We start from the raw sequence: 56,025 nt of genomic DNA on the forward strand, positions 1-56,025 counted from the left end.
CATGGCGTCCCGGATTACGGCTTCGCCTAATCCGGGCTACGTGTCTGGACAAAAATTTCGGGATGTCATTCACGCAACCATTGTAGCCCGGATTAGCGCCAGCGTAATCCGGGGAACAGGCCTGACTGCTTACGCGAGCCGTACACTGCCATCAGTCTGCCTGACGTAAACAGCGCCGGTGGCTTCGCAGTTTGCGTAGGCCAGGCCGTCTGGGCCGGACTGGAAGTGCAGCTGTTCGCCAAACTGGCTCATCCAGCCGATTTGGCGGGCCGGCACCCCCACCACCAGGGCGTAATCGGGAATGTCCTGATTGACAACCGCACCCGCACCAACAAAGGCATACTGGCCGATAGTCACACCGCAGACGATGGTGCAGTTGGCGCCCAGAGTTGCGCCGCGTTTGACCCGCGTTGTCAGGTATTCGTCCTTACGGCTTACCGCTGAGCGAGGATTGTATACGTTGGTAAAGACCATGCTGGGGCCGCAGAACACATCATCTTCCAGCGTCACGTTGTCGTAAACAGATACGTTGTTCTGGATTTTGACGTTATTTCCAATGCTCACCTTATTACCCACGTACACGTTCTGGCCGAGACTGCAGGCCTTACCTATGCGCGCACCGCTGCTGACATGCACCCAGTGCCAGACGCGGCTGCCGTCACCAATCTCTGCGCCGTCGTCAATAATCGCGGTTTCGTGTGCCTGATAACTCATTCTTATAACTCCAGAGGAAGATACACGGTCTGCCTGTCGCGTGCAGCACGATAAGCCGCTATCAGTAACTCCAGGGAAACCAGTCCGGCACGGCCATCAGTGATGGGCCTGGCCTCACCACGCAGGCAGTCAATAACGTTCTGGTAATACAGCTGATGCCCAAAACCATAGACCGATGCGGTCTGGTAACTGGCCTGCCTGATCGCCTCGTCTTCAGGACGCGCGTCGGCAAACTCCCAGTGCTGAACCTCATTTACCGCGACACCGCCAATGCGTACCGTGCCTTTTTCACCGAGAATGGTGATAGAGCCTTCAAAATTTTTAGGATAGGTCAACATGGTTACGTTGATGGATGCCATCGCGCCGTGGCGAAAACGCAGGGTCATAACCCCACTGTCTTCAGCAGCAATATCACGCTCCAGCGTGGCCATCATGGCCTGTACTGAGTCAACCGGACCCAGCAGCCATTGAATCAAATCAACATAATGACTGGCCTGATTCATAAACGCACCGCCGTCCATTTCCCAGGTGCCGCGCCAGCCACCCTGATCATAATATTCCTGAGGACGCGTCCAGAACACGTTAACGCTGGCCATATGAATTCTGCCAAAACGCTTTTGTTCGATGGCGCGTTTCAGCGCCTGCATGGTGCTGTTGAGGCGGTTTTGCTTGACTACAAACAGGCGTACACCGGCGGCATCGCAGGCCTTGACCATGCGCAGACCATCCTGCCAGCGGGTCGCCATTGGTTTTTCGGTAATGATGTGACGACCAGACTGCGCCACCTGAATGCTTTGCTCTGGATGCAGTCCGCTGGGCGTGCACAGAGTGACGATATCCGCTTCGCTCTCCTTAAGCATCTGCTCCAGACTCGCAAAGCCTGGCACCTTGCAGCGCGTGCTGGCGTCCCGCAGGGCCTGACTGTCCACATCGCAGACGGCGGTCAGCTGCAGGTGGTCACCGAGTTGCTCGATGGCCTGCAAATGATTATTGGCAATTCGCCCGCAACCGACGACAGCCACGTTTATTTTCCGATCCGTTATCACCCAGGGTGTCTTGCTCATCGTCAGGCACTCACTATGTTGTCTTGTTTAAAGGCTCTAAAAGCACCCCGTGTGTCTACGACCAGTCGGGCGTGGCGGGCTATCAGTTCGTAATCAAACACGCAATGAGCCGTTGCCAGTACCACACAGTCATAGGTCGCCAGCATGTCAGCATTCAAATCCTGGCTGTGTAAATCAAAATGATGCGCGCGCATGGCAGGGAACAGGGGCACGTGCGGATCAGAATACGCGACACGGGCGCCTTTGGCCTGCAGTAATTCCATAATCTCAACAGAGGGTGATTCGCGCATATCATCCACATTACGCTTGTAGGCGATACCCAAAACCAGAATATTGCTGTTTTTGATGGAGCGCTCGCGCTCGTTCAATGAGTCGGCAATCTTTTGCACAACCCAGTGCGGCATGCTGCTGTTGATTTCGCCGGCCAGCTCAATGAAGCGTGTATGCAGCCCATATTCCCGCGCTTTCCAGGTCAGATAAAAAGGATCAATGGGAATGCAGTGACCACCAATACCTGGGCCTGGATAATATGGTACGAAACCGAAAGGCTTGGTTGCTGCGGCATCAATGACTTCGTAAATATCAATGTCCATTTTATCCGCAAGAATTTTCATTTCATTGACCAGACCGATGTTGACGGAGCGATGAATATTTTCCAGCAGCTTGGTCATTTCCGCCACTTTGGTCGATGTCACGGGTATAACCCGGTCAATCACCGCGGAGTACAGAGCGACGCCTGCTTCAAGGCATTGTGCCGTCTGGCCGCCGCACACCTTGGGAATGGTGGCTGTGCTGAAATGTGGATTGCCTGGATCTTCACGCTCAGGCGAAAAAGTCAGAAAGACATCCTCTCCCACCTTAAGACCCGTGCTTTCGATGCGTGGCAGCAGTTCTTCTTCTGTGGTTCCGGGGTAGGTTGTGCTTTCAAGGGATATCAGTTGACCGGCACGTAAATGCGGCAGCAGATTATCCATGGTCTGAAAAACAAAACTCAGATCCGGCTCACGGAACTTATCCAATGGCGTGGGCACACACATGATGAGTGCGTCCGCCTCATTGCTTTTAGAAAAATCGGATGTGGAGGAAATAAGGTGGCGCAAGGGAGCGATACGCTCAGAGGGAATATGCTGCAGATAGGACCTGCCCTGCTTCAGGAAGTCGTTTTTGCGCTCGTCAACATCAATTCCAATGACACGATACCCCATTTCTGCGAAACGCAACATCAGGGGCAGGCCAACGTAGCCCAGACCGATAATACCGATAATGGCTTCTTTATCAGCCATTTTTGCCACAAAATTATTTAACATAGAACATCCGTTTGATTGGTCTTGAATTACACTTAATGGAATCACGGAGGTGTGCCTCCGGGAAGAAAGGCTGGCATTTTAATGGCCATTTCCTTAAAAAACAAGATGGCAGCGTCATCATGGCTGGGATCGGATAAGGCGATTATAATGGCTGCCCCAGTTGCACTGGCAGGCAAAAAAAGAATATTATTGCCTCTTTTTGGTGACCACCCGCCGTATGGAGCCCCCATGTACAAACAAAAGACCGTGTCTGTTGTCGTTCCCGCTTACAACGAAGAAACGCAGATAGCAAGGGTAATTGATACCATGCCTGCTACGGTAGATATGATCGTCATTGTCAACGATTGCAGCAAGGACAAAACCTCGGAGGTGATTCGCCAGCATCCAGCATTTGCCCAGGGACGCGTTACGCTGCTTGAACACGCCGTCAATCAGGGTGTTGGAGGTGCTATCGCCACAGGATATAAATGGTCTCGTGACCAGGGCTACGATATTGCCGTGGTCATGGCTGGAGACGGTCAAATGGATCCCGATGATTTACCGGCGATTCTTGAACCCATCATCCAGAACAAGGCCGACTACACCAAGGGCAATCGCCTGGTCACTGGGGAAGCCTTCAAAAAAATTCCAAAGGTTCGTTTTTTCGGCAATTCGGTGCTCTCTCTGCTGACCAAAATTGCGTCAGGATACTGGCACGTGGCCGACTCGCAAACCGGTTATACTGCCATCAATGCCGCGGCTCTCAAGGCCATAGACTGGGATGACATGTACAAACGCTATGGCCAGCCTAACGATTTGCTTGTGAAACTGAATGTTGCCAACATGCGTGTGATTGATGTACCCATCGAACCGGTTTATAACGTCGGGGAAAAATCAGGAATAAAAGTCCGAAAAGTCGTGTTTTCCATTGGCTCGCTGCTCACCCGTCTGTTTTTTTGGCGACTCAAGGAAAAATACATCATTCGCAACTTTCACCCGCTGGTGTTTTTTTACGCGTTTGGTTTTTTCGGCGTAGCCTTAAGCATCGCGTTGTTTTTCCGTTTGATTATTCTGTGGGTAGCACAGGGTCAGATTCCTGAAATAACCTTCCTGAGCTGGCTCTTTTCCTTTTCACTTGGCTTTAATTCACTGTTTTTCGCCATGTGGTTTGATTACGAGGAAAACAAACATCTGAATCCGCCCCTGCAGCACAGGGATATCAAGCGCGAAGAAGAGTAATGAACGAACGCATGTCGCTCTTGTCCAGGCTGACGCACACTATCCGCCACCAGAAATTATCCCAGGATATCAGCTGGTCCATGCTGAGTTTCTTTATCCTGGGCATCAGCGGCATTCTCATTAATATCATCATCACGGTAACACGTGATGCATCTGCGCTGGCTGTATTTAATCTGGCCTATGCCGTTTATATCATTGGCTCACAGTTTGCCGTCTGGGGTGTCCACTACTCGGTGTTACGCTATGCGGCCTTCTACCATGACTCCCCTGCAGAGCGTGGGGTCATGCTCTGTTCCGCATCGGTCTTATCGCTGATAACCGGAGTTATTCTGGCCGCTGTCATTTATTTTTGTGAGCCGTTTTTTACCCTTGTCTTTCACAGTGCTGAAACGGGTCAGGCGATAGGCCATATCTCATGGGGTCTGTTATTGTTCCCATTGAACAAAGTGCTGCTCGCGTATTTAAACGGCCTGCGAAAAATAAAGGCCTTTTCTGTTCTACAGGCTCTGCGTTATCTGGTCATCATGATAGTTGTTGCCCTGGTTTCGGCCTCTGCAGCACCAATTGCCAGCGCGACCTATGCTTTTTTCGTGTCCGAATTACTGACCACGCTCGCTGCAGGGGTTTATATCTGTCGAGAAAGACTCATCGATTCGCCAGGGCTGTCCAGGGCGTGGATACTCAGGCATCTGGATTTTGGCAGCCGCAGCCTGATGGTGGGCATGTGCACGGAAATCAATACACGGGTTGATGTGCTGGTTATCGGTTTTTTTCTATCCGAACACGCCACCGGCGTATACAGTTTTGCCGCCATGCTGGCTGAGGGAATTTATCAGGTGCTGGCGATGGTTCGGCTTAACTTCAACCCCTTGCTGGTCGCTGTTATCCGAGACGCCGACTGGACTCAGGCCAGAAATCTGAGAGCACAGGCGCAAAAGTACGTCGCCCCGCTTCTCTTTTTGCTGTCCGCCTGTGTGCTCGCGGCCTACTGGGTTCTGGCGGCCTGGATTATGCCGGACAAAGGCCTGCTGGAAGGTATGCCGGCCCTGCTGATTTTATTATGTGGCATGAATCTGATAGCGACATTCGTGCCCTTCGACAATTTATTACTGATATCAGGCCATCCCGTCTATCAGACCATTCAACATCTGGTCATGCTGGGCTCAAACGTGGCAGCGGCTTTTCTGCTGGTACCCATTATGGGTATTGAGGGCGCGGCAACGGGAACCATCATTGGCTACATCGCCGGCATTGCCGTGATGATGTATTTCACCGAGCGGTTACTTAGCTGGAATTTAATACTTAACAGAGTGCGTGGTTAATATATGTGTGGAATATTTGGTATTGCCCTGAAAACTGGCGCCGATCTGGCCAGAAAAGACTTTAAGGACCTGCTTGGCAGACTGTATCGCCTGTCAGAAAGTCGCGGTAAGGAATCAACGGGCCTTTGCCTTTACCTGCCCAGAGCAGCGCAGGCCTGGACAGTGAAATGCGCACAGCCAGCCTCCCAGGCCGTACGTTCCTCTGCTTTTCGGGACAGTCTGCACAATGGCCTCGACAAGGCTTACGCGCAAAACAGCAAAAATACGTCTGAGCCCCTCATTGCTCTTGCCCATTCGCGCCTGGTCACCAACGGTGATGCCTGCCTCGCTGGAAATAATCAGCCCGTACGCTGGCGCGATGTCAATATTGTTCATAACGGGATCATCGTTAACACCGATGCCCTTTGGAGCCGTCACGCTCACCTGACACGCCATGCCGAGGTCGATACCGAAGTGCTTGCCGCTCTGTTAAGTGACAGCATGGCACAGAATTATCATCCGGTGGCCGCAACGCAACAGGTACTGACGCAGATTGAAGGATCCGCCTCCATGGCATGGATACACGAAAGCGACAGCAGCCTGACGCTGGCCTCCAATACGGGCGATTTGTATTACGCCGTGCTGCCAAACGAGGCCGGGATTGCGTTTGCCTCAGAACGTTTTATATTACAGCAGGCGCTGAAGCCTTTGTACGAGGCAGACGGACACGAGGTTAACGCACAGCACATCAGGGCCAATAGCGGGCTCTACGTTGATTTGGCAAACACGCTGTCAATGCGGCCATTTGATTTGAGCATGCCGGCCGGGCTGGAGCGACACGAAACAAGGCAAAAGAACGCGGAAGTTCAACACCTTCAGGTCAGTATTCCCGCGAAAAATACAGGTAAACGCACGGTCAGCCCGGCGGACGAATCGCTGCTCAAATACAACGAGCAGGCCATGCGCGAACTGAAGCGCTGCACGAATTGTGTACTTCCGGAAACCTTCCCCTATATTTCCTTTGACAGCACAGGCCGCTGTAACTATTGCCAGCACTATCAACCTAAATACAAAGGCACAGACACCGCAAAATCAAAAGCAGAATTCATCCAGATGGCACAGCAGTTTCGGGAGCAAAACGGAACGCCGGATGTGCTGGTTCCCTTCAGCGGCGGACGTGACAGTTGTTACGGTCTGCATGTTATCAAGGAAGAATTTGGCTTAAATCCGGTTACCTTTACCTATGACTGGGGCATGGTCACGGATTTGGCCCGTAGAAACATCGCCCGGGTCTGTGGCCGGCTGGGCGTTCCTAACATTCTGGTATCAGCCGATATCAAAATGAAACGGGACAACATCCGCAAAAACGTGGCGGCCTGGTTACGAAAGCCTGATCTGGGCATGGTTCCCCTGTTTATGGCTGGCGACAAACATTTTTTCAAGATAGCCAACACCATTAAAAAACAAACCGGCATTCGTCTTGATTTATGGTCTGCCAACCCGCTTGAAAATACCGATTTCAAATCAGGCTTCTGCGGAACTCCGCCTGATTTCGGCAAGGCGCGGATAGATTATCAGTCTCTGACCCGAAAAATCCGGATGATCAGCTATTACGCCTCTCGTTTTATGATGAACCCCGGCTATATAAACAGCTCGCTTATCGATACCGCCAAAGCGTTTTCATCCTATTATTTTGAACCGAGACGTGACTTTTTCTTTATGTTTGAGCACATGGTCTGGGATGAGCGCGAGGTAAACAAAATCATTATGGAGCAATACGATTTTGAAACCTCACCCGATTCAACCAGCACCTGGCGCATAGGCGATGGAACCGCTCCGTTTTATAACTACATCTACATGACGGCACGGGGCTTTACCGAATTTGACACCTTTCGCAGCAACCAGATCAGAGAGGGTCAAATCACCCGCGCGGAAGCGCTGGAGGCCATTCTCGTTGAAAACAGACCGCGGGCTCAAAGTCTGAGATGGTATCTGGACACCTTAAACCTTGACTTTAATGACACCATCAGGCGCATTAACCGTCTTGATGTCGCAGGAATGCATGCATGATAGAAACATCGATACTGGCATGGCTTAAATTTGCAGGCCTTATTGGCATCGCCACGTTTGCAGGTGTATCTCTCGCGCGGCTCATGCGCTGGAACAGCCCGGCCAGTGAGGCCGGGTTTGTCTGGGCAACAGGCGTGGTACTGTCACCTTTTCTGGCAGGAATAGCCGCGGTTCTGGCTCTGTTGCTGTTCCCACAAGGCAACCCTGACACACATCTGCTGTTTACGGGCATTCTCCTCACCATAACAGCCTGCCTATACCGCGCAGGAACAAAGCCTTTGCCATGCTCAAAACCAGTATCAGACTGGATCATGCGCCTGTTGCAATTGCTGTTGCTGGTATGGCTGGCAGCACTTTTCTGTAACAGCGTATTTTTGCCTTTAACTCAAAATGACCCGCTTGAATATGCAACCGTAGGTCGCCTGCTGTATCAGGCCAGAACGCTGGATATCTATCCCGTTCTGGATACCGTGAACAATCCGTCCGGTTTTTTTGGTCCGTGGACGCACCCTCCCCTCTATGTTTCCCTGATTTATCTTACCTCCGCCATTCAGGGGCACGCCAACGCTCCGGGTTTGATGCGCCTGATAGCCCCATGGTTTCTGCTCTGCTCAACGATGGGTGTGGTCGCTCTGGCCAGACTGCAAAAGTCGTCGTTCAGTCTGCTCGCTGGAATCTTATTCGTATCGACGCCGATGCTGTTTCTCGGTGCAGATTCCGCCCAGATTGATCCGCTGCCGACGAATGCCATTGTATTGCTGATGTTGATGCTGACTGGTTTAAATCAGCGGGGTATCGCACTGGGTTGCTGGCTTGGTCTGGCTCTGGGTCTTGGAATGTGGACCCATTCCCAGGCCATTTTGCTCATACCCATGCTCGCTGCCGCTCTGCTGCTTCTGCGAGGCTTGCTTCAATGGCGCCAGGCCCTGCTTGAATTTGCGGTGGCACTTGGCATGGCCATGCTGATAGCAGGCTATCCCTACTGGAAAAACCTTCTGATTTTTGGCTCTCCCATTAGCGACAATCCTGCCGTATTCGCGTTGAAGTCTCTCGACTGGCAGGGCTATTTCCGTTACGCCCGTGGCCTGAATACGGGGCCGGCACTGGTGCAGTACGGTATTTTTAAAGGCTGGTTTGTTCCAGAAGCCTATGGCCTGAATTTTTGGCTGATGACCCTCGGCGCCATACTTCTGGTCTGGCGAACCGGAATTAAAAAATCTGGAGAAGGACTTCTGCACGGTATCGCGCAGTATACACCTGAAATGACCATGTTATGGTTAGCTCTGGGGCTTGTTCTTACTTATCTGGCCGGGGTCGTTTTGTCCGTTTTGGCTGGAATTGATCTTATGGTACGTAACGAGCGTTATTTACTGATTATCATGCCGGCTGTCGCTCTCTGTGCCTCATATGGTATTTCCGGGCTGGTGCAGAAGGAAGACGGCCCGGTCAATTGGTATTCGCCCAGTATTAAGCGCAGGCGAACGATTCTGCTTGCTGCCATTGGTGGATTTTTCGCACTGGCTCAGCTGGCCGCGGTGGGTTATTACTATAACTGGCGCAGCATTTCAACCAGCAGTCAATTGCCAGTAACGGCCTCTGAAAACAGGCTGGAGCGCATTCTGAATATGACATCGGCCTTCGATCTGATGGCACGAATGCCAGACCTGGTTCCTGCGCAGGCCCTGGTACTGACCATGCGCCCGGCCGATATGTACTATTCAGGGCGTAAAATGGTGAGCTACCTTGATCCGGCCATGCTGCCTGTGTATCTGGAAAAATCGGCAGCAGCGGTGCATAAACATCTCAAGGCGCTGGGCATAAATTACGTTCACAGCGTGGATTATACCTTGCCACCCATGTCCAATTCATTTATTCAGGACGTACTCGCCTCGCCGGAACTCAGTACAATGAAATACTCCTCCGGCATGTACCAGCTGTATTCCCTTGATGACAGTGGCCTGCGTGAGGGGACAACTGTCAATATAACGCCCGGATTTATCCCATGGACAACAGGGTATAAAGTTCACTTCGTGCCTGACAAATATCTGCCCCTTTTAGGCCTTAACGCAAAAACATTAGATAATAACGCGAGCATCGTTTCCTCACAGCGTCTGTTCAATCGTGATTACAGCGTATTGACTCAATCTGGCCTTGATGCGCACAACCAGCAGAAGCAACTTCAATCACTCACGCCGGTAAATCCGGATAGCGAGTACGTTGTTAAGCTCACAATCAAAGGTCGTGGCTTTGTACGGCTGTGGATCACGCAGCTTGACGCGGATGGCATGGCCATCAAGGCTCAAGGTTCCGGAGTAAGTCCTTATATGAGAATGGGCGAATTGTCCTTATCGGAACGCTATCCCCAGCAACGCTTTTTGCGCCGGTTCAAGACGCTGGCGGGTGCGAAATATGTGCGTTTTGGCATTGAGCAGCAGGGACAGTCGCAGGTGCAGATTGTTCAGGCCAGCCTTGTCAGCCTGACACGATCAACTTCATGATAGGTACTCCCTTCCAGATAGGCAGCCTCGTGCTGCCCCATCGTCTGATTCAGGGGCCTCTGGCTGGTTTCAGCTGCGCGCCGTTTCGACGGCTGTTTTCGCGCTTTACACCCCCTGCCTACTGCGTGTCGGAAATGATTTCAGCGCACGATGTACTTAACAGACACAGTGAACAGGGGCGTTATCTGTATCGCGCTGCCGATGAAGGCCTGCTCTGTTATCAGATATCCGGCAACGATCCCGACATCATGGCGGCGGCCGCAGGCAGGCTGGAAGCGCTGGGTGCGGATTTGATCGACATCAACTGCGGTTGCCCGAAAAACAAAATCCGTAAAAAGGGAGCGGGCAGCGCCCTGCTGGAACAGCCAGACAGGCTGATAGATATCGTTAAGCGGGTACGCAACACCCTGTCCTGTCCCCTGACTGTTAAAATCCGTATTCAGGATTCCGCCCGCGATGCGGATCTGGCGAGACGTCTGGTGGATGCCGGTGCCGATGCGCTCATTGTGCATGGTCGCCGCTGGACAGAGGATTACGACGTTGCCTGTCAACTGGAGCATATAGCCCTGATCAAACAGACCGCTGCCATACCCGTCATTGTCAACGGTGATATAGGCGATACCCACTCCCTGCACAGGGCCCTGTCGGAAACAGGCTGCGATGCCGCCATGATAGCCCGCGCGGCCACCGGAAAACCGTGGCTGTATCAATCCCTGCTGGAAGGCAGGCCCAGAGATATCAGTATGGATGAACGCATCGACCTGTTTCTGGTTCATTTACAGGATCTGGCTGAGCTGGAAAGCGAACACCAGGCCGTATTACAAAGCAAATCGCTGCTGCGTTATTATTTTCGCCATGAGCTCCAGCCCTCTGCTCTGCAGGAGATTTATCAGGTGACGGCTCTGGACGATCTGGAAAGCCTGATCAAAACCTTTCTCCTTTGCCCACCCTACCGCATTTACGACAAAAATTGATCAATTTTAAACCATAGTATACTCTTTAAGTAACAATAATCGGCGCCGTAAAGAGGTTTATTATGCAATTGGTTGTCTATTTCTGTGGTACAGGTAACGATGGCCGGGGCTTTATGCCGACGTTTGATCGGCTGAGGCCTGCGGAGGATGTGAAGGTAATTTTCGTACAGGGCTGCGATCACCCGGAAGTCTGTAATGATGCCATGAATCCCGATCTGGCCAAATACGCTGAACGATTCTCAAAGCGCATGCTCACGCATAACGATAACAATCAACTGCACCTGACGACCGATCAGGCACACAGGGAGAGGCTTGGAATACTGGGCCCGGTTGATTTGATCAAGCGGTCTATTCATGAATTGAGCCCAGCGGAATACGAACCGCTGCTGGCAGAGCTGGCTGCCAATCCAAATGATGAAAACTTTCAGGCGCTGGAGGATAAATTTCGGGAAACAAACCCAGACTTCACTCTGAAAGACATCAAAGGACGCCTGTTCGATATAATCAGGCTGACCTCTCTGAATGATGCCGTTGGCCGACCGATTGATAATATCATTCTGGCTGGATACAGTCGCGGTGCGGTCACAACCTTCGAAGTAGCCAAATCGCTCCAGAGCATGCAACTGAAGCGCAATGCGCCACTCACTCCCGTCAGCATCTTCGCCCAGGAACCCGTTCCGGGCAATTTAACCGAGCTGCCCGGAACCAACGCCTACAGCGCGGGGAACTGCAGCCGCCTGCATAACATCACCGATGCGACGCTGGTGATCGCAGCGTACACCGGGGAAGTTGTCAGCTACAATGGTCAAAACGAGGCCCTCAGAAGCGGGCTGCATAAGTTAGCCTTTCGACAGGTGATTCCCGAATTTGGTCCTTTCACGGAAACCAGCCTGATAGCCACGCCAAGGCCACATCACTGGTCTGGAATTTTTGCCGGAGAACACTATCTCGTAGAGGGTGTAACCCGCAGTGTTTATGAACACGCGCCTCACAATAAAGCCATGTTGGAGCAGGCTCATATTGCAACGGCGGCTAAAAACGCGCTTTATGAACAACGCACGGCGTGGCTTGCCTTCCCGGAACCCCACCAGATCCAAGGCTGCTATGGCTACGATATCAGCCGTTTTCTGCCCGCCTATGCAGATAAGGCTCACCCGGCGCCTTACCTTACAAGACGGTTTGACTGGAGGGTTGATCCCTACGCAACGGAGAGCAGCGAAACCATGCTGGCCTGCTGGCAACGGCAGGATGCTCTGCTGAAAGCCGGGCGAGTGTCTGATCCTACCCGGACCCTGACAGAATTGCTTAGTGAAACCAGCAGCCTGGTGCAGACGCGTATCAGGGACCTTGCCAGGCTGGTGCGTGGCCCATTACCTCGCCTGGGCAGCGAAGGATACTCTTTTGATGAGGAAATAGCCGCTATGGCGGCCGCGCGCGATCGCGTGCGGCCGGCCACAGACGCCATGCACCGACTGTATGATGCTACCGGGGCCTGGCTGTCTGACAATGCCCCAGATCAAAAACGCCGCCCCTTGGTTGAGTCGCTGCGCGGCGCCCTCTACTATCAGCTCTATCAACTTAACCAGGCACCGCTTGTGGCGCCATCGGTCAGTATTGAAACAACGGGAGATTCCGTCCTCACGCGCGAGCGCACGCTGTTTAACTTACCGAAGGAACAGCCTCAGCCCCCTCGCCCCTCGCGAAGTCTGTTCCATTTCTTTGGCGGTGGCAGTCTGGCCAGCATTGATGACCTTGAGTTTGACCACTCAGATGCACTGTATCGTGCCTTACACAATACGATAAGCGCAATGCAGGAAGCGGCTCGCCAGCAGGGGGTAAGCATGGAATCCTGGAATGACCATTTCCGGGCATTTTCACCTTCAGCTCATGTGTTGCACGAAGCCATTGAAAAAAAGGGGCGCAGTGCCCTGGGTGAAGCCCATCAGCTGTTATATTTTCAGGAATATGTCAAAAACTATATGAGCACACCCGTGGCTCCCATACGTCTTCCTCATCGGGATCAGCGCGTGGTGGAGATGGAGCAGAACTTTAAGGAGGCCTTCGCCAAACAGTTGAGGCGCGTAGGCCTGGGGAGTTACCTGCCCGTCATGCCCACCGGACCGTCCAGCCCGTCTTCCAGCTCTTCCAGTATGGCTGATGACGACCGAGATCATGGTGATACCGAAGCGCTCCGGCCCAGGCGTTAGATTAGCGCCGCATGATTTAACAATATACATAAAGCCCCGGGTTGGGCCAAGGCTCAACTTGCCAGTGCCCTGGGCTGTCCCATCTTAATTTGAACTGCAGTTAATCCGTTGGCACCATCTGCTCCCTTCTCCCTTGAGGGAGAAGGGCTGGGGATGAGGGTAGTGGTGGTCAGCATATGGATGCTATTGAGTGTGATTTGCTACGAACCAAATATTTGGAAAGCTGTGGATATCGAGTTTTGCGAATATGGAGCCATGAGGTTTTTAAAAATATAGAGGGTGTGATAGACGGCATTCTTGATTTACTCAAGAATGTACCACACCCACCACCCTCATCCCCAGCCCTTCTCCCTCAAGGGAGAAGGGAGCAGATCCTGCTAACTGATTAACTTCTGTTCAAATTAAGATGGGACAGCCCTGTGCCAGTGCCCTATCCATATTGACAAGGCTCTAAGTAACGCTTCGGCCGCCGTCCACGTTTAACACCTGCCCGGTTACAAAACGGTTTCCGGCCATGGCCAGAACCGCCTCGGCAATGAACTCCGGGGTACCATGGCGTTTTAAGGGCGTGCTGGCAACAATGCGCTGCTGCAGTTCCTCACTCAGCACATTACCGTGCTCAGGCCAGGCTACGCTGCCGGGTGCCACCGCGTTTACCCTCACCTCTGGAGCAAATTCACGTGCCAGAGAACGGGTCTGCATCAGCAGGGCGGCTTTGGTCTGGCAATACACGGAATAGCCCTTTAAGGGTCGCTCAGCGTGAATATCCGTGATATTCACAATCGCGCCCTGCTGTGCGGCCAGGGCTGCGCGCGCGGCTACGCTCAGGGCGAAGGGCGTCTGCACGTTCACAGTAAACAGAGCCCGCCAGTCCTCCGGTTGAGCCCGGTCACAATCGCTCCGAAAAAATAATGAGGCGTTGTTCACCAGCAAATCCAGTCGGCCTGCCCAGTCGAGCACGTGCGCTACCAACACGGGTGCAATAGCCGGATCGGCCAGATCAGCGGGAAACACGCAGGCGCTGTCATGGCGGATGTTGTTTAAACGGGCGGCCAGAGCGTGCGCGTCTGTTGTTGACAGATGGCAGTGTATCGCCACCCGGAACCCGGCCTGATGGCAGGCTTCAGCGATCGCAGCACCTACCCGGCGCGCCGCTCCAGTCACCAAAACGACACGATTTGCTTGTTTTTTGTCCTGATTCACGGTATTTTCCTCTTTCCTAATCCATACAATATTGATTGATTCATGACCTTGTCTACCCACCTTCAGGCGCGGCTGCATCAGGAAAAGCACATCGCTTTCGTTGATTTTATGCAGATGGCTCTGTATCACCCCGAACAAGGTTATTATAGTGCAGGAGCCGAAAAATTTGGCCCTCAGGGCGATTTTATTACGGCACCGGAATTAACACCATTGTTTGGTCAAACGCTGGCCAACCAGTGCCAGCCAATTCTCGCCAGCCTGACCGCTCCCGTGATACTGGAGTTTGGTGCCGGCTCCGGTCGGCTCTGCGTCGATGTATTACGCCGCCTCGAGCAGCTGGACAGCCTGCCACAGTCTTATCAGATACTGGAGGTCAGCGCCAGCCTGCGTCAGCGCCAGCAGGAACGGGTGCAACAGGACATTCCCCAGCTGGCACATCTGGTGCATTGGCTGGATCGCTGGCCGGAGCATGCTTTTCAGGGTATTATCCTCGCAAATGAGGTGCTCGACGCCATGCCGGTGCACCGCTTTTTAAAAAGCGATGACGGTCTGCTCGAAAGCGTGGTTGGTCTTGATACTCAGGGCCAGCTCCAGGAGTCGTTCCGCCCGGTTCAGGATGAACGGCTTCAGGATTACGTCCAGAGTCGCCTGCCTGAACTGAACAGCCCTTATCTGTCTGAAGTGAACCTGTTTCTCGATGGCTGGATGCAACAGGTGAGCACCATCCTCGCTCAGGGCGCCATGATCCTGATAGATTACGGCTTTCCCCGCCATGAATACTATCATCCTGACCGTAACCAGGGTACGCTGATGTGTCATTATCAGCACCAGGCGCACAGCAATCCGCTGCTTCATCCTGGTGAAGAAGACATCACCGCGCATGTGGATTTCACTCATGTAGCCGAAGCAGCGCACGCGGCCGGGTTTCACGTGGCCGGTTATACCAGCCAGGCCGCTTTTTTACTGGCCAATGGCCTGTTAAACCTGCTGGACGACATCAGCGATAACCGCGAGCGCGTCAAGGCGCAGCAGGCCGTCAAACAGTTGGTACAGCCTTCCGAAATGGGGGAGCTTTTCAAAGTAATAGCCTTGACCAGAGAACTGGACATACCGCTGGTCGGTTTCCAGTGGCACGATAAACGAGCGAGCTTATGATCATCGAAAAATATTTAACCACCGTAGAACTGCAAAAAGAGTCCATGAAATTTTCAGCCGGACACACCACCATTTTCTCCGCCACCGAGCGCGAACCGCTGCATGGCCATATGTATGGCGTGTATCTGGCGCTGACGACCTGGGTGGAAGACAACGGCATGACCTTTGATTACCGCTATTACAAAAAGCGTGTGCATGAACTCTGCCGTCATTTGAACCAGACCTTCCTCATGCCACAGTACTCACCTCACCTGCAGTTTGCTGAAGACGATGAATATTATTACTTCACCTTCAACCACAAAAAAATGCCCTTCCTCAAGGAAGACGTCACGCTCATGCCCTTGACCAATATCACCGTGGAAGAATTATCGCGCTGGTTTATCAACGAGATGATTAAGGACGATGCCGAACTGGTTCGTCATCGCATTGAAAAAATGGTTATCAAGGTCTTTTCCGCACCCGGTCAATCCGCCAGCCATGAATGGCAACGGCGCTGAATGGGTACAAAGGACACTGAAACCGGTATGGATACCTGCCTTAAAATCTGCATTCCTCACACCAGTCGCGACTCGTTTGACTACCTGAGCGGGCCGTTCAGACCCGTGGTCGGCGCTCGCGTTCAGGTTCCTTTTCGTAATAAAACACGTGTTGGGATAATCATAGGTCACGGGCAGACAGAAAAAGCCGGTCTCAACTTAAAAGTGCTGAGCGCCGTCATTGACGATACTCCCGTGATCAGTGCAGACCTCATGCAGCTCGCTCATTGGGTCAGCCGTTATTATCAGTCACCCTTGTCTGAGGTGCTGCCCCTGGTTCTGCCCAAAATGCTGCGCCTGGGCGGCCAGGCCAGCCTGCCGCTGACAAGTTATTATCAGCTGAACAGCCCGCTTGAAGAAGCACGCAGCCGGGTGGGAAAACGCGCCAGCAGACAATTGGCTCTGCTTGACTTTCTTGCCAGTCAAGACGCGGCCATATCCAGAAAGCGCCTGGCTCAGGAAGGCTTTAACAAAGCGCAGCTGGACAGTCTGGACTCACTGGGCCTGTTGACTGTACGTGAGCAGATTGATTTACCCTGTTACCATAATGGTCAGGTCAGCCCTCCGCTGAATTTAAACGAAGAGCAGGCACAGGCTGTAGACGCCGTGCTGAAGCGCATGAACAGCCATCATGGTTTTTTGCTGCAGGGTGTGACCGGCAGTGGCAAAACCGAAGTTTACCTGCAGATCATCGCGGAGGTGCTGGCTACCGGCCGGCAAGTCCTGGTGCTGGTGCCGGAAATTGGTTTGACGCCGCAACTTCTGGCGCGGTTCAGCTCGCGCTTTCTGGAACCTATTGCTGTCATTCACTCTCAGTTAAGCGACGGCGAGCGTGCCATAGCCTGGCAATCGGCCCGTGAGCGACAGGTTAAACTGGTGATTGGCACGCGCTCGGCCATTTTTACACCCATGCCGGATCTGGCACTGATCATTATCGACGAAGAACACGATTCGTCGCTTAAACAAATGGATGGTGTGCGTTATTCCGCCCGCGACACGGCATTGATTCGCGCGCAGCAGGCCAATATTCCTGTTATCCTGGGATCGGCCACCCCCAGCCTTGAAAGCGTGCATAACTGCCAGCAAAACAAATACAGTCTCCTGCGCCTGACACAGAAAGCCACGGTCAGCAGCCCCTTGCGTTACCAGATTGTGGATTTGCGTAATCAGGCCATCAGAGAAGGTCTGGCAGCCCCCAGCCTGAGCCGGATTGATGAGCACGTCAAACGCGGCAATCAGGTGCTGGTATTCATTAACCGCCGTGGCTTTGCGCCCGTGTTGCTCTGTCACCTCTGCGGCTGGATGGTGGATTGCCGCGCCTGTGACAGTCATTTAACCCTGCATCGCCAGACGCGGCGCCTGAACTGCCATCACTGCGGTCTGAGTCAGGCGATTCCGGCTGCCTGCCGCGCCTGTGGCGGCCGGGAACTGCTTCCTGTCGGCACCGGCACGCAGCGCATACACGAATATCTGCAACAGCAGTTTCCCGATGTGACCGTCCTGCGGATTGATCGCGACGAAGTACGCAGAAAGAACGAGCTTAATGAACGACTGGATCAGATCAACCAGGGTCAGGCGCAGATTATTGTCGGCACTCAGATGCTGGCCAAAGGCCACCATTTTCCGCGCCTGACCCTGGTGGTCGTCGTCGACATGGACAGTGGCTTTTACAATCAGGATTTCCGCAGCATCGAGCAGCTGGGGCAACTGCTGGTCCAGGTGGCTGGCCGGGCCGGACGGGCTGAACACCCAGGCGAGGTGCTGATTCAGACGCACTTACCCCAGCACCCTCTGCTCAATACCTTAATCCAGCAGGGTTACGATGCCTTTGCCGACAACCTGCTGGAAACACGACAGCAGGCCGCACTGCCACCCTATCATTATCTGGCGGTGATTCGGGCCGAGGACAAGGATCTGGCGAAAATTACAAATATGCTGCAGCAGACCAAAACCTGGCTGGCCACGTGGCCTGTACACGTACTTGGCCCGGCACCGGCTCCTCTGGCACGCAAAGCCAACCAGCATCGCATGCAGCTGCTGCTCAAATCAGCCTCACGTAAGCAGCTGCACGGGACGTTGACGGCCATGCGTTCCTGGTTAACAATGAACAGACAACACAACGGCATACGCTGGAATATCGACGTTGACCCACAGGATCTGTCATGACTGAAAAATCGTACATACATCAAAAAACCTTCGACATCGCCTGGGGCGATATGGACGCGCTTGGCCATGTTAACAACGCCCGCTACCTCGATTATTTTCAGGAAGCCCGTATTAACTGGCTGGCTAACGTCGGTATCGTCATGACGGAGGAAATCGGCCCTGTTGTTATCCACGTGGCCTGCACCTATTTAAAGCCCGTTGTTTACCCGGCCACGCTGACCATCAAAAGCTGGTGCAGTGCCATTGGCAACAGCAGTTTCAGCATTGAGCACGATCTGTTTCAGGGTGAGCAGATGATGGCGCAGGGCGTCAGCAAGATCGTGTGGGTGAATTATAAAAAAGGACAGTCTGTCCCGTTTCCACAGGGACTGCGGGATGTACTGACCGCCTGAATCCGAACCGCGGCCGTGAGGAGTCAGTTCAAATTAAGATGTGGCATCTTGTATCAGTCTGCGCAATTCCCTACAATGTCCTCGAATATCCGTCTTTAAAATCTAAAAGGAGTTTGCTGTGAAAAAAGCATTGTTGCTGTCTCTGGGATTAGGTTTGTCGGTCAGCGCTCAGGCCGAAGAGTTTTATTGCGGTTATCGAGACTATTTTCATCTCAGTAACAACACCCCCGCCTCTATTTTTGTTATCAATGCCTACAGTAACGCAGATATGTATGTCCAGGTTGTTGGGCCACGGGGCTTCGAACTGCGCGATACACCTCGCTGCGTAAGCGGTTACGCCCAGGTTACCGTCGCCGTTGACGCGGCGCACTACTGTGTTCTGGAAATCAAGGACGGTCCCTACATGTCAAGTCCTACAGTCAGTGCCTCCTGTAATCAACTGACCTACAAAGGCATACGCTACGATGGGTTTAACACGTATTCCTATTCCCTGAGTTTTGATTATTAATCCTGTCCCATTTTGACCTCGATCTTTAACCCTCAGGCCAGGGATCAGATAACACAGCCGTTAATTTGCAAAAAAGAAAAAACTCCCTGATAGTAATATAACAGATTACTGTCAGGAAACCTCCATGTGGTTCCCAGCCATTTTAGTTCACATGTCTCAACGCTACCTGCCTGAACGCGATCAAATGCAGGCTTATTGTTTCATCGTGGAACTGTATCGCTGTTTTTCCAGCAGTTTCTACCCAACCGAGCCCGTCCCTGTCGAACTCAGACTGGGCGTTCTGGATAATATGTACTCCTGGTTAAAAATGACGAACAAGGAAGATATCGATCTTCAAAGCTTTGCCCAGACCCTGTTTGGGCTTCTTATTTTTTACACGAAATACGTAAACGATGATGAGATCTGGTGCTCTGACTTTATCGATCTTACAAAAAATGCAACGGTGTATAAAACGCTGGCTATTCAACGTGAGCACTTGCGCCGGTATTTTCACATTCTGGAAAAAATTGACCGACTGGGAATAAAAACAGACATTTTAACAGACACCCAGATTGCTGAGCTGATAAAACGCTCCCTGGTCTTGATATTCAGAAGAATGGAACGTGATGTCATGAATTTTTGCAGGCATTCAGCCAGTCTTGATTACGATAACCTGATCCATCTCATAAAGCGGCCCTGGAACAGGAGTGTCAGGCAGGCGTTTTCCGATGAGTGCATGAATCTTGTTTTTACATGCCCAGGCATGGGAAATCTGGTTGATTCCGTATCGCCGATTGTGCGTGTTGGCTATAACAGTATGACGGTGCCTCTTCGCATCTGGCGCCAGGTTACGGAGCGTAGTTTAAGCCAGAATGAGGAGCGTTATTTAACAAAGATCTTCTCCTTACAGGAACAGCTGCACAACCTGCGGATGAAGCTGAAAAACAGTGTCGGTCTATTCGCTGATTTCTGCAGTCTGCGGGGGCTGGAAAAAGAACTGTTGCCAGCCTGTATTGCCTATTTTTCAGGCCAGACGGAACATCGGGTGTTTCTGCGGAGCACTGTCCAGGCCGTTAGAAAGGCAGCCTCCGGCCTGCATAATCAATCATGGCTGAGCGATTGGAATGATTTGATTCTGGACTGCGCGAAACTGAATCCCTTGTGCAGTCATACAGTCAAATCTCAGTACGCATGCAGCGATCTGTTTTTTTCCCCGACAAAGACGTCTAAACCTGTACGGGCAGCAGACCACAGCGAGTCACATGCGTTCCTGGAGCAGAGCTTTTAAGCGCCAGCTTACTCAGCCAGCGCCCCATCCTTGCGTGACAGCCCCAGTTTTTCCTTTAACCGGGCAACGGCATCGGGATCAAACTGGCGGGCTGTTTTATGTTTCACGACCACAGATGCCACCGATTTTGGCTGTGGAGCAAACGGGTTATGTGCGCTGAATACGGGTGGGCGTTCGAAATGATGCGGGCTGGTATCCGACTGCTCGGGCATAGCCGCCGCTTTGGGCCGCACGCCATAATGTTCAGGTACTTTTCCTGCCATGGCCTTGCGCGCATTGCGGGCACTTTTTTCAACCCGTTTTCTAATCTTGGCTGCTGCGTTTTCTGCTTCCACTTCTGTCACTTCCGTCACAGGATTACCTTCCAGATCCACGCGCATTTCACGCGCCTTCAGGCAGGCCAGATAATCAATACGACGGGTAAACAGCACCACCGCTTCGCGTAGTTTGCTGCGGGATATGCCGGCAGCTTCCGCTTCGTCGGAAAAGGCAAGAATGTCGTCCATAATGCCAGCCTTCAGGGGCTGAATTCTCAGACTGTTATCGAATACGCTGGGAAAGCGGGCAGCAAGCCATTGCAAGGCGTCGCCGCGAGCCTTTCTGGATTTGTTTTTTTGTGATTTGTTAAGCACAGCCGTGCGTGGATGAAGTTCTTGCCGTCTCATGCGGGTACCTTGTTTTATAATCGAATGATTACCGTAAAATAATCCTCAGGCGGCTTAAGCCTGAAGAACGCGGTTGGGTATTGATCGTGCCCGATCATTGGACATTTTACAAAAATACGTTCAGATTAACAAGCGTTTTTGCTGGCTGATTGAGCACTTGGGACAAGCAGTTCAACATCAGGGTAAAATGGGTATATACTTATGATTGCAAATGTTATCAGGCTAAGGATATTTTTTCATGATTATTCGAATGTTCTGGGCAGGTCTCAGTCTGGCATTTCCCTGGCTGGTTTTGTTAATCCATGACAACCCGGGTGGTGCTCTGATCGCTCTGTTTATGCAGGTCACAATTATTGGCTGGATCCCTGCCAGCGCCTGGGCCATGCGTACCGCCAGTGAAGCACGTGAAGAACGCAGGGAAAGATCAAAAAGACAAAAAAAACGCACACAGGAAGTGGATAACGATGAGGAAGCCGAATGACACTCCGGGTTATTGTTAATGGCGCATTGGGTAAAATGGGCGCACTTGCCTGCCAGACTCTGCAACAGCACCCTGATTTTGAACTGGTGGCCCAGCTGTCGCGCAAGGACGACCTGCGTGCCGCCATCGACGAAACCGCCGCCAGCATCGTTGTTGATCTGACCCGTGCCGACAGTGCATGGGACAATACCCTGACCATTATCGAAGCGGGTGCACACCCGGTTATCGGCACATCAGGCCTGCTGCCGGAGCAGATAGCCCATCTCAGAACACGGTGTGAAGCGAAAAGGCTGGGCGGTATCATCGCGCCGAATTTTTCCATTGGCGCGGTATTGATGATGCGTTTTGCTGCGATGGCAGCACGCTATTTGCCTGATGTCGAAATCATCGAGGCTCATCATCAGCAGAAGTATGACGCACCATCCGGGACCGCCATGAAAACGGCTGAGTTGATAGCCGACGCACGACGTGTACAGCAGGAACATCATCAAGGGCATGAATTAATACCAGGCGCCCGTGGTGCCGCGCATCACGGCGTGCCGGTTCACTCCCTGCGCCTGCCAGGCGTGGTGGCCAGGCAGGACGTGATTTTTGGCAGCGTGGGCGAAACCCTGACCCTGAGCCATAACAGCATCGATCGCCTGTCGTTCATGCCGGGTATAGTCCTGTGCTGTCAGAAAGTATCCGGTTTGCAGACGCTTTATTATGGCATGGACAACCTGCTCGACTAGTACTGTTTCCATTTAGTTTTAACATGTAAGTGCCGTAGGTTGGGCCTTGGCCCAACAATGGATCTGGCATCCAGGCTAATTGTTGGGCCAAGGCCCAACCTACGGCTTTATGTACATTGTTAAATCATTCCTTGCGGCTGTGTCGGGAGCATCTGTCGTACTGAACAGGCCCAGAGAGGATAAGGCCGTGCTGGAAGGCAGTTCATGGGGCGGCGTAGCCCTCGCGTAACGCGCTGACAGCCAGGCGGCTGCCTGTGGATGTGCGCTGCTGTTGATCATGGCGTCGATAATGCCCTGCTCAACAAGCGACAGACGAGTGATCAGAGGCTCAAGGCGGTCGCGTCTGTCTGTGTCATGCCATCGCGTCAGCAGGGAAGGCCATTCACTCCGTGCGGATTCAAACAACACAGGATTCGCATCCCTCAGTTCGTCAAAATCGGGGTGATCTATCAGAGCCTGGATAAACTCATCGACTTCATTTTTGATGGCCCAGGGCAGCAGGTACTCTCCTGTTATGGAGCGGGCCAAAGACAAAAAGGCCGGATCGCGGGCATCGGCATCCGTACTCCATTCCAGCAGAGCCAGCGCGTCATCCTGATCCGCAACGCAATAGACCGGATCCAGTTCGGCCGGCGTATCCGCCAGCGAATGCCGGCTCGTGTCCAGTCGTGCCAGTAAAAACTGATGTTCACTGCGGGTTAACATCCCGGCGTTTTCCAATGCGTCCAGAGAGCTCACGAGCGAATCACGGTCCAGATCATATTCCTCCTGTATGTCTGCGGCAGCCAATAAAACCGGATAAGCGGATTTTTTTAAATCCTCGCAGTCGACCAATACCTTATAAGCGTGGCGAGTTACCCTGACACCGGAATTCTTACTCAGATGATGCATGGTTTTTTCAACCAGATCGCTTAACTCCTGCCTTTTACCATTATGAGGGGTGAACGCAAGCATCACTCGCTTTCTCGGAAAGTGTATATTCAACAGGGCGCGAACCGGGCGATCGTAGCTGATGTATCCGTCCAGAATCAGACGGCGCTCCACAAAGGCTCGCAGTGTACGCGCAGCATCCCGGCGAACAGCGACACCGGGCAAGGCAAACAGGAGTGGCATGGACAAATGTGGAGCCGGCATTTTGAACAAGGGAGACAGCATGGAGCGTCCTTCGTCTATCTGATCCATGAAATCGTTCAGCCCGCTGAGGCTGCTTACGTTGGCGCGTTTAAGCGCGCTGTACATGTTGACGCAAATGAGATCAATAATAGCCGTTCGATTAAATTTTTCATTAAAACGCTGAAACAGCCACGCACTGGTTATTTCTGGATGTATCTTAAGATCGGAGTAACTGACGAGCTCATCCTGCAGCTGGCCAAGCACATTCGACTCCGCTGTCAGGTTAAATCCAAATTGATTGGCCCAGGGACGCATCATGGCTGACAGATGTATCGTTTTTTGCGACGGAACGGCTTTTGTCAGCGCATGCTCCATCATCAAGGTACTGAAAACCAGTTCTCTGAAGCCAGCCAGCAAGTCGGGAATGTCCGCTGACATTTCCCCCTTGATGGCAAGATAGACCTCTACAATGGAAATCAGGGTACCCGGACCACAGCGCCCCAATTGCTGGCATAGATAAGCGAATCTGTCGGCATGGTTTCTGCTGCTATCAAGAGAAAAAATATAACACAGGGTGGCCAGCAGGTGTTTCGACTGATCGAAAAGTTCAGGGGGTTGTACAAAGTCGTGTTTCTGGATTCGAGCCAGGAATGTATCCATATTTCGGACAGCCAGGGTCGTGATCTCGGTACTGGCCTCAGCATGATAATACGGAAGCAGGACGTCCTTCATAAATTGAAGCAGCCTTTTTATCTGCTCAAAATACGCCTGCCTGCTTTCGGAATAGGTAATCGATCGGTCTGGAGCGTAAATTGTCTGCTCAAAGCGGGCAACCCGTATGGCTTCACTCTGTAAAGCGTAGTCGCTGCCAGTGGCCTGAATCAGGTCCTGAATACCTGCTGAATCGAGCAGCTGTATGTCACCCTGTTGTCGAAGTCTGGCCACATGCTGCTGAAACACGTCTGGCGTGTTAATGTCTATTTGCTCCAGGCTGCCCATACTGGTTAAGTATTCAAGGGAAATCATATCACCGATTTCATTCAATCTGATAAAAAAGCTGTCTTTAGCGAGTTTTTTCGGAAGATGGCAGCCCACAAAAAAATTGGCATGATCAAACACAGCATCCCCGTATGCCGGCTCCAGCACAGATAATGGCACGCCTCCTGGCGCTCTGGAAGATGAGGCCATCGATTTTTGAACATCAGGCATAAGACTATTTGACCATATTAAAATCAGAATGGGCGCATTATACAATAAACAAGAGGGTGTTTTAAGTAAATTTAGATCACAATGAATTATTTTTGACTTGCCTTTCTCTTCCCTGCCATCTAACCTTAAACAGGAAGAGTGTTTATATTAATCAAGGAGAGCCCCATGTCTCATCATAAAAACGATCCCAGAGGCAGTAACGAATCGCAGGACGCACGCCGTCATGAGCAAAATAAGGTGGAGCATCCCGGTAAAAAAGAAGTGAAACATCAGGACAAACATTCGCATGAGAATAAAAAACATCGTTAAGCCAATCAGATCAGGTATGGCTTAACTGTTTTTCCTCAGGTCTGGCGTTTTTACGCGCATAAAAAAAGCCCTGCCAGTACAAACCGGCAGGGCTTTTTCAAGGTTTTTGTCAGCCTGCTTACTTGGCAGCTGCAGCTTTCCTTTCTTTTTCTTTGGCAATCACTGCTTCCGCCACACTGTTTGGGCAGGGAGCGTAGTGAGAGAATTCCATTGAAAATTGACCACGACCGGACGTAAGGGTACGCAGGGTGCTGATGTAGCCAAACATTTCGGAAAGAGGAACGTCTGCTTTAACACGTACGCCTGTTGCACTCGGCTCCTGACCGGAGATCATGCCACGACGACGGTTCAAGTCACCAATCACATCACCAACGTTCTCTTCAGTACTGTAAACGTCAACCTTCATGATGGGCTCAAGCAGTTGTGGAGCCGCTTTGGGGATGGACTGACGGAACGCGCCTTTTGCAGCAATTTCAAACGCAATGGCCGAGGAGTCAACCGGGTGGAATCCACCGTCGATGATGTTAACGGCAACGTCCAGCACAGGGAAGCCAGCCAGAGTACCCGTATTCATCATGGAGCGGAAACCTTTCTCAATTGCCGGGAAGAATTCTTTCGGCACGCTGCCACCCACGCAGGAGGTGAGGAAAGTAAACCCTGAGTTTGGCTCTCCTGGTGAAATCGTATAATCGATCTTACCGTATTGACCCGAACCACCGGATTGTTTCTTATGCGTATAGCTGTCTTCAATCGATTTCGTGATGGTTTCACGGTACGCGACCTGTGGCTGACCTACCAGCAACTCAACATCGTAGGTACGCTTCAGAATATCAACTTTAATATCCAGATGCAGTTCACCCATACCACGCAGAATGGTTTCACCGGAATCAGCGTCTGTTTCTACGCGGAATGTTGGATCTTCGGCAACCATTTTACCAATGGCAATCGCCATTTTTTCGGTCGAGCTTTTGTCTTTTGGTGAAACGGCAATCGAGATAACCGGCTCAGGGAAAACCATCGCTTCCAGAGTGCACTCGTGCTTAGGATCGCAGAGTGTATGACCGGTTCGGACGTTTTTCATACCAACGATAGCCAGAATGTCGCCTGCTTCAGCGCTCTGTAATTCGATACGCTCGTCTGCCTGCATCTCAACCATACGGCCGACACGTTCTGTTTTACCGGTAAATGAGTTAAGAATGGTGTCACCCTTATTCAGCTTACCGGAATAGATACGTATGAACGTAAGAGCGCCATAACGGTCATCCATAATCTTGAATGCCAGCGCGCGGAATGGCTCGTCAGGAGACACAATGGCAAACTCACCGTTTGGCTCACCTTCGGCATTGGTCAATGGCTGTGGATTCACTTCATGAGGAGCGGGCAGATAGTCAACAACCGCATCCAGCAGCAACTGCATCCCTTTATTCTTAAAGGCAGAACCACAATAGGTCGGGAAGAAGGCCAGCTCGAGCGTACCCTTACGAATACAGCGCTTAACGTCTTCAATGGAAGGCTCTTCGCCATCCAGGTAAGCCATCAGCAGGTCGTCATCCATTTCAAGCGCCATTTCAATCAGCTGCTTGCGGTAGGCTTCCACGTCATCCTTCATGTCGGCAGGAACATCGGTGATGCTGTAGTTTTCAGGCTGTCCTGTCTCATCCCAGACGTAGGCCTGACGGGTCAGCAGATCGACAACGCCAACAAAGTTTTCTTCAATACCAATTGGCAGAGTCATAATCAGTGGCGTAGCGCCCAGAACTTTCTTGATCTGCTCAGTTACTTTCAGGAAGTTGGCACCGATACGGTCAAGTTTGTTGACAAATATCAAACGGGATACTTTTGAATTATTCGCATAACGCCAGTTGGTTTCTGACTGGGGCTCTACACCGCCTGAGCCGCAGAATACGCCAATACCGCCATCGAGAACTTTCAGTGAACGATATACTTCGACAGTGAAGTCCACGTGCCCTGGGGTATCGATAACGTTGAAACGGGTTCCTTTCCAGTAACAGCTGACTGCTGCAGACTGAATGGTAATACCACGCTCGGCTTCCTGTACCATGAAATCGGTTGTTGATTCACCTTCGTGAACCTCACCAATTTTGTGAATTTTACCGGTCAGCTTAAGGATCCGCTCGGTAGTGGTGGTTTTTCCGGCGTCCACGTGGGCGAAGATACCGATGTTTCTGTAAAGGTTTAAATCAACAGACATAGCACTCTCAATATACATGAATTAAAATACAGTCGCATAATATACAGCATATTATTCCGATTTGCAGCAGATCCAGGCATCAAGCTGATAAAATCCGTCAAATTCCCCTGCCGCGTGAGAGTTTTAAAGGGTTGCATGCGGAAAACAAGTGCTTGATACCTGTGTTTTTATATCAGAAAGAGCGTGCATAAACCAAGAAAAGTCCCCATGCTGACGACATCGGTAATGGTTGTTAGAAAAATGCTCGAAGCGGTCGCCGGATCGGCCCCCAGACGCTTGAGAATAAGTGGAATGGACGTACCCGCGATACCTGAAAGCATGCAGCTCAAGGACATCGCACAGGTTGTGATGACAGCCAGGCCCAAAGGGCTGGCAACGGAGTTTTTACTCGCTGCAATGTACATGGCAACGCCTGCCAGAGCCCCGGTCAACAAGCCATTTATCAGACCAAGTATGGCTTCCTTTCTTATCAGGTTAATAATTGGAATGTATTTCAATTCGCCCAGTGTCATGCCGCGCAATAATACCGACATTGCCTGACAACCCAGATTTCCGCTTTGTCCGCCCAGTACCGGCAGGAACATGGCGAGCACGATGATTTTTCCAATGGTCTCTTCAAAGACAGCGACAACCGCTGCTGCAACAAAGGCGGTGAGCAGATTGACCTGTAACCACGGATGACGGAATTTGAAGCTGCGCATCAGAGGTGAGCTGAGGCGCTCCTCTCTCTCTACACCAACCATCGATCCGGCCTGTGCCGAAATTTCGAAAGCCTGTTGTTCGAACAGCACCTGACCTCGAACCTGTCCAACCAGAGTGCCGTCTGCTTCGCAGACCGGATAGACGGGATAGTGACGGGTAACGACTTCTTTCATGGCTTCAACCAATGGTGTGGCCGGTTGTAAGGCGAATGCGTCTCGACTCATCACCTCATCAAGTTTCTGATTTTTTTCAGCGTATAACAGCTCACGGAATGCAAGAACGCCCAGCAGATGATTTTCCTCATCAACAACGAATAAATAGGTAACGATGCGTTGCTTGACGACATCACGCAGAGACTCTATGGCCGACTCAATGGTGGTTCCACTGCGAAAAACAGCGGGGGGAACCTCCAGCAGACGACCAACGCTCCCTTCGGGGTAACGCAGTGCATCCATCCAGTCGGCACCCTCAGGCGCTTTAGAGATGACCCTTTCGCGAGCCTCATCAGTCATCGCGGCGAGAATACTGTTGGCCCGGGCTGGCGGCATAAAGGCAAGCAGGCGGGCTGCCTCGGCAGGACTGTGCAAATCGAGGCTCTCAATTGCAGTCCTTGTGTCCATGGAGGCAATTTTTTCGGCTAGAGACCTGGCTTCATTCGTCACGGAAACCTCGAAAGATCAGATATCGGTAAGTATAGCTAAAAATCAGAGTGCGTGAGTACTACTGCCTTGTCAACATTAAATACAGGGGATTGAGGCTCGGATAAGCCGGATTTGTCATTAAATCTGTCGCAGATTTGCCTGCCAGTGGATTGGTTGAAAAGGAACTGGAGCCATTTCGGATAACTAAACCCGTATTAGCACCTGCTTCTACCAGCGCGTCAGCCATATCCTGCCGGTTCTGAGTTAATGCCAAATGCAAGGCTGTCATCTTCATTCCGTCGTGTGTGATGTATTGGTTCAACACGTCTGGCCTGCGGTTTATTTTATCCAGGGCCAGGTTAAATAACGCATCGTCCCCCAAAGAAATGCCTGCGTGCAGTAATCGGGACAGCATTTTTTTTTGTGCCTTATTGTTTAAATCAAACGAAAATCCTTCCAGGAACAGCCGGGTTATTCCAGTCATGGCCTCTCTGTCTTCAGAGGATACGTTTTTTCTACTGATCTGACCCGCTAAAATATCCATGACCGTCAGGCCCTTGTTATTCTTTTTTTCAAAATCGATCGCACTGTGTCTGAGTAAGTAACGACAGCAGACTGGATTCAGCATATACAATGCGTAGTGACAGGCTGTGTTGCCCTGGCTGTCTTCCTTATTAATATCGGCATGGTTATTTAATAACAGCTCTATCAGCGGTAAATCATTTGCAAGCAAAGCGCTCTGAATAAAGCTGTCACTGCTTATCAGCTGCTTGTCGAGCATCCAGCTTACGACATCGAGACAGTGATTCTGCATCGCGCCTGCGGCAACTTTCATCATGTTTACTTTAAGTTTTGGATGGGTCAGCACATCATAAATACCTTCATATTGACCGATAGAGAACGCTTTACCAAAGTAATCGGCATCCACCTCCAAAGGATCAGGTGATTTATTCAGGATAATTAAAGCGGCTTCCATAAAGCCATTTGTCACAGCAATATCCAATGGCGTTCTGTCATAAAAATCCTTGGCATTAATCGACGTATAACCGTCATCAACCAGTCTGACAATCGACGCAAAATCGCGTGTTATCACAGCAACATGCAAGTGTGTAAACTGATTGGGCGAGGCTTGCTGAAAGCATTGAGCCTCTTTTTTTGAACGAGGCAGATCTTTTTCATCAAAGACCCGAAAATCACGCAGATTATTTAGCGCTTTATCGCTGTTAAAATGATAGACATGAGGAATAAACGAATTAGTACTTTCGTAATTATAATAAATGGACATACATGTTGGATATTTCTCCTTATAGAACTCATAGTCTTTGTGGCCGTTTTTAACAAGAATCTGATCATTTAAAGCCTGATAATCTGCGATTTCGGCCACTTTATACTGATCATTACAATCGTAAAACAGGATATTGCCATTGTTTAGTTTTCTAAAAGTAGTGCTGTGATTTGTTTTTGAAACATCAACGTATAAGCCTTCCGGCAGGCGGCTTAAATAATTTAAAAACTCCAGCATCCGATCTTTCGTTACAAATTTTTTTTCTTTCGCTTCGCCTTTAATCACATTAAGTTCAATCCACGATTCCACTATGAATTTAATATCATGTTTATCAAAATTATAAAACTGACTTCCCTCTTCAAATAAATCAAGTTCAGTGGCAAAGAATTCCGTTTCGTTGCCATCCAAATCACACGCCTTTATATGGAGCTTATCTTCCTTAGAATGACAAACAAATGCAGGAACAAAACGCGCCTTTGACCTGGCAATACTTTTAATTGGATCCCAGACAGATGGCTTGCTTAAATAATGAATATCACACATGCTGTATCGTTCATAGTTATGATTATAGGTCGTTGTTTGTACTGTATTTTTATCCTGATTATATGGCTTGATAATTTCATATTGAAAATGTCTTGCATATTGATTCATTGTTGGAATAAATGTTTGTATTTCATTTGAGGCAAAGGTCAGAAACAGATCGTTGGTCCATTGTTCGAACAGTTGATCATAGGTTTTATAGTATTTTGACTGCGGTAAAAAATCAGGAATGACCTTCTTTAGTGACTCTTTAGACTCATCCCATAAATTCATTAGAAACAAGGTTGAGAAAAAATAATCCTCTCCATTTGTTTCAACATAGTAGTTATGCAGAAAAGAATAGCCGTTACAAAGACCTCCATCATTAAAAAAACTGGCATCTCTGTTTTTCATTTGTAACCGTCGGTAAATTTTTTTATTGATATTAAACTGGCCGATACTTAAGTAATCTGGGAAATAAATGCCACAGCCACTGACGTTTAAGAGCTGTTTTTTTATAAATTTTACATCCTCAGGTTCTGCCAGCCCTGCCAGTATGTCAAACGCGGTATTGCCATTCTGATCCCGCTGCGAAAGCAGCTCGCGGTTAAAGTCTGGGTGATTTAAAACAGCCAGCAGGATTTTTAGATCAGCACTCACGGCCAAATGCAGGATATTCTTTCCATCGGGAGTGGTGCTGGATAAATCGAGTTGACCGGCACGTATTTTTTTAACTAACCGCTTCGCGCCGGTTGACGATGCCGTCACTGTTTCATCAAGGACAGACTCAGTGGAGCGGGTTAACCTAAGTAACTCTGTCAGCAGTTCATCGGTATTTGCGGCCACATTTCACCTCTCAGTCATAGCCATCATGTCAGAACGGTCGCTATTCAAATTCAAAGCATCATGTACATATTATAACCCCTGTTTTTTCATGTTTCCAACCAGAGCGCCTTTGCACAGCTTCCTGTTCAATATCAGCCTCTATGAAAAAAACCGATAATATGGAATAATTATTGCCCATCCTTAATAAATTTAGTTTACTTATATGAAAATAAACGCAGCTTTATTTCTGGCTTTTGTTTTGGCTCCCACCATATTATTCGCAGGCTCAGCAACCTGCCCTTTAGCCAGCGGAATCAACGTGCATACCTCGAAACAGCTTTTAGCCATTTGCAGGCAGGGTGCCGTTGTCAAGACGTTCAAGGTGGCGCTTGGCAACAGCGGTGTTGGAAAAAAACGCGCTGGCGATAATAAAACGCCGGTTGGCTTATACGGATTGGCTTACCCAAGAAAATCGAACCAGTTTAAAGTCTTCATTCCCATTCTCTACCCGACAGCCAGACAACGGGCGGAAGGCTATACTGGTCGCGATGTTGGTATCCACGGCCCTGCTCAGTCATCCGCCATGTTCAGCTGGCTGGATAACCTGCCTGGCTCAACGCGCGGCTGCATTGCTGTTGGCAAAAATAACTATATTGAGTACGTGGCGAACTGGGTAAAACACAACCCGGGAACCAAGGTTTTGATTATTTAAACAGTAAGTGCCGGGCGGGCAAAAGCCCCCATTTCGAGTGACACGCCTATTGACTAATAAATAGACAGAATATACAATGAAAGTCCATAATCTAACACCGGATGTGTAATGCCGTATAAAGACTTTTCCTCGTTTACCAACATCAGACAACTGTCTGAGCATGATGATGATTTCAATCAGGTGCTGACTGCGCACTCATGCGTGAGCCCCGAAGCCGACAAATTCTTTGACGATGATTATTTTCTGATATACCGGCGGAGTGAATACGAAGCTCAGATTGAATTGCTGTGCGCAAAAATATTTCGGGCCCTGACGGGATACGGTCCCTCCATTGAAATTGTGCAGCAGGAGAAGCGTTTTTACATAGCCAGCCGTCGTATCAAAGGATTCAATAAGGGCTACCCTCCTTTGCATGACAGCACACGGTTTGATGCCATGACCGGCAATGCGGCTACGCGCATCCTCTACTATTTTTTGTGTGGAACAGATAATCACCAGGGGAATTTTGGCTACCAGACTATAGATGAGCATACTAAAGATGAGCATACTAATGTCTGGCGAATTGACATGGCTGAGGCGTTTGATTTTTATATGCTGCATGAAGATCTCAGCCTTGATTCACTACAAGAAATTCCCTACATTGTTGAGAAGCGTTTTAACGGCGATGATCCACGCCTACTACCTCCTGACTATGTTTTTTCTGCGCCATTTCAACGTGAAAAAAACGCAATGATTCGCAAAATTGCAGAGACTCCGTTTGCAGAATTTGAATCGTTGATAAATGAAACGCTCACAACGGATCATTACGCCCATCTGGAAGCCATGCACCAGCTCATGCTGAATTTTTTTTCGTACAGCAAGAAAAAAACTACCAGACTACGCCATGATTTTGCAAACGTTCAGCCACACGAACATAGCCTCGACGTACTGATTAATCTGTTTCGTATCCGGCACCAACGCTGGCAGGAACTGGTGTCTGCCCATCCCGCCTTTCTGCAAAGTGCCAGGCTTGCCGATCCGAAATCATTCTCACAGGCGATGGAATTATACCAAGACAGCGATGTTGAGCTGACAACATTACCACCAGAATCTCCCAGCGCATTGCCCGTCATGGCCGCGCCATACGACAGTAAGCGTTTGTTTCATGTGTTTCCAGACACGTATTTTTTGAGAAAATCAGAAGACTGTTTTTCTTCAGACATACTGGGCGAGGCCTATCAGGCCATTCAGCCCACAGAAGACGGGATGACATGGCTTGCTGAATATTATGCCGCCAAATACGACGTCACCATTCTTCCTCACTGCGATTTTACGTCGGAAGATTCAGAGGATGAACCATATTTTGCGCCAGACTGTCTTTATGACACTGGCACGAAACCTACGCGGTATGATTTTGTTTTGCAGACCATTCTTAAATTACGTCAATCGCCAGCTCCCCTGAAAATAGGATTTGCCCTGATGACGGGCTCGCATTGCAGCGCTGTAGTGTATGAAAAAACGGACTCGGATGAGACCATTTACCAGTTTGACAGCTTAGGGGACGATGCACCCTGCGAGAGTATTGTCAGCACGATCCTGACCAAAAAATATATGGAACCCTTTGCTGATACCCAGCTCTTTGTAAATACAGATGGCATACAGGCGGATAGCAGCTCCTGTTATCTTTTTACCTTTTATACACTGAAAGAACTGCTGAAACGGCAGGATATGAAAGGAAGCCTGAGACAGGTTCAAATTGCATATGAAACAAAATACGTTGATGGACACCCCATACGCAGGGAATATAATAAGTGCCATTTACCCGTGAACTGCCTCAAGGTAGCTCAGAGACCGTCCGCTGTTCCTCCGGAGCTTTTGGACACAAAGATCAAAACCGATGTTACACTGTCTTCATGGCGACAGCGACATACGATCATCAAAGACTTACGCAGTGAGGCAGGCAGGGAATATCCAGGACAATCGATTAATACCGGTATTTTGGATTATGGTTTGAAAATGAGGCAAAAGGCTTATGGATTTTTCTGCCCTCAGCCACAGGCTTCAACAAGTAGCAGCTCGTCCAGCAGCAGCGATTGTTCTCACGCACCTGTGACGACTCTTTGAGCTGAATAAGGACCAATCAATGCGAATCAAAAGCCGGCTTGCCTGTTTCAACGTCCAGTAATATGCATGTGTCATCCCCGCGCAGGCGGGGACGACACATGTCAAAACCATAGGGAAATGGTAGTAGTGCCTTATCAATATTCAATCCTTTGCCCACCCTACCCCTGTAACCGTTTCCATTTAATTTTGACAGGTAAAAATATTGCACCCCAGGCTAAGGACGAAACGCTGAGCAGGTTTCAGGTACAAACTGCTCACGGGGCTGATAGTTTTTAGGAATCAGGGCGTATTTTTCAGAATGAGCAATGGCATCAATTTGAAGTTGTCTTTTCCGTGACGTTTCTTCCAATTCAGCCCGAATCAGCGCAGGCATTAAATTAAATGTCTCCAGTGTCAAATCCTCCTGATGCCGGAGAAATTCAGCCATTTCCACCTCAGTAAACGGTGTGTTCTTTTTCCATGCCTGGTAATAGCGTCTCAAGCCTTTGCAGAAACTGTCAATGAGGGAATCTGCCAGTGCCGCGCATCCGATGCTTCGTCCGTCATGCATGAGTATCGAAAATAAGCGATGGGGATCGCTGAACTCAACATGAGTAGTTGTCCGCATGTCTTGAACAGTCGTCCAGGCTCGAATACCGTCATTTGTATCCATTGAAACCAGGCCTTCAAGAATATCCTGAATGCGCAGCGTATGGCGGACACGATCATACTCAAAGCTCAAGTCTATTTCGCCTTGTTCGATGGCATAAATCAATATGACACGCTGCAACATATGAGAGAGCTTTCCGTGAAACAAACCCGCTCCATACTCACCTTCAAACACAAAATCCCCTTGCTTTACCTGACTGTCGGCTATTGCGTTAGGAACAAATCCTATCCATTGAGATACTTTCCCCGCCATGCCGTATTGTCTTAAAATGGCTATAAGAAGCTCTGGCAGCGCCTTGTTTTTTTGCAAAGGCTGGTACTCAGGATCAGGTACTGGATAATATAAATCGTCTATCTGAATAAACTGATACATATTGCTGTTCAACACTGGGAAAGCCTGTCCATGTTTCTCGCTGTAATAGCGACATAATTCATCATTGAGAAATTGCAGGCAGCGAATGGCTCTGGCAGGCTGTGTTAGCAGCTGATAAAAGTCTGCTATGACCGACTTAATCGCCTCGGTTTTTTGAGCATCAAAACAAGTGGCTTCCTGGCGGGCTCGACTGCCAAACAAACCGTAGTAACAATCCGTTAATCGCGGTGCTTCAGACGTACGGCTCCAGGTCCTGGCTAAACTCCTGCTTTTGTAGGCGCGTAATTGATGGCAAATCGCATCAAACTCAGCTGATTTTTCTGGAAAGCGTATTGAAGCGAGACGCGCATGAGACAAGCTCGTTCTTATTGGCATCATTCGCTCAAAATAAGGGATTCGCATTAGTACGCGCACAATATCAGCATTTCCCAGGTAGCAATGGCATGAAAGAGCGTCCTTATTGAATTTTTGCCCAAGCATGAGCAACTCGTCTAACACAAATTTTTCTTTAGCCGCCTTCAGCAGCACTTCGGCGGCTTCAACACTACACACCAGCATTAAAAGACTTTTATTTTCATGGGTCAGCTTCAATAAATCAGCCCCGTTTGCAATCAGCAGATTCATCATGTCAATATGCCCAAAATAACAGGCTATCCCAAGTGGCGAGGTAGCATGTAATGATGGTTCCACGGTTTCGCAAACTATTCCTGCGTCAATTGGAGAGAGTTTTAGCGCAAGCAGTCGATTAGCCAGCGTAAGGTAATTTCTTCTTGCTGCACTGTATAAAAGGTATTCCTGTAAGTCATCGCCGTGTTGCGAGTGAGCAAAAAAAGAAAAAACCAAACCAATTTCTGCCATATTTATTTCAAGCTGCTCAAGCGCGGCTGTCTCTGATTGCTGAATAGCATGATATAAGGTCCGCATTCCCCCGTGGACAATTTCTAAATATACCTCTGAATTATTACGGGCTTGTGCGTAATTAGCCGCCCCGTTATCTTCCTTTGTTTTCTGTGAAATCAACGTATTAAAGCAGTCATTTTTTATAGCATGATCAACAATCATCCGGCAAATCTCAGCCGTTTTAATCACCATCAACATGCCGATTCCGAATGTGTTGGTATAGGTTATATCCGCACCGGCCTCGAGCAGCAACCGCACCATTTCAACATTTGATTCATCACAGGCAAGCATTAAGGGGGATTGATTGTGAAGATAAGGATCTGCCTCATACTGCACACCTTCTTCGAGATTGATTCCCACATCAATTAATCTTTTGGCCAGAATCTGGTGATTTTTTATCACAAGCCAGCCCAACAAAGAAAACACCTGATTTCCAGGCAATCCACCATATAATACCGCGGAGATTTTCATTTTAAAATTTAAAAACTCCTCGACACCATAAAGCGCAAAGAAATCCTCAAGAACAGCCAATGCTTCCAATTCAAGACCATCCTTCAATTTATCGAAAAATAATTGCAAATGCGATTCCACAACCACCTCTTTCTGACTCAAAAAGTGAAATAATAATCCTTTTTATTTCAACAAATCACCGTAGTTTATACGAGGCATATAAGTACACGATTTTCCCTCATTTTTATCCATAAAAAACTGTAAATCCCCAGGTACGTCATCCTGAGCGTAGCGAAGGATCTCAAACTGCCCGGAACCGAGCCAGATTCAGGAGATCCTTCACTTCGTTCAGGATGACGTGTGAAAAAAAATGGGGACGGGCTCCGTTAAAAAAAGGTCAGAGAGGTTTCTGAAGAGCCAGGTGTGCTGACTGATTCTGAGACCTCCTTCGGCTCAGAAGATAAACGCTCTAACCAGGAGTTCAAAAGAGTCTTAAACGTCTCAATCGTGGGCAGATAACTGGGCTCCAGCCTGACAGGATCACTCAGACACTGCGAAAGCTTTTGCTGTATCTCGAAAACGTGTTGCTGGATTGTCTTAAGAGCCAATTCATCGCTCACGCCCTTGCGCATGCTGATATTCCATAACTGCGTAAAGACGAAGAGATAACTATAGGCGCTGGCATCTGGCCGATGCTTTTTAAAGTGATTGAGGTATTCAAGCAGATGCTCGGCACTGATTTCGGGTTGTTCCATAAACCAGGCCGTTGCCGGAGATATTTGCCCGTTATCGTTAAGAAGTCGCTCCAGAAGTCCTTCATATAAATGGCTATCGGCTTTGGTTAAAGGGTATACATACTGCAGCAATCTGATATTGTGATATTGGGAAACAAAATCCCACACAAAATCTATCCTCTTTTTCTTAAAGTGCTCAGCAACGTGTTCCGCTCCATGTTGCTCGATATAGCCGTCCAGCAGGTCCTGGGTGAGGGCATACGATTCCTGTGTATTTTTAAAAATTGAATGCAATGCCGAATTCTTGAGGGAAAACCAGTTTTTTTGATACGTACTATCCTCAATGGCTTTAACGGTTTTCACGATATAACGGAATAAGGGAACGCTGATGGATGGGAAAATATATATCCAGGTACCAATACTTGAACACAGACAAAGGAGTGTTTTTACCTGCTCCGGCGAACAACGATTGAAAAGAGCATGAACAAAGGGGCTCATTTCCTCGATAAAATCAGGATTGTTTCCCGTCTTGTCATCAAATTCCGCAAAAATAAGGTGCAGCAGATTTGCAGCGTATTCCTGCCTGATGTAATGCATGAACAGGGTCGGATCCTGGCTCAACAAAGTGACAAATTGTTTGAATACATTCAGGTTGCGTTGTTTGAGAATAATGGCAGCAATGTCCATATCAAACGCCTCCGATAAAGACGCGGGATGTTCAGAGTAGCGATTCAGAATCAACAACAGGAAATCAAAAAATGGCTTTTTCCGGTAATGCCGTTCTGCGCGATTCAGTAAAAGATTCAATGCCCCTTTTTTTTTGGTCATGATGCGGTGAAAACATTCAAAGCTGCGAATGTCATTAAAGACAGCCAACGCAGAATCGAGAGAGTCTGCCCGCATCATCTCGTCGAGGGCATTAAATCCGTTGATATCGGTCAGCAGGGTATCCGTCCAATGCACCTCATCCACGTGCACGCTGCGCAAAAAATGCAAGAGCTCCAACTGATTAGTATGAATAATCAGGCCAATGATGCTGCCTTTTTTATCGATGGACTTTTTTTCGTTTGATTGGTGAACCATCAAGGCACTCAAGGCTGGCTTTGAGTAGAAATTAACCATCAAATAACGGGCAAAATCATAGGATTGCTTCTTCAAGGCATATAAGGCCGGCGGCAAATACCATGATTTTTTATGCCAGTTGAAAATGCTGGCTTTTTGATCAAGCAACTCACAAAGCGCCTGAGGCTCCATCCTCTGCTCAATAAGTTTAAATGTTTCAACATCATTTTTTTCAGCCAGATAGTGCGGGATGGCACAGCGATACCCTTCTATCAGGACACCATTCGGTGTTACCTCGTCATTCTGAATCACGTTGATATGTCCATGTTCCTTTTTCAGTAATTTATGCAGTTTTCGATTGTCTTTACTCAGGCTAATCATGGTCTGCACCAGGGCATGTCGATCAGAAACGGCGGCCTGACTCAGAACGGTTAATCCATTGTGATCAGGCAGCGCAATGTACTCATCCCAGGAAAGTGTCTGGAAATATCGCTCATGCAGAACACGTAATACCCGGATTGAATTGCTTTTTACAGCACCGTGCGCCATGCGGTAGAAGGGTGCATCTGGTGATGTGGATAACAGGGGCGTAGCGTTTGTCTGCTGAGTTATTTCCGCGGCAATGGCCAGTAAATCCATGTGTTCCAGTCTGATGATGACATCAATTAAGGCCTCTTGATCTCTACTTTTAAGCATGAGAAAGGGTGCCATGGAAGGGCCAAAAGTATCAAATAAGCGCTGGAGAAGGCACCCATTATCCGGGCCAGTCTCATGCAAAAAGTCATAAATGCCTCTGTAGCAGAAGCCTGTCAGCGCGACGAATTCGGCAAAGGTCAGCCTGTTTTGATCAATCAGTTCCATCAGGCCCTTCTCAAATAATCCATCAGAAAAGCCATGGGCAAACAAATGCTCAAACTTTGCAAAAGACAAATCGTTGTGCCCTGCATAGGCCTGAAACTGTGACAACACCGAAGGATAATTCACCGCAAGGATTTGAAACGGATGGGCAGCATCACTGTAGGAACAGGGATCATAGGCTTTTGCCGGAAACATGCTGTCTTTTAAGCCCATTTTCGGGGTGTTGCCGAGACCAATTAATACCCGTTTAAATCCCTGCTGCACACAGCGCTCAGCCAGCGCCGTTACAAAGGGTTTGCATAAAAAGTTTTTGTTGGAATGGCTACGCTCGAAGGAATCCAAAACCAGCTCACCGCTCGTTCCGATCCATGCCCAGCATTGTGCCACAATCTGGTGATGCTGGTTGTAGATAACATAAAAACCACTCATCAGGGAATGCATGCCATGAATGGCGCAGGCCTCTCCCTGTTTTCCCAGCGTTTGACAGCAGGCGGTGTATTCACCAAGTAAATATCCTGTCAAATCTCCGGCTGGTAATTTTTTTAAATAGTAGCCACTCAGGAACGACCCCAGCTCTTCACCACGAAGGAGTATATCCGGCAGCAGATCAAAGGGCTTGTTGTATTGCGCCAGTTCAAGACAGCTATTGAACTGTTGCTCTGGAATCATGTGCGTTCGACACAGCTCGGCCAGTGCCGGATTTTCAGAACTTCGGGGATAGGTGTAATGCTGCATCAGAAAATCAAACTGTTCCAGCGGGCTGTCGAACACCTGTGTTTCAAGGAGAGAGGCCTGCTCCTGACGGAGTCTGTCCAGGCGCGCGGCCCATGGCAGATAGCTGAGAGCCCGCTCACCAAAATCCATCACCAGTTGCGCCCAATATGGATTATCCCATGAACCATCTCCTGCGATGGGAAGCCTGAACAGGCAGGCATCGTGTATCGGCTGTCGTGAGGTCTGCAGGCTGTACTTCTTTAAATACAAAACAGCCAGCTCGGCCTGTGTGAACAGTGTTATCAGTTTATTGGCAAACTGCATATAAAGCTTGACATGATCATGGTCATTCGTTTCAAAAAGTGCCGCGATAAACAGCAGCTTTTTCATCCGCACCAAATCCGCTTTTTTGTATTCACCGTAAAAACTGTTTTTATGAAATTTACTTTTATATTTTTGTACAAAATCAGGATGTGTGTTTTGAAGGTGATTCAGCGTTTTTTGCAGTGAAATTGACGGCTCAACTGTTTCTTTACTGTCAAGAAAACTGACTATATCCTGACAGGTATCCAGTACCGACTGCTCATGCTGGATGGATAAAGGCGTATGTTTTCGTATGAGTGAGTATGACTCATGGCGCTTAAAAAGTGGTATTGGAAGAGCACGGTCAGGCTCAGGATTGATGTGATCGTTCGCTATAATTCGGGTGATGTATCGCTCCAGTAGAGAAAAATATCTGTATTTTTTCAATAACGCGGCTGTGTTAATCGGCTTTCCATGATGATCCCAAAGGTGCTGATTAATATAGTCGCGCAATGAGGTCTGTCGTTTATGACTCACCAGAGTGGCAAGCGCTGAGTCTGACAGCACAGACAGATCCTGAGTCATCTTTAGCAGCGTGGGCATCAGATCGGTTGGGGACAGACGGAGGATACGATGATCTTTTTTACTTTGCCTGACTTCTTTTTGTTCCAGCCAGGGGAAAACCTCAGCACCATGTTTGACAAAATACATCAGCGATTTAAAGGCGAAGGTGGCACAGCTGTAATAATCTTTTTGCAGGAGGGTGGTGCTCATATAAAAAACGATCCCGGGGTGGGCCTTTTGCAACATCGACAGAATTAAAAGCGCCAGCTCGGTATCGCCGCCTTCGGAATCGACCATCATACATTTTAAATGTTCTCCCTCCTTTCTGATATAACAGGCCACGGGATGGATTCCGGTTATGCAGATCAGTTTGACATCGTCCTTATCCTTCAAAACCAACTGCTCCAGCACAGCTCTCAGCCGGGACTCATTATTTTTTATAACAAACATTCGTTTGGTATTGTAAGACGGGCCGGATGAGGAAGCGGGACGCCGCCGCTGTTTTCTGGCCTCAATCAGAAGTGTCAATGCTTCGTAGGTAAGGTAGTACTCACCGAGGCGCGCTCTGGAATGTTTATCCCAATAGGCGCCCTCTTCCAGCAGTGGGTTTGTCTGTTCCCGCTGCAGGAGATGATGAACATGAGGATGGCTGGTAAAAAAATCGTGCCGCCGTTCTGAATCGATGACCAGGGTTCCTGTTTTTTTACCGCGCTGAACATAGCTGTCAATCGCCTCGACATAGCGCAGCTGCGAAACCAGATTGCTTTCGTTGCCTGGTGAGATGGATGTGTTTTGTTCCGTTCGTGACTTCATGATAAAACTCTGAGAAAAATTTATAAATACAGGGTCTGTTGATAACCATGGCGTGCGCTGTGCCAATGCCCGGTGGGCACGTCGCTACGCTCCTTTGCTCACCCTACCCCATGCAGGTCTTCTGGTACGTTAACATGTCAACCGATACTCTATCCGCTCTTCGCGCAGGTCCGGTAACACTCGCTGAACCTCTTGCCAGATCCGGTCAATGGTATCCGTATCGATAATATGTAAATTCCCTTGGCTGTCGCAGTAGAACAATCGCGCCGGATCCAGCTCGTCAAGCAAGGTACGCAGTCTGTTCTGTTCGTCTGGTGATGCCTGTAAAAAATCAGTCGACTCATCGGCCATGTCAGCCCTGAGCGCCAGCAAGTGATCAAGGTGCCTGTAATGCTGACACAGCGCGATCAATGTCGGCACGATGGCCGGATCTTTCTCCGAAGTCTCGTTTTTGTATCGTTCAACCAGTAGCTCACGCTGATCGTGGGTACAACGCAACAACATCAGGTTGATTAAATCCCAATGTCGTCCGGCGCAGACTGAATAAAACAATGTTCTTTTTTCAACACCTTGTGAGCTTATTATGTCAAAACACTGTCTGTTGTCGGGGTATTGAAACGTAAGCCACTCATCTATCAGGAGCTTAATGCCATTGAGCTCCCGCATTGTTTCAATATGGGATCCTAACGTTTTATTTATGGCCGACATCAGTCTGAAAATCACACTGTGGAATATCTGGTCGATAATATCGCTAAGACTTTCCGGACTGGCTCCTTTTTTGACACATCCATTCCAGAGCGCCGCCGCAACAAAAATTTCGCAATAGTCGGCATTACTCTGCCCTTGAAACAACGCTCTGCGCTCCTCCACAGCGATAAACTCCTTGAGCAGATCGAGCGACACGGTTTCCTGCTCAATCAGCCAAAGGGTTACACTGTAGACGCCGTGATGACTGTTCGTGCACTTCAACAATTGTAAAAGCAGCGTTTTTATCCGTTGCTGGCTGGAGCAAATCAGCGGATACACCTGTTGCAGCAGTTTTACATTGTCATTATGAATAAGAACTGTGAGCAGATCGTCAAGCTGGGATTGCAGCATCGCCTGAACAGATGCCTGGCCGTGGCAGGTTTTATAACATGCCAGCAGGCGATCCGTGAGGACAAACGAATCTCTTCTATTGATGAAAATTTCATCCTGGAGTTGACGATTCTCGAGGCTTATCCATTCGTTCCAATACCTCCCCTGATCTATTTTGGCAGCGACTGCCATCAGACGGTTGAAGGCGGCCAGCGAGATCTGTCTGTAGCTGCAATGATGCAGCAGGTGTTGTATTTGAGGTTCCGTATAGTGTGTCAGTAAACAGTCGAGAAACGCCAGTTCTGTCTGTTGGGAAACAGGAGCCCTTACATTTTGATGCATGCGAAGCACCGAATCCATTAAATTGACATAATCTGTATCAGCAAGTAGTAAATCAAATAAGGCCTGATCACGGCGGATAAAAGCCAGGTATTCGGCAAAGAAATCCAGATCACCGAAGCTGATAACGGTTCGGATGATGTATGGGTCGGTAAGCGCGTTCCATTTGTCTCGGTGTGGTTCATACCGCGCCATCACCTTTCGCAGTAACAACATGGATTCTTCCCGAGCAGGATGCTCATACAAGGCCAGCAGGTGCTTTGAAGACTTAAAAGACAGTAATTGATGCAGATTTTCAAAGGAAACCATCGTATCAATCAGATACATGGCCGCGGATAATGACTTACTTTGTTTCATCGCAAAAAAGATGGCATTGTCATCGTGTAGGCCGCCCTTCTTTAGCAGGATTTGCAGCCATTGCACTTCATCCGGATAAAAACTGTGCAAAAACGCTACTAAATCCCTATCGTCTTCCTGAAAAGCGTGATTCAGTAAATTGCGACTGGAGCCCAGGGAAGGTTGAAAGATAAACGAGCTGATTGCGTCTTTTGAATAAAAGTTCTGCAGGAGATAGCGCGCAAAGGACCAGGCGTGAGACATGATAGCCACCAATGCCGGCGTGGCGGACCAAAGAAAACCATATTGAAACACCCCTGCGTTTTGATTAAATAATTCATTAAGCGCGCTGCCCCTTATTGTCGAACGGATATACTCCAGACTGTCCATATCATTGTGTTTTGCCAGAAAATGTATAATGCTTGAGCCGAGAAGGTCCGAACCGATCATCGGCTTCTCCTCATAAGGCTGTTTAACGAGGCGATGCAGGATCTCAGGTTCGGTAATGCGAAGCACTATAGCCCGCACCAATTCCGAATGTTGACTTTTAGCCGCGCAGGCCAGCACCGACAGCCCCTCCTCATCCGGTAAGGCAATAAAGGCACCCCATGACAGGTTGGGATAATATTGGCTATGTATCCATGTGAGGGTTCTGCTGTCATTGTGCCGGGCAGCCACATGCGCCATGCGGGTTATTTTTTCGTCACCGGCCCCAAAAAGGGTACTGGCTGGATTTCGCGACAGGGTCTCCAGGCACAGAAGACGTAAATCCGGGTTTCCATTGCGAATAATCCAGTCCAGAACGGTGTTGCCGTCCTCCCCCTTCATCGTTAAAAAAGGCTCCATCTGCTCACCGAACTGGTTCAGCAAAACAGCAAGCAAGGTTTCGTTCTGCGGACTTTGCCGGTGTAAAAAGGCCTGACTTGTCCGGTAGCAAAAACTGGTCATCTGGAGAAACACGGTGTAATCCATTTGCCCCGTCAGGATCAGATCGGCAAGACGGGTCTCAAAGCATTTACCGTCCGTTTCGGCAGCGAATATATCCAGATACTGAGGCAGGGAGACGTCGGTGTGCCTGGCAAAGGCCTGATATTTTTCCAGCAGAGAACGCGGTTGCGAAGCCTCTTTAACCAGCTTTTGACAAGCGGCATCAGTATACCGGCAGGGGTCGCATTGTTTTGCTTGCTTTGGGCTGTCAGCCCAGCGTGTTTGCGGCGTATTGCCTCGGCCGATTAAAACCCGCTCAAAACCCTGCTGCAATAAGCGTTCAGCAGCCCGGTTAACGAAGGGCTCACAGAGAAAATTCATTTTGGTTTGGCTGCGTTCAAAAGAGTCAAACACCAGCTCCCCCTGTGTACCAATCCAGGCCCAGAGCTGTGCCACAATCTGGCCGGATTTATCGTAAATGACGTAAAAACCGCTCATCAGAGAACGCATACCATGCACAGCGCAAGCCGCACCAGCCATACCAATCGATTGGCAACAGGCTGTGTCCATGCCCAAAAACAGCCCCTGATAATCCCCGACGGGCAGTTTTTTGAAAACAAACGGACTCAAACGGCGATCGATTTCTTCACCCTGAATCGTTATGTCCGGCAGAAAATCAAACGACTTGATGTGCCTGACGATTTCAAGAGTTTGGTTGAATATTTCTTCGGCTATCAGGTGTCGGTGACACAGTTTAGCCAGCTCTGGATTGTCATCCGCACGCGGATAGCGATAATGCTGAATCAGGTAACGACACTGCTCCAGCTCATTTGAGCCAGAATCAGTACTGCTGGCAGCGGCTCCCGACTGGCTTGTCAGCGTCCTGCGCAAGGCTTCAATACGTGGTGCCAGAGCAAGGTATCGGAAGGCCTTCGGACCATAGTTCATAACTAATGAGGCCCAGTATGCGCGGTCCCAGACGCCAGATCCGACAGGGGGCAATCGGAATAAACAGGCATCATGGACAGGTTGCCTTGACTGTTGCTGCTGCGCGTATTTTTGCAAATAAGCAAGCGCCTTTTTATACGTTCCGAACAACGTACGCAATTTGATTTCATCCTGCACATACAAGTCGACATGCTCCACCGTATTCGTTTCCATGGCGCCTGCAATATAGAGCAGCTTTTCAAGCTTTACACTGTCCGATCGCGTAACACCATGGAATTTATTTTGATAATCCGGCAGAAACTGCGGAAATTTGTTGTTGATCCGCCGCGCGTCAGACAAACATATTCTATGGCCAGCAGGGTCGAACGAGCCGGGTTGCCTGTCAAAAAAATCCACCAGGTTAAGGTATCGGGTGATGATGTTGCTGTTGGCCTGGGTAAACAGCGTGCTTTGTCTTGGCAGACGCGCATAACGGGCATGCTGCCTGAGCAGCCGTGCAGGCAGTGGGTAATCTGGACTGGGATTGACCGCTTCCTCGGGAGATGTATCCAAAATCAACTTATTGATCAGCCGCAGGTATTTGTATTTTTTTTCCAGCGCCGACGAGTTGCAGGCTTTACCATGGAAACTCACTGCGTACATTGCAAAATAATCGCGCAAGGTTATTTGCTTTTTGTGACAGACATAAGCGTCCAAAATTTCGTCAGACAGGTCGAGCCGGCTCTGGGTCATTTTTAATAAGGCTGGCATCAGCACACCCGACGGCAGTCTGAGCGTTTGTTTACTTAGCTCAGGGGCATTGCCAGTATGCTGTTCCAGCCAGGGGAATACCTCTCCCCCATGTTTGACAAAATACAGCAGGCATTTGAAGGCAAAGGTCGCGCAGCTGTAATAATCTTCCTGTAGCAGTGTGTTGTTGAGGTAAATCATGGCTTCGGGAAAAACGCTGCGGACGCTGCTGACAATGTCTGAGCTCGACTCATCCCTGGTGATTTCAGAATCCACAACAAAGCATTTAATCACACCTTCTTCATTGCGCAAATAAAATGCAACAGCATGGATGCCATCAATATAAATACACTTGGCATCGTCCTTATTGCGCAGCGATAGCATCGAGAGCATATCATGCAGCAGGTCTGGATTATTTTTAATGACGTAGATGTTTCGGTAATTGTAGGCAAGCCCGCTGGCTGAGGATCTTTGCCAGCGCAGCTTTCTTTGAATTAACAGGGTCAGGGCTTCGTAGGTAAGATAATGCTCTCCTTCCTCCAGAAGCGGGTTGTGTTTTTCCCGCAACAGCAGGGCTCGCATCTGTGGATTGGCGTCGAAAAATGCCTTGCGTTTTTCCGGATTGAGAACCATGGCGTCGGTTTGCTGACCTTTATATACGTAGGTATCAACCGCATACCGATAATCGATCGCAGGTAAAGGGGCCTGATGGTGTTCAACCGAGGACGCTCCGCTCACCCTGACTAACTCTGATTTTTTGCGCATGACTTACCTTCTTTTTCATCAAACATCTGGATACCGCGGACAAGCCGCGGTACGTAGGCGGCGGGGACAATTGTCAACATGCCCTGGTCTTCTGGTACGTTAAAATGTTAAACGATAGTGTTGCGGCTCTTCGCTCAAGTCCGGTAAAAATCGCTGGACTTCTTGCCAGACACGCTCAATGGTATCCGTATCGATAATGTGAAGATCACGTTGACTGTCGCAGTAGAACCATCGCGCCGGATCTATCTCGTCAAGTAAGGTACGCAGTCTGTTCTGTTCTTCTGGTGATGCCTGTAAAAAATCAGTCGACTCATCGGCCATGTCAGCCCTGAGCGCCAGCAGGTGATCAAGGTGCCTGTAATGCTGACACAGCGCAGTCAATTCCGGCACGGTGGCCAGCTCTTTCTCCGAAGCTTCGTTTTTGTACCTTTCAACCAACAGCTCACGCTGATCGTGGTTACAGCGCAACAACATCAGGTTGATTAAATCCCAATGTCGTCCGGCGCAGACTGAAGAAAACAAGGTTCTTTTTTCAACACCTTCTGAGCTTACGATGTCAAAACACGGCCTGTGATCGGGATATTGAAACGTAAGCCACTCATCTATCAGAAGCTTAATGCTGTTGAGCTCCCGCACTTTTTCAATATCGGGCGCTATCCTGCTTCTCATGATTGGCAACAGCCTGAAAAAAACACTTTGGAATATCTCGCGAATAATATTGCGCAGACTCTCTGGGCTGGCTCCTTTTTTGACACACGCATTCCAGAGCGCCACCGCAACGAAAATTTCGCAATAGTCGGCATTATACCATCCTTTAAACAAGGACCTGCGCGCCTCTACACCAATAAACTCCTGTAATATATCGAACGATACAGCTTCCTGCTCAATCAGCCAAAGGGTTGTATTGGAGACGCGACTCCACTGAGTCGTGTGCTTCAAAAGCTCTCGCAGCAGTTTTTTTATCTTTTGCCGGTCCGAGCAAAACAGCGGATATGCATGTTGCAGCAGTCTTAAATTGTCTTTAGAAAGAACCAGCTCGAGGATTCCCTTAAGATCGGATTGCAGCATCGCCTGAACAGATGCCTGGTCGTGCGAGGTTTTATAGCATGCCATCAGACGATCCGTGAGAACAAACGAATCGCTGGCATTCATGAAAATGCCATCCCGGAGTTTACGATTCTCAAGGCTTATCCATTCGTTCCAATACCTTCCTTCGTCTATATCAGCGGCGAGTGCCATCAGGCGGTTGAAGGTGGCTGGCGAGACCCTGGAGTAGTTACATTTACGCAGCAGCTGTTTTATCTGAGGTTCCGTACAGTATGTCAAAAAACAATTGAGAAACAACTGCTCTGTCTCTGTGGAAAACGGGGCTTTGGGATATTGTGGTATGTAAAGCACCTTAGCCAGAAAACCATCATAATCCAGCTTCAAAAACAACGCATTAAATAAGGCCTGATCACGTTGGATAAAGGCCAGATATTCAGCAAAGAAATCCAGATCGTTATAACTGATAACCGTATGGACGATGGATGGATGGGTAAGCGCGCTCCATTTGTCCTGATGTGGTTCATACCGTGCCATCACCTTCTTCAGTAACAGCATGGATTCTTCCGGAGGGAAATGGGCAGACAAAGCCAGCAGGTGCTGGCTGTACCTTGAAGACTTATAAGACAGTAATTGATGCAGATTTTCAAAGGAAAGCATCGTATCAATCAGATACATGGCCGCGGATAATGACTTACTTTTTGTCATCGCAAAACTGATGGCATTGGCATCGTATTGGCCGCCCGTCTTTAGCAGGATTTGCAGCCATTGCACTTCATCCGGATAAAAGCTACGCAAAAACGCCAGTAACTCGCAATTGCCTTCCTGAATAACGTAATTCAGCAAATTACAACTGTAAGCGATGGGGGATTGAAACATAAACGAGCTGATCGCATCTCTTGAGTAGTAGCGCTGCAGGAGAAAGCCCGCGAAGGACCAGGCGTGTGACGTGATGGCCACCAATACCGGCCTGGCAAGCCAAAGAAAACCATACTGCGAGATGCCTGCGTTTTGATTCAGCAATTCCTGAAGCGCGCTGCCCTCTATTTTCGAACAGATATACTCCAGACTGTCCGTATCATTATGCTTTGCCAGAAAATGCAAAATGCCTGCGCCGGGAACGTCCGACCTGCTCATCGGCTTCTCTTCATAAGGCTGTTTAACGAGGCGATGCAGAAGCTCCGGTTCGGTAATACGAGTCAGGATAGACCGCACTAACTCCGGGTGTTGACTTTTAGCCGCGCAGGCCAGCACCGACAGCCCCTTTTCATCCGGTAAGGCAATAAAGGCTCCCCAGGACAGGTTGGGATAATATCGGGCATGTATCCATGTGAGCATACTGCCGTCATTTTGTCGGGTAGCAATATGTGCCATGCGGGTTAGCTTTCCACCACCTGTTCCTAAAATGGCACTGGCTTTATTTCGCGACAGGATCTCAAGGCACAGACTAAGCAAAACCGGGTGTCCATTACCAACGATCCAATCCAGAGCGGTATTGCCGTCCGCATCTTTCATCATAAAAAAAGGCTCCATCCGCTCACCGAACTGGTTCAGCAAAACAGCAAGAAAGATTTCCTTCTGCGGACTCTGCCGGTGTAAAAAGGCCTGATTTGTCCGGTAGCAAAAACTGGTTATCTGTAAAAAACGGGTGTAATCCATTTGTCCTGCCAGAATCAGGTCGGCAAGATTAGTCTCAAATGGTTTGCCGCCGGTTTCGGCAGCGAATAGATGCTGATACTGCAGCAGGGAGACATCGGTCTGCCTGGCAAAGGCCTGATATTTTTCCAGCAGAGTACGCGGTGACGAAGCTTCCTTAACCAGTTTTTGACAGGCGGCATCAGTATACCCGGCTGGGTCGCCTTGTTTTGCAGGGTTTGGACTGTCAGCCCAGCGTATGCGCGGCGTATTGCCTCGGCCGATTAAAACCCGCTCAAACCCCTGCTGCAATAAGCGTTCAGCAGCCCGGTTAACGAAGGGTTCACAGAGAAAATTCATTTTGGTACGCCTGCGCTCAAAGGAGTCAAACACCAGCTCCCCCTGTGTACCAATCCAGGCCCAGAATTGTGCCACAATCTGGCCTGTTTTATCATAAATGACGTAAAAACCGCTCATCAGAGAACGCATGCCATGTAAAGCGCAAGCCTCACCCGCCATGCCCATCGACTGGCAACAGGCGGTATCCAGGCCTAAAAACAGCCCCTGATAATCGCCGGCGGGCAGTTTTTTGAAAACAAACGGACTCAAACGGCGATCGATTTCTTCACCGTGGATGGTTATGTCCGGCAGAAAATCAAAGGATTTGATATGCCTGACGATTTCAAGGCTGTGGTTGAATGTTTCTTCGTCTATCAGGTGTCGGTGACACAGTTTCGCCAGTTCTGGATTTTCATCCGCACGTGGGTAGCGATAATGCCGAATCAGGTAACGACACTGCTCCAGCTCATTTGAGCCAGAATCGGTACTGCTGGCAGCGGCTCCCGACTGGCTTGTCAGCGTCCTGCGCAAGGACTCAATACGTGGTGCCAGAGCAAGGTATCGGAAGGCTTCCGAACCATAATTCATTACAAATGAGGCCCAATAGGTACGACTCCACTCGCCGGATCCGAGAGGGGGCAATCGGAATAAACAGGCATCGTGGACAGGTTGCCTTGACTGCTGCTGCGCGTATTTTTGTAAATAAGCAAGCGCCCTCTCATACGTTTCAAACAACGTGAGCAACTTTTTTTCATGTTTAACATACAAGTCGATATGCTCCACCGTATTCGCTTCCATAGCGCCTGCAATATAGAGCAGCTTTCTGAGTCTTGCCCGGTTCGATAGCTGAGCACGATAGAATCTCTTTTGATAACCCGGCAGAAACTGCGGGAATTTATTGTTGATCCTTCGCGCGTCAGACAAACACGTCCCATGGCCCGCACCCTCCGACGAGCCGGGTTGCCTGTCAAAAAAATCCATCACGTCAAGGTATCGGGCGATGACGTTGCTGGCCGGGGTAGACAGCGTTCGTTGTCCTGGCAGACGCGCATAACGGGCATGCTGCCTGAGCAGCCGTGCAGGCAGTGGGTAATCTGGACTGGGATTGACCGCTTCCCTGGGAGATGTATCCAAAATCAACTCATTGATCAGCCCCAGATATTTGTATTTTTTTTCCAGTGCCGAAAAATTGTTGTGTTGACCATGAAAATTCTCCGAGTACCTTGCAAAATAGTCGCGCAGGGTTATTTGCTTTTTGTGACTGACACAGGAGTCCAAAATGTCGTCAGACAGTTCCAGCCGGCTCTGGGTCATTTTTAATAAGGCTGGCATCAGCACACCCGACGGCAGTATGTGCGTTTGTTTACCTGGTGCAGAGGCATGGCCGGTATGCTGTTCCAGCCAGGGGAATACCTCTCCTCCATGTTTGACAAAATACAGCAGGCATTTGAAAGCAAAGGTAGCGCAGCTGTAATAATCTTTCTGCAGCAGCGTGTTGTTGAGGTAAATCATGGCTTCGGGAAAAACGCTGCGAACGCCGCTGACAATCTTTGAGCTCGATTCATCCCCGGCCCTTTGAGAATCCACAACGAAGCATTTAATCACACCTTCTTCATTGCGCAAATAAAATGCAACAGCATGGATGCCGTCAATATAAATACACTTGGCATCATCCTTATTGCGCAGCGATAGCATCGAGAGCATATCCTGCAGCAGGTCTGGATTATTTTTAATGACATATAGGTTTCGGTAATTGTAGGCAAGCCCGCTGGTTGAGGATCTTTGCCAGCGCAGCTTTCTTTGAATTAACAGGGTCAGGGCTTCGTAGGTAAGATAATGCTCTCCTTCGCGATCACGGCCGTCGGGGTGATGGGCCCCTTCCTCCAGAAGCGGGTTGTGTTTTTCCCGTAACAGCAGGGCTCGCGTCTGTGGACATGCGTCGAAAAATGCCTTGCGCTTTTCTGGATTGAGCACCATGGTGCCGGTTTGCCGACCTTTGTGGACGTAGGTATCCACCGCATACCGATAGTGCAAATCGCTTTTATCGATCGCAGGTAAAGGCGCCTGATTGTGTTCAACCGAGGACGCTCCGCTCACCCTGACTAACTCTGATTTTTTGCGCATGACTTACCTTTTTTACATCAAAATAGATTCCGCATAACTACTACCATTCTCATTTAATTTTGACATGTGAGTGTCATCCCCGCCTGCGCGGGGACGACACATGTCAAAATTAAATGGAAATGGTACTACTCAGGTACGTCATCCAGAGCGTAGCGAAGGATCTCAAATTGTCTGGCATTGAGCCAAAATCAGGAGATCCTTCACTACGTTCAGGATGACGTAGGTTCATTATGTTGAATGAAAGAACAAATTTATCCGCAACCTGAATAGTTACGATTCTGTACTGGACAATTTTTTAATCGTTATATTATTTGTCCTGTACAGAGCATGACCTGTTCTGACCCTGCATGACCTCACCAAAAGCCGCAACGATGGGGCTGTTCTGATGAGGCAGCCTTGGGTTCGGGACTCTCTGGTCTGAAGAAGGTACCGGAGGAAGCCGCCAACCGGATGACGCCGCTGTCAGAGGACGCAGTTTCCAGACAGGCTGTTTCGTGCTGGGGAGTGTTACGTGCGTCTGCTCCAAATACCTCATCGTAAACACCTTTCACCATGGGTCGAGCGAGGAGCTCGTCATCCAGTTTCAACTCAATGAGCGCCCTTCCCCGGAAGGCATTAAGTATGGCGATAAGCTCGTCATCGGTTTGTTCGTCGAAGTCATTTTCTCTCAAGTCAAGCGAGTGCAACCCCTGCGGCAATGCCTGCATTATCGCCAGCAGCTCTGCGCCGGATTTTCTGCCGAGAAAATTCATCACAAGGCTCAACGATCGCAATCCCTGTGGTAAGGCCTGAATCATGGCCACAAGCTCAGCACCATTTTTTTTATAACCGAGATGAGTATTTTCTAAAATCAAATTACGCAGGCATGATGGAAGTGCCTTAATCAGGGCCAGAAGCTCTGCACCGGTTCTGAGATGGAGATGACAGTTAAATAGCTTCAATTCCTGTAAATTAGGCGGAAGAATTCCTGTTCGTATAACCTCATCTTCTGAGCCTAAAGAAATCGACGTAAGTGCGCCATCAATAATTGCAGAAAGCTCAGGATCTTCCCTTGAGTCCAGTTGGAAAGGGTGGCGCTTGTCTGAAGTTAAACGATTTTTATCCACCTTGTCACATCGCAGCAACAGCTCGACGCAATCGCGAAGCCCTCGTTGTATGGCGAGATGCAGGGGCGCGTAGCCATTTCGATCATGTTCGTTATATAAATCTTCGTTATTGTCTAATTTTGGATGGTTCAGCAGAAATGCCAGCATGTCTCGATTATCAGCATAAACAGCCAGATGCAGGAGATTGAATTGACTGTTTACACGATGCGGGAGCTCCCTTGAGGCTCTCTTAAGCAGCTCACCCGTTATCTTTTCGTGCCCGCATAAAACGGCCAGGTGTAACGAATTAACCGACAAGGCCTGATCGCCGATCTTAATTTTGACAAGCTGCTCTTGTGCAAAACAGCCTTTATTGACCAGCACGTTGAGCAAGTCTATATGACCTCGCAGGATGGCAATATGTGTCGCCTGTAATCCGCTGGCCGTTTGCGCAGGCATCGAAACGCCCATTCGAATCAATAGTTCCGTGGATTTGCAATGCCCCATATACACAGCATAGTGAAGCAGAGTCTGGCCATGCTGATCTTTACTTGTAGTCATGTATTCATTTTCATCTTCATTTAAGAAACTACTCAATGCAGCCGCATCATCCCCTTTGGACAAAATCTCAAACCCTTTTCTTAAAAATGCCTTGTCGTCCTTATCACCCGCTTTTATGTGGCCTGCTGATCGAGGGATGGTATTGGTGATTCCCCAGGGTGTTTCATCGTCGGGAGAGCGTGAAATTGAGGATGAGCTGGCTGCTGATGAGTGAGAAATGGTATCTGTTAATTCCGAGGCTGTTTCTTTTTCGGGAGAGTCGTAACTAGAGGAAGAACAGGCGGCCGATGAGTGAGGAATGCTATCAACGGTTTCAGGTTCAGGAGAAGTGGCGTCTGAGGAAGAACTGGCTACTGATGAAGCAGCAACCGATTGGTCGGCCATTGGCATTGTTGCAGGCGCAGCTGCAGGACTGGCTGCCAATCGGGCTTTTTCACTGGCAATAGCGGTTTTCATGTTTTTTACCGTTATCTGTGTACGTATGATGTGAGCATCAGCAGTATTATATTGATCAGCCGTAACAGTCGGTTCTTGTGATAACCTTCTTTTTAAATGAAAAGGATTAAATTCTCTCTCAAACTCATTAAGCTGAAATTGAAAATGTTCGAGAACGGAAGGAGACAGCCTTTTTTCCCTGACGAATGCATCAAAGATTTTTTTGATGGTCAGAGATAAGCGTTCGATTTCAGATAAAACAGTTATTGATGGAGGCTGGGAAACAGAATGATCAGCAATTACATGAGTCAATACGTATTCAAATCCCGTTAGGTTTTCAATGGTCGTTATAATTTCAGACGATATTTCCTTGCTGGTTTCATTATTATCCAGGCTGCTCGTGAGCTTATCCACAGCAGACATGATGTTATTAACCAGGAGTTGGTTTTCGAAGCAATCTGATTTCAGTCTGATATCACAGCTCTCCTTTCCGTATTGAAAGATATCAAGACCTTCAATTTTTTCTAATTGTTCTATTAAATTCGAATGAATCTTAGTCTCAGTCATGGTGCTGAAGAAAGCTCCTGGTAGTAAAAGACCAATTATTAAATGCCCTGCTGAACTATATTTTTTTTCTGTTTGCGGTATAAAATACACAGCCATAGTAATGCTCCAATTGTTAGTAGTAATTTACGTATTCCAGACCCCGGAATGTTTTTGCAATCCGGCACCGTGCCGGGTATAAAGCATGCTAAGTTGTTGATGATGGAAGCACAGGAATTGCCGGGAGTATCACAGAGGCTGTTGTCATTAACTTCCTCATTCGTCTTATCAAATCTACTTTTTGGCCTATTTTATTGCAGATGTGATATTGACATTACCGTAGAAAATACGGGGAGAGGAGATTGATACGCCTGGTAGTAGGTAAGAGGCAGGAGCGGGAGTGAGCCATTTTAAAACATATGGCATGGAGCACCGTCATTACGAGTGAAACGAAGCAATCCATGGTTCAGCGCTCCGAACGTGGATTGCTTCACTGCGTTCGCAATGACGGAGACCGTACGCGAAATACCAGGACTTGTCGCCCTGTTATGGATCATTGCAATACGGCAATTTTACCAGCTGAAACAAACTCACCATTCGTGAACCATGCATCAAGATATCCAATATCATCCACAGTGTAGCCAGCTATATACCCGGGGCCCGCTCCATCCTGATTCATCTGCATCACCATGTCCGGCATCGCAAACTGCGTTGAGCCAGCTAAAGAGAATGAAAATATTTGTGGCGAGACGGCACCTGTCATCGGGTAAAAGGGTATATTTGTCAACCCTTTGGTTTGCTTCAATGCACCTGTAGAGTCGAATACAACTTCCCCTTCGCTGACAACGCTACTATCAACTGCTACATATGTTCTCCAGGTATTCGTCTCTTTCATGACAAAAAATAACTCTGCCAGATGACGCTCACCCAGACTATCATACAGACTGGTAACAATGGCGTAATTAAATGACCGACTATCATAAGGAGTAAATGGCTCTTCTGGTATAACTGCATTTGACTGTAAATTAATGATAGTATCAATATGTGCTGTCATGCGCGGCGGCAGAGTTAAGGTCAGATGAATATCAGATAACTGGCAGGCATTCGCGACTAAATCAGTTGCCATCGTGTATCCTTGTAAGCGTTTGCCGTTTTGGTAAAAATAGCCATCCATCACCATAAAATCACCAGACCCGGTATAGCTAATGCGGCCGGACTTAGGATCACGCAGTGCGAAGGTATGCTTATTGTGCAGCAATTCGCTTAAGTCAATCATGCCACTGGATACATCAGATAGTTGCGCCCGCAACACCTTATGACTAACAACAGATTGAAGCCGACCGGGCTCCAGAGAATGCGCAAACGCTACAACAGACACAGCGCAAAGCATGGTGCCTATCGCCGGTAATACACAGGCTTTTTTCATATAAACTCCCTTTCAACATATAAATAAAATTTTTAGAACCCTCTTGATGACCGTATTGAAGCACAATCAACTTAATGTCGTACAGGAGTTTTATCAGGTTACAGGCCACGTAAAAGGTAAACGCAGAACGACTGTCTTTCAGATAAGAAATGAAGAATCTGAACATGGCAGCGGCATAATCAGCCAGAGTGCCAAATGATTTATAA

Annotated in this window: 32 protein-coding genes and 1 pseudogene; 18 read left to right on the forward strand and 15 right to left on the reverse strand. The window is 49.1% G+C overall.

Annotated features, from left to right (window positions below):
* Window positions 1–129: 129 nt before the first annotated feature.
* Genes ACQUTA_RS10875 through ACQUTA_RS10885 form a run of 3 tightly spaced genes read right to left on the reverse strand, consistent with a single transcriptional unit; the run spans window position 130 to window position 3,085 of the window.
* Window positions 130–714, reverse strand: coding sequence for an acyltransferase (locus ACQUTA_RS10875; RefSeq protein ID WP_444988275.1), 585 nt, complete (start codon window positions 712–714; stop codon window positions 130–132).
* Between the two features lie 2 nt (window positions 715–716).
* Window positions 717–1,778, reverse strand: coding sequence for a Gfo/Idh/MocA family protein (locus ACQUTA_RS10880; RefSeq protein ID WP_444988276.1), 1,062 nt, complete (start codon window positions 1,776–1,778; stop codon window positions 717–719).
* A 2-nt stretch (window positions 1,779–1,780) separates the two neighbouring features.
* The gene (locus ACQUTA_RS10885) at window positions 1,781–3,085 is read right to left on the reverse strand and encodes a nucleotide sugar dehydrogenase (protein WP_444988277.1); all 1,305 of its coding nucleotides are present in this window, start codon (window positions 3,083–3,085) and stop codon (window positions 1,781–1,783) included.
* Window positions 3,086–3,313: 228 nt separating this feature from the next.
* On the opposite strand from ACQUTA_RS10885, the gene ACQUTA_RS10890 reads away from it, so the two are divergent.
* The 7 genes and pseudogenes from ACQUTA_RS10890 to ACQUTA_RS10920 form a co-directional block, all read left to right on the forward strand.
* A complete protein-coding gene (locus ACQUTA_RS10890) occupies window positions 3,314–4,303 on the forward strand; it encodes a glycosyltransferase family 2 protein (RefSeq protein ID WP_444988278.1) in 990 nt (329 codons plus the stop codon).
* Window positions 4,303–5,625: an oligosaccharide flippase family protein gene (locus ACQUTA_RS10895; RefSeq protein WP_444988279.1), complete on the forward strand. Its 1,323-nt coding sequence runs from the start codon at window positions 4,303–4,305 to the stop codon at window positions 5,623–5,625. The genes ACQUTA_RS10890 and ACQUTA_RS10895 overlap by 1 nt, the downstream gene beginning before the upstream one ends.
* A 3-nt stretch (window positions 5,626–5,628) precedes the next feature.
* A complete protein-coding gene (locus ACQUTA_RS10900; RefSeq protein WP_444988280.1) occupies window positions 5,629–7,674 on the forward strand; it encodes a hypothetical protein in 2,046 nt (681 codons plus the stop codon).
* Window positions 7,671–10,172 carry a glycosyltransferase family protein gene (locus ACQUTA_RS10905; protein ID WP_444988281.1) on the forward strand — a complete coding sequence of 834 codons (2,502 nt, stop codon included), beginning with the start codon at window positions 7,671–7,673 and terminating at the stop codon, window positions 10,170–10,172. Before ACQUTA_RS10900 ends, ACQUTA_RS10905 begins: the two co-directional genes overlap by 4 nt.
* Window positions 10,160–11,146, forward strand: a complete 987-nt coding sequence (locus ACQUTA_RS10910; protein ID WP_444988304.1) for a tRNA dihydrouridine synthase — start codon at window positions 10,160–10,162, stop codon at window positions 11,144–11,146. The genes ACQUTA_RS10905 and ACQUTA_RS10910 overlap by 13 nt, the downstream gene beginning before the upstream one ends.
* Before the next feature lie 62 nt (window positions 11,147–11,208).
* Entirely contained in the window at window positions 11,209–13,353 is a 2,145-nt protein-coding gene (locus ACQUTA_RS10915) for a hypothetical protein (RefSeq protein WP_444988282.1), read from the forward strand.
* 173 nt (window positions 13,354–13,526) lie between these two features.
* Window positions 13,527–13,742, forward strand: a pseudogene (locus ACQUTA_RS10920) (DUF559 domain-containing protein); the annotation flags it as partial.
* A 61-nt stretch (window positions 13,743–13,803) separates the two neighbouring features.
* Here ACQUTA_RS10920 and ACQUTA_RS10925 read toward each other — a convergent pair.
* Window positions 13,804–14,556 carry a pteridine reductase gene (locus ACQUTA_RS10925; protein ID WP_444988283.1) on the reverse strand — a complete coding sequence of 251 codons (753 nt, stop codon included), beginning with the start codon at window positions 14,554–14,556 and terminating at the stop codon, window positions 13,804–13,806.
* Between the two features lie 42 nt (window positions 14,557–14,598).
* On the opposite strand from ACQUTA_RS10925, the gene ACQUTA_RS10930 reads away from it, so the two are divergent.
* The 6 genes from ACQUTA_RS10930 (at window position 14,599) to ACQUTA_RS10955 (ending at window position 20,580) form a co-directional block, all read left to right on the forward strand.
* On the forward strand, window positions 14,599–15,711 hold the full coding sequence (locus tag ACQUTA_RS10930; protein WP_444988284.1) for a class I SAM-dependent methyltransferase: 1,113 nt from the start codon (window positions 14,599–14,601) through the stop codon (window positions 15,709–15,711).
* Between the two features lie 2 nt (window positions 15,712–15,713).
* Window positions 15,714–16,208 carry a 6-pyruvoyl trahydropterin synthase family protein gene (locus tag ACQUTA_RS10935; protein ID WP_444988305.1) on the forward strand — a complete coding sequence of 165 codons (495 nt, stop codon included), beginning with the start codon at window positions 15,714–15,716 and terminating at the stop codon, window positions 16,206–16,208.
* A 27-nt stretch (window positions 16,209–16,235) separates the two neighbouring features.
* Window positions 16,236–18,413 (forward strand): primosomal protein N', encoded by a 2,178-nt coding sequence (locus tag ACQUTA_RS10940; protein WP_444988306.1) that lies wholly within the window; start codon window positions 16,236–16,238, stop codon window positions 18,411–18,413.
* Complete coding sequence (locus tag ACQUTA_RS10945) at window positions 18,410–18,805, forward strand: acyl-CoA thioesterase (RefSeq protein WP_444988285.1); 396 nt, start codon at window positions 18,410–18,412, stop codon at window positions 18,803–18,805. The genes ACQUTA_RS10940 and ACQUTA_RS10945 overlap by 4 nt, the downstream gene beginning before the upstream one ends.
* Window positions 18,806–18,923: 118 nt before the next feature.
* Window positions 18,924–19,313 (forward strand): hypothetical protein, encoded by a 390-nt coding sequence (locus ACQUTA_RS10950; RefSeq protein WP_444988286.1) that lies wholly within the window; start codon window positions 18,924–18,926, stop codon window positions 19,311–19,313.
* 124 nt (window positions 19,314–19,437) lie between these two features.
* Window positions 19,438–20,580 carry a hypothetical protein gene (locus ACQUTA_RS10955; RefSeq protein ID WP_444988287.1) on the forward strand — a complete coding sequence of 381 codons (1,143 nt, stop codon included), beginning with the start codon at window positions 19,438–19,440 and terminating at the stop codon, window positions 20,578–20,580.
* Between the two features lie 8 nt (window positions 20,581–20,588).
* Here the strand turns inward: ACQUTA_RS10955 and ACQUTA_RS10960 are convergent, their stop codons facing one another.
* Entirely contained in the window at window positions 20,589–21,245 is a 657-nt protein-coding gene (locus tag ACQUTA_RS10960) for a ProQ/FinO family protein (protein WP_444988288.1), read from the reverse strand.
* 238 nt (window positions 21,246–21,483) lie between these two features.
* Between ACQUTA_RS10960 and ACQUTA_RS10965 the strand changes: the two genes are divergently transcribed.
* Both ACQUTA_RS10965 and dapB read left to right on the forward strand, forming a co-directional pair.
* Window positions 21,484–21,726 (forward strand): hypothetical protein, encoded by a 243-nt coding sequence (locus ACQUTA_RS10965; RefSeq protein WP_444988289.1) that lies wholly within the window; start codon window positions 21,484–21,486, stop codon window positions 21,724–21,726.
* Window positions 21,723–22,457 carry a 4-hydroxy-tetrahydrodipicolinate reductase gene (gene dapB / locus ACQUTA_RS10970; protein ID WP_444988290.1) on the forward strand — a complete coding sequence of 245 codons (735 nt, stop codon included), beginning with the start codon at window positions 21,723–21,725 and terminating at the stop codon, window positions 22,455–22,457. Before ACQUTA_RS10965 ends, dapB begins: the two co-directional genes overlap by 4 nt.
* Before the next feature lie 99 nt (window positions 22,458–22,556).
* On the opposite strand, the gene ACQUTA_RS10975 is transcribed toward dapB, so the two are convergent.
* Window positions 22,557–24,779: a hypothetical protein gene (locus ACQUTA_RS10975; protein WP_444988291.1), complete on the reverse strand. Its 2,223-nt coding sequence runs from the start codon at window positions 24,777–24,779 to the stop codon at window positions 22,557–22,559.
* A gap of 165 nt (window positions 24,780–24,944) precedes the next feature.
* On the opposite strand from ACQUTA_RS10975, the gene ACQUTA_RS10980 reads away from it, so the two are divergent.
* Window positions 24,945–25,088, forward strand: a complete 144-nt coding sequence (locus ACQUTA_RS10980) for a hypothetical protein (protein WP_444988292.1) — start codon at window positions 24,945–24,947, stop codon at window positions 25,086–25,088.
* Window positions 25,089–25,206: 118 nt separating this feature from the next.
* Here the strand turns inward: ACQUTA_RS10980 and fusA are convergent, their stop codons facing one another.
* From fusA to ACQUTA_RS10995, 3 genes are all read right to left on the reverse strand, one after another.
* Window positions 25,207–27,300 carry an elongation factor G gene (fusA, locus tag ACQUTA_RS10985; RefSeq protein ID WP_444988293.1) on the reverse strand — a complete coding sequence of 698 codons (2,094 nt, stop codon included), beginning with the start codon at window positions 27,298–27,300 and terminating at the stop codon, window positions 25,207–25,209.
* 167 nt (window positions 27,301–27,467) lie between these two features.
* The gene (locus ACQUTA_RS10990; protein WP_444988294.1) at window positions 27,468–28,664 is read right to left on the reverse strand and encodes a magnesium transporter; all 1,197 of its coding nucleotides are present in this window, start codon (window positions 28,662–28,664) and stop codon (window positions 27,468–27,470) included.
* Between the two features lie 58 nt (window positions 28,665–28,722).
* Entirely contained in the window at window positions 28,723–31,293 is a 2,571-nt protein-coding gene (locus ACQUTA_RS10995; RefSeq protein WP_444988295.1) for an ankyrin repeat domain-containing protein, read from the reverse strand.
* 202 nt (window positions 31,294–31,495) lie between these two features.
* Between ACQUTA_RS10995 and ACQUTA_RS11000 the strand changes: the two genes are divergently transcribed.
* On the forward strand, window positions 31,496–31,984 hold the full coding sequence (locus tag ACQUTA_RS11000; RefSeq protein ID WP_444988296.1) for a L,D-transpeptidase family protein: 489 nt from the start codon (window positions 31,496–31,498) through the stop codon (window positions 31,982–31,984).
* A 108-nt stretch (window positions 31,985–32,092) separates the two neighbouring features.
* Entirely contained in the window at window positions 32,093–34,087 is a 1,995-nt protein-coding gene (locus ACQUTA_RS11005; protein ID WP_444988297.1) for a hypothetical protein, read from the forward strand.
* Between the two features lie 214 nt (window positions 34,088–34,301).
* Here the strand turns inward: ACQUTA_RS11005 and ACQUTA_RS11010 are convergent, their stop codons facing one another.
* From ACQUTA_RS11010 to ACQUTA_RS11035, 6 genes are all read right to left on the reverse strand, one after another.
* Window positions 34,302–36,620 carry an ankyrin repeat domain-containing protein gene (locus ACQUTA_RS11010; RefSeq protein WP_444988298.1) on the reverse strand — a complete coding sequence of 773 codons (2,319 nt, stop codon included), beginning with the start codon at window positions 36,618–36,620 and terminating at the stop codon, window positions 34,302–34,304.
* 224 nt (window positions 36,621–36,844) lie between these two features.
* Window positions 36,845–41,506: a YopJ family acetyltransferase gene (locus tag ACQUTA_RS11015; protein WP_444988299.1), complete on the reverse strand. Its 4,662-nt coding sequence runs from the start codon at window positions 41,504–41,506 to the stop codon at window positions 36,845–36,847.
* Window positions 41,507–41,635: 129 nt separating this feature from the next.
* Complete coding sequence (locus ACQUTA_RS11020; protein WP_444988300.1) at window positions 41,636–46,627, reverse strand: YopJ family acetyltransferase; 4,992 nt, start codon at window positions 46,625–46,627, stop codon at window positions 41,636–41,638.
* A 99-nt stretch (window positions 46,628–46,726) separates the two neighbouring features.
* Window positions 46,727–51,769 (reverse strand): YopJ family acetyltransferase, encoded by a 5,043-nt coding sequence (locus ACQUTA_RS11025; RefSeq protein WP_444988301.1) that lies wholly within the window; start codon window positions 51,767–51,769, stop codon window positions 46,727–46,729.
* 353 nt (window positions 51,770–52,122) lie between these two features.
* Window positions 52,123–54,417 carry an ankyrin repeat domain-containing protein gene (locus tag ACQUTA_RS11030; RefSeq protein ID WP_444988302.1) on the reverse strand — a complete coding sequence of 765 codons (2,295 nt, stop codon included), beginning with the start codon at window positions 54,415–54,417 and terminating at the stop codon, window positions 52,123–52,125.
* Between the two features lie 529 nt (window positions 54,418–54,946).
* The gene (locus tag ACQUTA_RS11035) at window positions 54,947–55,819 is read right to left on the reverse strand and encodes a flagellar basal body FlgE domain-containing protein (RefSeq protein ID WP_444988303.1); all 873 of its coding nucleotides are present in this window, start codon (window positions 55,817–55,819) and stop codon (window positions 54,947–54,949) included.
* Window positions 55,820–56,025: the final 206 nt, after the last annotated feature.

Source organism: Legionella navarrensis, from assembly GCF_052527415.1.

Excerpts from the sequence above, each read along its gene's own strand:
- ACQUTA_RS10930 (WP_444988284.1), top strand. The coding sequence starts at position 14,599 with ATGACCTTGTCTACCCACCTTCAGGCGCGGCTGCATCAGGAAAAGCAC.
- ACQUTA_RS10955 (WP_444988287.1), top strand. The coding sequence starts at position 19,438 with ATGTGGTTCCCAGCCATTTTAGTTCACATGTCTCAACGCTACCTGCCT.
- ACQUTA_RS11030 (WP_444988302.1), bottom strand. The coding sequence starts at position 54,417 with ATGACTGAGACTAAGATTCATTCGAATTTAATAGAACAATTAGAAAAA.
- ACQUTA_RS10945 (WP_444988285.1), top strand. The coding sequence starts at position 18,410 with ATGACTGAAAAATCGTACATACATCAAAAAACCTTCGACATCGCCTGG.
- ACQUTA_RS11025 (WP_444988301.1), bottom strand. The coding sequence starts at position 51,769 with ATGCGCAAAAAATCAGAGTTAGTCAGGGTGAGCGGAGCGTCCTCGGTT.
- ACQUTA_RS10900 (WP_444988280.1), top strand. The coding sequence starts at position 5,629 with ATGTGTGGAATATTTGGTATTGCCCTGAAAACTGGCGCCGATCTGGCC.
- ACQUTA_RS11000 (WP_444988296.1), top strand. The coding sequence starts at position 31,496 with ATGAAAATAAACGCAGCTTTATTTCTGGCTTTTGTTTTGGCTCCCACC.
- ACQUTA_RS10940 (WP_444988306.1), top strand. The coding sequence starts at position 16,236 with ATGGATACCTGCCTTAAAATCTGCATTCCTCACACCAGTCGCGACTCG.
- ACQUTA_RS10975 (WP_444988291.1), bottom strand. The coding sequence starts at position 24,779 with ATGCCTGATGTTCAAAAATCGATGGCCTCATCTTCCAGAGCGCCAGGA.
- ACQUTA_RS10875 (WP_444988275.1), bottom strand. The coding sequence starts at position 714 with ATGAGTTATCAGGCACACGAAACCGCGATTATTGACGACGGCGCAGAG.
- ACQUTA_RS11020 (WP_444988300.1), bottom strand. The coding sequence starts at position 46,627 with ATGCGCAAAAAATCAGAGTTAGTCAGGGTGAGCGGAGCGTCCTCGGTT.
- ACQUTA_RS10960 (WP_444988288.1), bottom strand. The coding sequence starts at position 21,245 with ATGAGACGGCAAGAACTTCATCCACGCACGGCTGTGCTTAACAAATCA.
- ACQUTA_RS10885 (WP_444988277.1), bottom strand. The coding sequence starts at position 3,085 with ATGTTAAATAATTTTGTGGCAAAAATGGCTGATAAAGAAGCCATTATC.
- ACQUTA_RS10905 (WP_444988281.1), top strand. The coding sequence starts at position 7,671 with ATGATAGAAACATCGATACTGGCATGGCTTAAATTTGCAGGCCTTATT.
- ACQUTA_RS10890 (WP_444988278.1), top strand. The coding sequence starts at position 3,314 with ATGTACAAACAAAAGACCGTGTCTGTTGTCGTTCCCGCTTACAACGAA.
- ACQUTA_RS11015 (WP_444988299.1), bottom strand. The coding sequence starts at position 41,506 with ATGAAGTCACGAACGGAACAAAACACATCCATCTCACCAGGCAACGAA.
- ACQUTA_RS10980 (WP_444988292.1), top strand. The coding sequence starts at position 24,945 with ATGTCTCATCATAAAAACGATCCCAGAGGCAGTAACGAATCGCAGGAC.
- dapB (WP_444988290.1), top strand. The coding sequence starts at position 21,723 with ATGACACTCCGGGTTATTGTTAATGGCGCATTGGGTAAAATGGGCGCA.
- ACQUTA_RS11005 (WP_444988297.1), top strand. The coding sequence starts at position 32,093 with ATGCCGTATAAAGACTTTTCCTCGTTTACCAACATCAGACAACTGTCT.
- fusA (WP_444988293.1), bottom strand. The coding sequence starts at position 27,300 with ATGTCTGTTGATTTAAACCTTTACAGAAACATCGGTATCTTCGCCCAC.
- ACQUTA_RS10895 (WP_444988279.1), top strand. The coding sequence starts at position 4,303 with ATGAACGAACGCATGTCGCTCTTGTCCAGGCTGACGCACACTATCCGC.
- ACQUTA_RS11035 (WP_444988303.1), bottom strand. The coding sequence starts at position 55,819 with ATGAAAAAAGCCTGTGTATTACCGGCGATAGGCACCATGCTTTGCGCT.
- ACQUTA_RS10965 (WP_444988289.1), top strand. The coding sequence starts at position 21,484 with ATGATTATTCGAATGTTCTGGGCAGGTCTCAGTCTGGCATTTCCCTGG.
- ACQUTA_RS10880 (WP_444988276.1), bottom strand. The coding sequence starts at position 1,778 with ATGAGCAAGACACCCTGGGTGATAACGGATCGGAAAATAAACGTGGCT.
- ACQUTA_RS10915 (WP_444988282.1), top strand. The coding sequence starts at position 11,209 with ATGCAATTGGTTGTCTATTTCTGTGGTACAGGTAACGATGGCCGGGGC.